The sequence below is a fragment of the Caballeronia sp. GAWG2-1 genome (assembly GCF_023631405.1).
Classification (GTDB): Bacteria; Pseudomonadota; Gammaproteobacteria; order Burkholderiales; family Burkholderiaceae; genus Caballeronia.
Genome location: NZ_JALQDD010000011.1, coordinates 115344 through 173014, shown reverse-complemented (window position 1 = coordinate 173014; position 57671 = coordinate 115344). Strand labels below are relative to the sequence as shown.

The 57671-nt window shown below is 62.9% G+C and carries 47 protein-coding genes, 1 tRNA gene and 1 pseudogene (2 of these 49 cut by a window edge); 20 read left to right on the top strand and 29 right to left on the bottom strand.

All coding sequences use genetic code 11. The features are described 5' to 3' along the window. The 4 genes from NCR98_RS08095 to NCR98_RS08080 all read right to left on the bottom strand — a co-directional run. Positions 1–84, bottom strand: partial view of a DHA2 family efflux MFS transporter permease subunit gene (locus NCR98_RS08095; protein WP_244825401.1) — the 5' portion only. The gene continues 1476 nt to the left of window position 1, outside the view; only the first 84 of its 1560 coding nucleotides appear in the window; its start codon is at positions 82–84; its stop codon lies beyond the left edge, outside the window. A 19-nt stretch (positions 85–103) separates the two neighbouring features. Beyond that, on the bottom strand, positions 104–1366 hold the full coding sequence (locus NCR98_RS08090) for an HlyD family secretion protein (RefSeq protein WP_244825400.1): 1263 nt from the start codon (positions 1364–1366) through the stop codon (positions 104–106). Positions 1367–1424: 58 nt separating this feature from the next. Beyond that, on the bottom strand, positions 1425–2960 hold the full coding sequence (locus NCR98_RS08085) for an efflux transporter outer membrane subunit (RefSeq protein WP_250525929.1): 1536 nt from the start codon (positions 2958–2960) through the stop codon (positions 1425–1427). A gap of 75 nt (positions 2961–3035) precedes the next feature. Continuing rightward, positions 3036–3551, bottom strand: coding sequence for a MarR family winged helix-turn-helix transcriptional regulator (locus tag NCR98_RS08080; protein WP_250525928.1), 516 nt, complete (start codon positions 3549–3551; stop codon positions 3036–3038). A gap of 511 nt (positions 3552–4062) precedes the next feature. On the opposite strand from NCR98_RS08080, the gene typA reads away from it, so the two are divergent. The 6 genes from typA to NCR98_RS08050 all read left to right on the top strand — a co-directional run bounded on the left by typA (position 4063) and on the right by NCR98_RS08050 (position 13804). Then, positions 4063–5889 carry a translational GTPase TypA gene (typA, locus tag NCR98_RS08075; protein ID WP_250525927.1) on the top strand — a complete coding sequence of 609 codons (1827 nt, stop codon included), beginning with the start codon at positions 4063–4065 and terminating at the stop codon, positions 5887–5889. A gap of 342 nt (positions 5890–6231) precedes the next feature. Continuing rightward, positions 6232–9093 carry a 2-oxoglutarate dehydrogenase E1 component gene (locus NCR98_RS08070; RefSeq protein WP_244825396.1) on the top strand — a complete coding sequence of 954 codons (2862 nt, stop codon included), beginning with the start codon at positions 6232–6234 and terminating at the stop codon, positions 9091–9093. A 130-nt stretch (positions 9094–9223) separates the two neighbouring features. Continuing rightward, positions 9224–10549 (top strand): 2-oxoglutarate dehydrogenase complex dihydrolipoyllysine-residue succinyltransferase, encoded by a 1326-nt coding sequence (odhB, locus tag NCR98_RS08065; protein WP_250465031.1) that lies wholly within the window; start codon positions 9224–9226, stop codon positions 10547–10549. Between the two features lie 93 nt (positions 10550–10642). Then, on the top strand, positions 10643–12073 hold the full coding sequence (lpdA, locus tag NCR98_RS08060) for a dihydrolipoyl dehydrogenase (RefSeq protein ID WP_244825394.1): 1431 nt from the start codon (positions 10643–10645) through the stop codon (positions 12071–12073). Between the two features lie 124 nt (positions 12074–12197). Then, on the top strand, positions 12198–13295 hold the full coding sequence (gene zapE / locus NCR98_RS08055; protein WP_250525926.1) for a cell division protein ZapE: 1098 nt from the start codon (positions 12198–12200) through the stop codon (positions 13293–13295). A 137-nt stretch (positions 13296–13432) separates the two neighbouring features. Further along, positions 13433–13804, top strand: a complete 372-nt coding sequence (locus NCR98_RS08050) for a transposase (protein WP_244825392.1) — start codon at positions 13433–13435, stop codon at positions 13802–13804. A gap of 90 nt (positions 13805–13894) precedes the next feature. On the opposite strand, the gene NCR98_RS08045 is transcribed toward NCR98_RS08050, so the two are convergent. The 11 genes from NCR98_RS08045 to NCR98_RS07995 form a co-directional block, all read right to left on the bottom strand. Beyond that, complete coding sequence (locus tag NCR98_RS08045; RefSeq protein ID WP_244825391.1) at positions 13895–14344, bottom strand: DUF2147 domain-containing protein; 450 nt, start codon at positions 14342–14344, stop codon at positions 13895–13897. A 110-nt stretch (positions 14345–14454) separates the two neighbouring features. Further along, positions 14455–15243 (bottom strand): 5'/3'-nucleotidase SurE, encoded by a 789-nt coding sequence (gene surE / locus NCR98_RS08040; RefSeq protein ID WP_250525925.1) that lies wholly within the window; start codon positions 15241–15243, stop codon positions 14455–14457. Between the two features lie 108 nt (positions 15244–15351). After that, on the bottom strand, positions 15352–15597 hold the full coding sequence (locus NCR98_RS08035) for a hypothetical protein (RefSeq protein WP_244825389.1): 246 nt from the start codon (positions 15595–15597) through the stop codon (positions 15352–15354). A gap of 191 nt (positions 15598–15788) precedes the next feature. Then, positions 15789–16697 (bottom strand): DUF1571 domain-containing protein, encoded by a 909-nt coding sequence (locus NCR98_RS08030; RefSeq protein ID WP_250525924.1) that lies wholly within the window; start codon positions 16695–16697, stop codon positions 15789–15791. Between the two features lie 25 nt (positions 16698–16722). Then, positions 16723–18468, bottom strand: coding sequence for an AMP-binding protein (locus NCR98_RS08025; RefSeq protein ID WP_250525923.1), 1746 nt, complete (start codon positions 18466–18468; stop codon positions 16723–16725). A 145-nt stretch (positions 18469–18613) separates the two neighbouring features. Further along, entirely contained in the window at positions 18614–19921 is a 1308-nt protein-coding gene (locus tag NCR98_RS08020) for an acetyl-CoA C-acetyltransferase (protein ID WP_250525922.1), read from the bottom strand. After that, complete coding sequence (locus NCR98_RS08015) at positions 19918–20814, bottom strand: MaoC/PaaZ C-terminal domain-containing protein (RefSeq protein ID WP_250525921.1); 897 nt, start codon at positions 20812–20814, stop codon at positions 19918–19920. The genes NCR98_RS08020 and NCR98_RS08015 overlap by 4 nt, the downstream gene beginning before the upstream one ends. Before the next feature lie 3 nt (positions 20815–20817). Continuing rightward, positions 20818–22245, bottom strand: coding sequence for a 3-oxoacyl-ACP reductase (locus NCR98_RS08010; protein ID WP_250525920.1), 1428 nt, complete (start codon positions 22243–22245; stop codon positions 20818–20820). A 41-nt stretch (positions 22246–22286) separates the two neighbouring features. Continuing rightward, complete coding sequence (locus tag NCR98_RS08005) at positions 22287–24791, bottom strand: acyl-CoA dehydrogenase (RefSeq protein ID WP_250525919.1); 2505 nt, start codon at positions 24789–24791, stop codon at positions 22287–22289. 101 nt (positions 24792–24892) lie between these two features. Then, positions 24893–26113, bottom strand: coding sequence for an MFS transporter (locus NCR98_RS08000; RefSeq protein ID WP_244825382.1), 1221 nt, complete (start codon positions 26111–26113; stop codon positions 24893–24895). A 309-nt stretch (positions 26114–26422) separates the two neighbouring features. Beyond that, positions 26423–26509: transfer RNA gene (locus NCR98_RS07995), tRNA-Leu, on the bottom strand. 255 nt (positions 26510–26764) lie between these two features. Between NCR98_RS07995 and rnr the strand changes: the two genes are divergently transcribed. From rnr to rpiA, 5 genes are all read left to right on the top strand, one after another. Further along, positions 26765–29227: a ribonuclease R gene (gene rnr, locus NCR98_RS07990; RefSeq protein ID WP_244825381.1), complete on the top strand. Its 2463-nt coding sequence runs from the start codon at positions 26765–26767 to the stop codon at positions 29225–29227. Positions 29228–29326: 99 nt separating this feature from the next. Further along, positions 29327–30070, top strand: coding sequence for a 23S rRNA (guanosine(2251)-2'-O)-methyltransferase RlmB (gene rlmB, locus NCR98_RS07985; protein ID WP_244825380.1), 744 nt, complete (start codon positions 29327–29329; stop codon positions 30068–30070). A 7-nt stretch (positions 30071–30077) separates the two neighbouring features. Further along, the gene (locus tag NCR98_RS07980; RefSeq protein ID WP_250525939.1) at positions 30078–30902 is read left to right on the top strand and encodes an N-acetylmuramoyl-L-alanine amidase; all 825 of its coding nucleotides are present in this window, start codon (positions 30078–30080) and stop codon (positions 30900–30902) included. A 1-nt stretch (position 30903) separates the two neighbouring features. Next, on the top strand, positions 30904–31299 hold the full coding sequence (locus tag NCR98_RS07975) for a SirB2 family protein (protein ID WP_250525918.1): 396 nt from the start codon (positions 30904–30906) through the stop codon (positions 31297–31299). A gap of 56 nt (positions 31300–31355) precedes the next feature. Beyond that, the gene (gene rpiA / locus NCR98_RS07970; protein WP_250525938.1) at positions 31356–32048 is read left to right on the top strand and encodes a ribose-5-phosphate isomerase RpiA; all 693 of its coding nucleotides are present in this window, start codon (positions 31356–31358) and stop codon (positions 32046–32048) included. 75 nt (positions 32049–32123) lie between these two features. On the opposite strand, the gene NCR98_RS07965 is transcribed toward rpiA, so the two are convergent. The 3 genes from NCR98_RS07965 to NCR98_RS07955 form a co-directional block, all read right to left on the bottom strand. Then, complete coding sequence (locus NCR98_RS07965) at positions 32124–33524, bottom strand: undecaprenyl-phosphate glucose phosphotransferase (protein ID WP_244828053.1); 1401 nt, start codon at positions 33522–33524, stop codon at positions 32124–32126. 29 nt (positions 33525–33553) lie between these two features. Continuing rightward, a complete protein-coding gene (locus NCR98_RS07960; RefSeq protein WP_244825377.1) occupies positions 33554–34300 on the bottom strand; it encodes a Crp/Fnr family transcriptional regulator in 747 nt (248 codons plus the stop codon). A 975-nt stretch (positions 34301–35275) separates the two neighbouring features. Further along, the gene (locus tag NCR98_RS07955) at positions 35276–36316 is read right to left on the bottom strand and encodes a DUF1839 family protein (protein WP_250525917.1); all 1041 of its coding nucleotides are present in this window, start codon (positions 36314–36316) and stop codon (positions 35276–35278) included. Positions 36317–36738: 422 nt separating this feature from the next. Here NCR98_RS07955 and NCR98_RS07950 point away from each other — a divergent pair, with 422 nt between their 5' ends. The 4 genes from NCR98_RS07950 (at position 36739) to NCR98_RS07935 (ending at position 40915) form a co-directional block, all read left to right on the top strand. After that, a complete protein-coding gene (locus NCR98_RS07950; RefSeq protein ID WP_244825375.1) occupies positions 36739–37263 on the top strand; it encodes a GNAT family N-acetyltransferase in 525 nt (174 codons plus the stop codon). 123 nt (positions 37264–37386) lie between these two features. Further along, positions 37387–38538, top strand: a complete 1152-nt coding sequence (locus NCR98_RS07945) for a glycosyltransferase family 4 protein (RefSeq protein ID WP_250465008.1) — start codon at positions 37387–37389, stop codon at positions 38536–38538. Between the two features lie 492 nt (positions 38539–39030). Next, on the top strand, positions 39031–39789 hold the full coding sequence (locus NCR98_RS07940; protein ID WP_250525916.1) for a FadR/GntR family transcriptional regulator: 759 nt from the start codon (positions 39031–39033) through the stop codon (positions 39787–39789). A gap of 112 nt (positions 39790–39901) precedes the next feature. Further along, positions 39902–40915 (top strand): Gfo/Idh/MocA family protein, encoded by a 1014-nt coding sequence (locus tag NCR98_RS07935; RefSeq protein ID WP_250525915.1) that lies wholly within the window; start codon positions 39902–39904, stop codon positions 40913–40915. Positions 40916–40934: 19 nt separating this feature from the next. Here NCR98_RS07935 and NCR98_RS07930 read toward each other — a convergent pair whose 3' ends face one another. From NCR98_RS07930 to NCR98_RS07905, 6 genes are all read right to left on the bottom strand, one after another. Beyond that, positions 40935–41594, bottom strand: coding sequence for an amino acid ABC transporter permease (locus NCR98_RS07930; RefSeq protein ID WP_244825371.1), 660 nt, complete (start codon positions 41592–41594; stop codon positions 40935–40937). A gap of 162 nt (positions 41595–41756) precedes the next feature. Then, positions 41757–42548 carry a transporter substrate-binding domain-containing protein gene (locus NCR98_RS07925; protein WP_250465002.1) on the bottom strand — a complete coding sequence of 264 codons (792 nt, stop codon included), beginning with the start codon at positions 42546–42548 and terminating at the stop codon, positions 41757–41759. Positions 42549–42659: 111 nt separating this feature from the next. Continuing rightward, positions 42660–43682, bottom strand: a complete 1023-nt coding sequence (locus NCR98_RS07920; RefSeq protein ID WP_250525914.1) for a quinone-dependent dihydroorotate dehydrogenase — start codon at positions 43680–43682, stop codon at positions 42660–42662. Between the two features lie 188 nt (positions 43683–43870). After that, positions 43871–44689, bottom strand: coding sequence for an arginyltransferase (locus NCR98_RS07915; RefSeq protein ID WP_250492468.1), 819 nt, complete (start codon positions 44687–44689; stop codon positions 43871–43873). Positions 44690–44794: 105 nt separating this feature from the next. Beyond that, positions 44795–45526, bottom strand: coding sequence for a leucyl/phenylalanyl-tRNA--protein transferase (gene aat / locus NCR98_RS07910; protein WP_244825367.1), 732 nt, complete (start codon positions 45524–45526; stop codon positions 44795–44797). Positions 45527–45553: 27 nt separating this feature from the next. Next, the gene (locus NCR98_RS07905) at positions 45554–46099 is read right to left on the bottom strand and encodes an NUDIX hydrolase (RefSeq protein ID WP_244825366.1); all 546 of its coding nucleotides are present in this window, start codon (positions 46097–46099) and stop codon (positions 45554–45556) included. Between the two features lie 427 nt (positions 46100–46526). On the opposite strand from NCR98_RS07905, the gene NCR98_RS07900 reads away from it, so the two are divergent. The 3 genes from NCR98_RS07900 to moaE are packed head-to-tail and all read left to right on the top strand — an operon-like array spanning position 46527 to position 48500. Beyond that, positions 46527–47765 carry a molybdopterin molybdotransferase MoeA gene (locus tag NCR98_RS07900; RefSeq protein WP_350029503.1) on the top strand — a complete coding sequence of 413 codons (1239 nt, stop codon included), beginning with the start codon at positions 46527–46529 and terminating at the stop codon, positions 47763–47765. A gap of 11 nt (positions 47766–47776) precedes the next feature. Further along, complete coding sequence (gene moaD, locus NCR98_RS07895) at positions 47777–48034, top strand: molybdopterin converting factor subunit 1 (RefSeq protein WP_244825364.1); 258 nt, start codon at positions 47777–47779, stop codon at positions 48032–48034. Between the two features lies 1 nt (position 48035). Then, complete coding sequence (gene moaE / locus NCR98_RS07890; protein ID WP_250525912.1) at positions 48036–48500, top strand: molybdopterin synthase catalytic subunit MoaE; 465 nt, start codon at positions 48036–48038, stop codon at positions 48498–48500. Between the two features lie 179 nt (positions 48501–48679). On the opposite strand, the gene NCR98_RS07885 is transcribed toward moaE, so the two are convergent. Then, entirely contained in the window at positions 48680–49222 is a 543-nt protein-coding gene (locus tag NCR98_RS07885) for a group III truncated hemoglobin (protein ID WP_250525911.1), read from the bottom strand. 312 nt (positions 49223–49534) lie between these two features. Here NCR98_RS07885 and NCR98_RS07880 point away from each other — a divergent pair, with 312 nt between their 5' ends. Further along, a complete protein-coding gene (locus NCR98_RS07880) occupies positions 49535–50020 on the top strand; it encodes an Rrf2 family transcriptional regulator (protein WP_250492286.1) in 486 nt (161 codons plus the stop codon). Between the two features lie 188 nt (positions 50021–50208). Further along, positions 50209–52806 carry an ATP-dependent chaperone ClpB gene (gene clpB / locus NCR98_RS07875; protein WP_250492287.1) on the top strand — a complete coding sequence of 866 codons (2598 nt, stop codon included), beginning with the start codon at positions 50209–50211 and terminating at the stop codon, positions 52804–52806. A gap of 180 nt (positions 52807–52986) precedes the next feature. On the opposite strand, the pseudogene NCR98_RS07870 reads toward clpB, so the two are convergent. From NCR98_RS07870 to NCR98_RS07855, 4 genes and pseudogenes are all read right to left on the bottom strand, one after another. Continuing rightward, positions 52987–53472 (bottom strand): annotated as a pseudogene (locus NCR98_RS07870) (YidB family protein); the annotation flags it as partial. 136 nt (positions 53473–53608) lie between these two features. Next, on the bottom strand, positions 53609–54217 hold the full coding sequence (locus NCR98_RS07865) for a ComEA family DNA-binding protein (protein ID WP_250525910.1): 609 nt from the start codon (positions 54215–54217) through the stop codon (positions 53609–53611). A 228-nt stretch (positions 54218–54445) separates the two neighbouring features. After that, complete coding sequence (gene pbpC, locus NCR98_RS07860; protein WP_250525909.1) at positions 54446–56668, bottom strand: penicillin-binding protein 1C; 2223 nt, start codon at positions 56666–56668, stop codon at positions 54446–54448. Between the two features lie 4 nt (positions 56669–56672). Then, positions 56673–57671: the end of an alpha-2-macroglobulin family protein gene (locus NCR98_RS07855; RefSeq protein ID WP_250525908.1), read on the bottom strand. The gene runs 5034 nt beyond the window's last position; only the last 999 of its 6033 coding nucleotides appear in the window; its start codon lies beyond the right edge, outside the window; the stop codon is at positions 56673–56675.

Below are 57671 nucleotides of genomic sequence, written 5' to 3'. Positions count from 1 at the left end.
GAACACGGCGAGCGACACGGCGATCGTCCCGATGACGAGCTTTCCGCCCGTCAGCGGCGGATGAACGACGTTGGCTTGAGACATCGATGAGGTCCGTGTCCGCTTACATCAGCTTGGCGGCCGAGGCGGACTTCGCCGCCGCGCCGTTGCCGCGCGAGGACGAAGCGCCCGACGAAGCCTGCGGACCATTGCCCGCGTTCTGCTGGATGATGCGCGCGATTTCCTGATCGGCCTGATCACCGTACTTGTCGAACACGTTGGTCTGATAAACCGTGTTCGGCGCCTGGCCGAGCTGGCCGCCTTGTTCATCCTTGATGGTCACGTCGACATCCATCGACAGGCCGATACGCAACGGATGCTGCTCCAGTTCCTTCGGATCGAGCGCGATACGCACCGGCAGACGTTGCACCACCTTGATCCAGTTACCGGTCGCGTTCTGGGCGGGCAAAAGCGAGAAGGCCGAACCCGTGCCGGCCGAGAATCCGACGACCTTGCCGTGATAGACCACGCTCGAACCGTACAGGTCGGCCGTCAGATCGACCGGCTGGCCAATGCGCATGTGCTTGAGCTGCACTTCCTTGAAGTTGGCATCGACCCACACGCCGTTGAGCGGCACGATGGCCATCAGCGGATTGCCCGGCGCCACGCGCTGGCCGACCTGCACCGAACGTTTCGCGACATAACCCGTCACCGGCGCGGGCAGCGTGTTGCGCGCGTAGTTGATGTACGCGTCGCGCACCTTGGCGGCGGCGGCGAGCACGTTCGGGTGATCGGCGATCGTCGTGTTCGAGGTCAGCGAACGGTTCGACGCGAGTTCCTGCTGGGCCGAGTCGAGCGCCGCCTGCGCGCCGCGCACGGCGTCGCGAGCGTGCGAGATTTCTTCCAGCGATACCGCGCCCGTTTGCGCGACCGTCATGCGGCGGCGCAAATCGTCCTGGGCACGCGAGAGGTCGGAGCGACGCAGCGCGATCTGCGCTTCGTACTGGTTGTTGTTGACGAAGAAGGTGCGTACCTGACGCACGGTCTGCGCGAGATTCGCTTCCGCCTGATCGAGCGCGACCTTCGAGTCGGCGGGATCGAGCGCGACGAGCGGGTCGCCGACCTTCACCGTCTGGGTATCGTCCGCGTTAACCGAAATGACCGTGCCAACCACTTGCGGCGTGATTTGCACGACGTTGCCGTTCACGTAGGCGTCGTCGGTGGACTCGTGAAAGCGCGCGACGAGGAAGTAGTAAAGGCCGTACGCCACGGCGGCGATGATGACGACGAGCACGATCAGCGTCATGAGCACGCGGCGTTTGCCGTTGCGCTGCTTGGGCGCGGGAGCGGCGGCGGCTGCGGCGGCGTTTTGTTGAGGGTCGCTCATTGAAGGCTCCGAATGTTTCGTATTTATCTTGATGCGTGTTCTTGTACTTGGGCGCGGCTCAGTTCGACTGCGCCGGTTGGCTTGCCGTCTGTTGCGTGCCCTTGGGCTGTCCGCTGCCGTCGATCGCGAGATTCGAATCGGTCGCGTCGAATCCGCCGCCGAGCGATTTGATCAGCGCGATCTGCAGGTCGCTGCGCCTCAAGCGCAGATTGGTCACGGTCTGCTCGTTGGCGAGGCGGTTCTGGTCGGCCGTCAGCACTTGCAGTTGCGGCGACAGCCCGGCCTTGTAGCGGATCACCGCGAGCTCGTAGGCGTTCGACGCCGCCGCGAGCGCGCGTTGGGCGTCGCCCATCTGACGGTCGAGCGAGCGGATGGCCGAGATATTGGTCGCCACGTCGTTCATCGCGTTGATGAGCGTCTGATTGTAGTTGGCGACGTCGCCTTCGAAGTCGGCGTAACGGCCCTTCAACTGGGCGCGCAGTGCGCCGGCATCGAAGATGGGCAGATGGATGGCCGGACCGGCCTGGACCTGACGGCTGCTCGAAGTGAGGAAGCGGCCCCAGCCGAACGCGTCGAAACCGAAGCCCGCGGCGAGGTTGATGTCCGGGAAGAACTCGGCCTTCGCTTCCTTGATGTTGTGCGTTGCCGACTCGACCTGCCAGCGTGCTGCGACGATGTCCGGACGGCGCGCGACGAGGTCGGCGGGCACGTTGTCGGGCAGCGCGACGGTGACGTTCGAATTGATCACCGGATTGGCGATCTGCAGGCCGCGATCCGGACCCTTGCCCAGCAGCGCCGCGAGCTGATAGCGCACCGACTCGATTTGGCCGTCGAGTTCGCTGAGGTTGGTCTGGCTCGTCGCGGTGTTGCCTTCGGCGGTGCGGCGTTCCACGTTGGTATCGAGACCGGCGGTTACGCGTCCGTTCGTGATGCGGCCGACGTTCTCGCGATTCGAAATCTCGCGCTGGGTGACATCGCGCAGTGCGTAAAGCAACGCAAGCTGGTTATATGTGCGCGCCACCGACGCCGCGAGCGTGACGCGCGCCTGCTGCATGTCGGCCTCGGCCGCCTTTTCCAGCGAGACCGCTTGATTCAGACGCGCGCGATTCTTGCCCCAGAGGTCGAGATCCCAAGACGCGCTGGCAAGCACGTTGTTCTCGCTGAACCACGTTCCACCGTAGGGCGGCGGGAACAGCGCGTTGGCGGAGTAGAGCTCGCGAGTCCACGAATACGAACCGTTGACCTTAGGCGACAGCGCCGAACGCGAGGTTTCGATATACGACGATGCCTTTGCGATTCGCGATTGCGCCTGCGCAATGCTCGGATTGTCCGCAAGCGCTTCGTCGATGAGTTGCGGCAATTGCGGGTCGCCGAACTGCTTAGCCCAGTCGAGCGACGGCCACTGGCCGCCTTGTCCCGGCACGCTTTGCGTGGCGCTGTAGTCGTCGGGCGTGGCGATTGTCTTGTCGCTCGAAATGCCCGAATAGTTCGCGCATCCGGCGATTGCCAGCGCAGCGGCGGCGGCCGCCAACGCGGTCTTCGCGCTTCCCGGCAGCCCAATGCCTCGGAGCGCCGGCAAGGATAGGTGTTTCATCGCTCGTCTCTTGAGATGAGAATTAAAGATGGACGTTGCAATCATTTTTTTGCGCCGCAGCGGCGGATTTGCTTGTCATCGCAATGACGTCGCAGGCTTGTCGTTCGCGTTCAGCGCGAGGGCCGCGGCGGAGTCGCACGAGTTTGCCAGTACGCGTCGCAGCATGTTCTTGAGAAAGCCGACTTCTTCGGGCGTGAAGCCTGCAAGAAGATTGTCCAGGACGCTTGTGAAGATGGCGGGCACTTGTTCGGCCATCACGCGGCCGTCTTCGGTGAGCGCAAGTCGAACCACGCGCCGGTCCGCCTCGCTGCGCACGCGCGACAGCAGGCCGCGCTTCTCCAGCCGGTCGATCAGACGCGTAACCGCGCTTGCGTCGATACCGTACTCACGTGCAATATCCGCCGCCGTCGCGCATTTGCCCACCGCCAGCATGAACATAATGCTCGCCTGCGTTCCGGTAATGCCGAGCTCGGAGGAAGTGTGCTGCGTCACCATGTTCCACATGGTCGAGCGCACCCGGCTAATGAGGTAGCCCACGCTTTCGCTCAGGACGTAATCGCCGATGCCAGCGGGTTTTGGAGCCTCACTCATTGTAAATTCTTGTGCGGTCGCAATAATTGACTAGGCAGTATTATAGGTAGGGCAACATGTCGCTGCAAGAATCTTTTCCAAGAACGCTTAATAATCGGCCGGGGCGGCCCGCCGCACTAAGCCAAGCGCGTTTTTCACATAGATGACGCGGCGGCGGCGCAACATCGCAATTACGGGTCGCGGCCTATTGTCAGAAAGTGACTTCCGTGCGTGCTATAATTTACGGTTCTCACCGCGCCGGGACCGTGATTCACATGCAACTGCGCCGACTGACGAGCCATCCGAGGTAACAAGCGAAGTACAAGACGAAGTACCCGCGAAGTACAAGAACTACGTCCGAAAGACATAAGCCGGACGGAATGCAGCGCACAAGCAAATCACGCGCTGCCGGACAAGCTCAGTCGGAACAGCACTGCGTCAAAGACGGCCTGCCGAGCCACGACGCCTCCTTATCCAGAATGTTCTGGATGGACTCAGGCCTGCTTCGACGGCGCATAACCAAGATACCTCTATGACTCGCGCCCTACGCAATATCGCAATCATCGCCCACGTCGACCACGGCAAGACCACGCTCGTCGACCAGTTGCTCCGTCAATCGGGCACGTTCCGGGAAAACCAACAGGTCGCCGAACGGGTCATGGACTCGAACGACATCGAAAAAGAACGTGGCATCACGATCCTGGCGAAGAATTGCGCGGTCGAATACGAAGGCACGCACATCAATATCGTCGACACGCCGGGACACGCCGACTTCGGCGGCGAGGTGGAGCGTGTGCTCTCCATGGTCGATTCCGTGCTGTTGCTCGTCGACGCCGTCGAAGGCCCGATGCCGCAAACGCGCTTCGTGACCAAGAAGGCGCTCGCGCTTGGTCTCAAGCCCATCGTTGTCATCAACAAGGTGGACCGTCCGGGCGCGCGTATCGACTGGGTGATCAACCAGACGTTCGATCTGTTCGACGAGCTGGGCGCGACCGAAGAGCAGCTCGACTTCCCGATCGTCTACGCGTCGGGCCTGAACGGCTATGCCGGTCTCGACCCCGAAGTGCGCGAAGGCACCATGCGTCCGCTCTTCGAAGCCATTCTGGAACACGTGCCGGTGCGCCCGTCGGACCCCGATGGTCCCCTGCAACTGCAGATCACTTCGCTCGACTACAACTCGTATGTCGGCCGTATCGGCGTGGGTCGCGTGGCGCGCGGCCGTATTCGCCCGGGCATGCAAGTGGCCGTGCGTTCGGGTCCGGACGGCGCGATCATCAATCGCAAGATCAATCAGGTGCTGTCGTTCCACGGCCTCGAGCGCGTGCAGGTCGAAGAAGCGCAAGCAGGCGACATCGTGCTGATCAACGGTATCGAGGAAATCGGTATTGGCGTGACCATCTGCGCGCCGGAAAATCCCGAAGCGCTGCCCATGATCACCGTCGACGAACCCACGCTCACGATGAACTTTCTCGTGAACTCGTCGCCGCTCGCGGGTAAGGAAGGCAAGTTCGTGACGAGCCGCCAGATTCGCGACCGTCTCACGAAGGAACTGAACCACAACGTGGCGTTGCGCGTGAAAGACACGGGCGACGAAACCACGTTCGAAGTGTCGGGTCGCGGCGAACTGCATCTGACCATTCTGGTCGAGAACATGCGCCGTGAAGGTTACGAACTCGCCGTGTCGCGTCCGCGCGTGGTGCTGCAGGAAATCGACGGCGTGAAGCACGAGCCGTATGAAAACCTGACGGTGGATATCGAAGACCAGCATCAGGGCGGCGTGATGGAAGAACTCGGCCGTCGCAAGGGCGAAATGCTCGACATGACGTCCGACGGCCGTGGCCGTACGCGTCTCGAATACAAGATTTCGGCGCGCGGTCTGATCGGTTTCCAGAGCGAATTCCTGACGCTTACGCGCGGCACGGGTCTGATGAGCCATACGTTCGACTCGTACTCGCCGGTGAAGGAAGGTTCGGTCGGCGAACGTCGCAACGGCGTGCTGATCTCGCAAGACGATGGCGCCGCTGTCGCCTATGCACTGTGGAAGCTGCAGGATCGCGGCCGCATGTTCGTGACGCCGGGCGACGCGCTGTACGAAGGCATGATCATCGGTATCCATAGCCGCGACAACGACCTGGTCGTGAACCCGATCAAGGGTAAGCAGCTTACCAACGTGCGCGCATCGGGTACGGACGAAGCCGTGCGTCTCGTGCCGCCGGTTCAGCTGTCGCTGGAATACGCGGTCGAGTTCATCGACGACGACGAACTCGTCGAGGTGACGCCGCAGTCTATCCGCCTGCGCAAGCGTCATCTGAAGGAACACGAGCGTCGTCGCGCGAGCCGTGAAGGTGCAACCGACTAACGCGTTCGTTCGCATGCAAGTGACAAAGCCGCCTTCGGGCGGCTTTTTTTATCTCATCGCTAAAGCTTCCGAAAGCGCTGCCGACGCGCGCGCAATAACATCGCTTGCTTATCGCGCGAATGCCCGCACATCTGCGTTGCAGAAGGGCGAAGCCGAGGCTCCAAGGTGCGACCACCTGTCATATGACGATTGGTTCTGTGCTATGCTAATCGGATTAGCTGTCGCTTTTTAGGTCCTTCCAAGCAGACTTGATTCGCGCAATCCGCTAAACGGTCAGGCCGTGGCGCGGAAGGTTTCTTAACCCGCACTTCCTCGAGAAACTCGAAGAAAGGTGAGCGTAAAATGATGAAGCAATTCCAGTCGAACTCCTATTTGTTCGGCGGTAACGCTCCGTACGTAGAAGAACTGTACGAGCAATATCTAGACAACCCGGCGTCGGTCCCCGAGACTTGGCGTACCTATTTCGACGCGCTTCAGAACGTGCCAGCATCCGACGGCACGGCTCAGAGCGACGTGGCTCACGGCCCTATCGTCGAATCCTTTGCGCAGCGCGCGAAGTCCAACGCCTTCGTTCCTCGTGAAGGCGGCGGCGAAGATCTCGCCACCGCGCGCAAGCAGGTCTACGTCCAGTCACTGATCGGCGCATATCGCTTCCTCGGCTCGCAACTGGCCGACCTCGATCCGCTCAAGCGCCGCGAGCGTCCGCATATTCCTGAACTCGAACCTGCGTTCTACGACTTCACCGAAGCCGACATGGACCAGACGTTCAGCGCCACGAACCTGTATTTCGGTTTCGAGCGCGCGAGCCTGCGCGAGATCGTCAAGGCATTGCGTGACACGTATTGCGGCAAGATCGGCGCCGAATACATGTACATCAGCGACCCCGAACAAAAGCGCTGGTGGAAAGAGAAGCTCGAGTCGACACGCTCGACGCCCAACTTCTCGAACGACAAGAAGAAGCACATCCTGAATCGCCTGACGGCCGCCGAAGGCCTCGAGCGTTTCCTGCACACCAAGTACGTCGGTCAGAAGCGCTTCTCGCTGGAAGGCGGCGAGAGCTTCATCGCATCGATGGACGAAGTCGTCCGTCACGCAGGCGCGAACGGCGTGCAGGAAATCGTCATCGGCATGGCGCACCGCGGGCGTCTGAACGTGCTGGTCAATACGCTCGGCAAGATGCCCGCCGACCTCTTCGCCGAATTCGAAGGCAAGCACGTCGATGACCTGCCGGCTGGCGACGTCAAGTATCACAAGGGTTTCTCGTCGGACGTCTCGACCGATGGCGGCCCGGTTCACCTGTCGCTCGCGTTCAACCCGTCGCATCTGGAAATCGTGAACCCGGTGGTCGAAGGGTCGGCCAAGGCGCGGATGGATCGCCGTGGCGACGAAGAAGGCCTGCAAGTGCTGCCGGTGCAGATTCACGGCGACGCCGCTTTCGCGGGCCAGGGCGTCGTGATGGAAACGCTGAACCTCGCGCAGACGCGCGGCTACGGCACGCACGGCACGCTGCATATCGTCATCAACAATCAGATCGGCTTCACGACCTCGGACCCGCGCGACTCTCGCTCGACGCTGTACTGCTCGGACGTCGTCAAGATGATCGAAGCGCCGGTGCTGCACGTGAACGGCGACGATCCCGAAGCCGTGGTGCTCGCCACGCAGCTCGCCATCGACTTCCGCACGAAGTTCCATAAGGACGTGGTCGTCGATATCGTCTGCTTCCGCAAGCTCGGCCACAACGAGCAGGACACGCCGGCTGTCACGCAGCCGCTGATGTACAAGACCATTGCCAAGCATCCGGGCACGCGCGCGCTATATGCCGAAAAGCTCGTGCAGCAAGGCGTCATCACGCCCGAAGTCGCGGACGAATACGTCAAGGCGTACCGCACGGCAATGGACGAAGGTCACCACACCATCGACCCGGTGCTCTCGAACTATAAGAGCAAGTACGCGGTCGACTGGGTGCCGTTCCTGAATCGCAAGTGGACCGACGCGGCCGACACCGCCGTGCCGCTCGCCGAACTCAAGCGGCTGGCCGAGCGCATCACGACGATCCCGGAAAACTTCAAGGTGCATCCGCTCGTCGAGCGCGTGATCAACGATCGCCGCGCCATGGGCCGTGGCGAAGCCAAGCTCGACTGGGGCATGGGCGAGCATCTCGCGTTCGCGTCGCTGGTCGCGTCGGGTTATGCGGTGCGTCTGACGGGTCAGGACTCGGGCCGCGGCACGTTCACGCACCGTCACGCGGTGTTGCACGATCAAAACCGCGAGCGCTGGAACGACGGCACGTACATTCCGCTGCAGAACATTGCCGAAGGTCAGGCCAAGTTCTCGGTGATCGACTCCGTGTTGTCCGAAGAAGCCGTGCTCGGTTTCGAATACGGTTATTCGACCGCCGAGCCGAACACGTTCGTCGCGTGGGAAGCGCAGTTCGGCGACTTCGTGAACGGCGCGCAAGTCGTGATCGACCAGTTCATCTCGTCGGGCGAAGTGAAATGGGGCCGCGTCTCGGGTCTCACCATGCTGCTGCCGCACGGCTACGAAGGCCAAGGTCCGGAGCACTCGTCGGCGCGTATCGAACGTTTCCTGCAGTTGTGCGCGGATCACAACATGCAAGTGGTGCAGCCCACCACGCCGGCGCAAATCTTCCATCTGTTGCGCCGCCAGATGATCCGCTTGTTCAGAAAGCCGCTGATCATCGCCACGCCGAAGTCGCTTCTGCGTCACAAGGAAGCCGTGTCGGACCTGTCGGAACTGGCGAAGGGTTCGTTCCAGCCGGTCATCGGCGAAGTGGACGAGGCCATCGACGCGAAGAAGGTCAAGCGCGTGGTCGTCTGCTCGGGCCGCGTGTATTACGACATCGTCGCGCATCGCCGCGAAGCGAAGAGCAACGACGTCGCCATCGTGCGTATCGAGCAGCTCTATCCGTTCGCGCACAAGCAGTTCGACGCGGAACTCAAGAAATACGAGAACGCGACCGAAGTGGTCTGGGTGCAGGACGAGCCGCAGAACCAGGGCGCCTGGTTCTACATCGAGCACCATCTGCGTGAAGGCATGAAGGACGGCATGAAGCTCGCATATAGCGGCCGTCCGGCTTCGGCTTCGCCCGCGGTCGGTTACTACGCGAAGCACTACGAGCAACAGAAGGCGCTCGTGGAAGGCGCGTTCGGCCGCCTCAAGGGCGCGCAGGTGATCGCCAAGTAACACGGCTTGACGGGACCGCGCGGGCGTGGCTCGCCGGTCCCGTACGCGAAACGCGCATCGAATGCGGCGTCAGGTCGCCGTGCATCGCGTCGCTCGCATTCATACAGACACGTATCAGGACAAAACAGAAATGGCTATCGTAGAAGTCAAGGTTCCCCAGCTTTCGGAGTCGGTTTCAGAAGCGACCATGCTGCAGTGGAAGAAGAAGCCGGGCGAGGCTGTCGCCCAGGACGAAATCCTCATCGAAATCGAGACCGACAAAGTCGTGCTCGAAGTGCCCGCACCGTCCGCCGGCGTGCTGGCGCAAGTCATCAAGCATGACGGCGATATCGTCGCCGCCGATGAAATCATCGCGAAGATCGACACCGAAGCCAAGGCCGGTGAAGCACCGGCCGCCGCCGCCGCTGGCGACGCGGAAGTGAAACCGGCGCCCGAAGCCGAGCCTGCCGCCGCATCGGCTGCTGCTCCGGCGGCCGCGCAAGGTTCGGCGCAAGCCACGGGCGGTGCAGCATCGCCTTCGGCCACGAAGATTCTGGCCGAGAAGGGCGTTTCCGCGGACCAGGTTGCAGGCTCCGGCCGCGACGGCCGCATCACGAAGGGCGATGCACTCAGCGCTTCGGCATCCTCCGCTGGCGCGCCCGCCAAGGCTGCTGCTCCGGCGCCCGCCGCCGCACCGGCTCCGGCTGCCGCACGCGCCGCGAAGCCGTCGCTGCCGGACGTGAAGGCGCCCGCATCGGCGGATCAGTGGCTCAAGGATCGCCCGGAACAACGGGTGCCCATGTCGCGTCTGCGTGCGCGTATCGCCGAGCGTCTGCTCGAATCGCAGCAGACCAACGCCATCCTGACGACGTTCAACGAAGTCAACATGGCGCCGGTCATGGATCTGCGCAACAAGTACAAGGACCGCTTCGAGAAGGAACATGGCGTGAAGCTCGGCTTCATGTCGTTCTTCGTGAAGGCCGCCGTGCACGCGCTGAAAAAGTTCCCGCTCGTGAACGCGTCGATCGACGGTAACGATATCGTCTATCACGGTTACTTCGACATCGGTATCGCGGTCGGTTCGCCGCGTGGTCTCGTCGTGCCCATTCTGCGTAATGCAGATCAGATGAGCCTCGCCGACATCGAAAAGAAGATCGCCGAATTCGGTCAGAAGGCGAAGGACGGCAAGCTGTCCATCGACGAAATGACGGGCGGCACGTTCTCCATCTCGAATGGCGGCGTGTTCGGCTCCATGCTGTCGACGCCTATCATCAACCCGCCGCAGTCCGCGATTCTCGGCGTGCACGCCACGAAGGAACGCGCCGTGGTGGAAAACGGCCAGATCGTGATCCGCCCGATGAACTATCTGGCGCTGTCTTACGATCACCGCATCATCGACGGCCGCGAGGCCGTGCTGTCGCTCGTCGCCATGAAGGACGCGCTGGAAGATCCGGCTCGTCTGCTGCTCGACCTGTAAGCGTAGAACGCATGTTGCCCTGGTGCGCGCGATAGGCTCGCGCGCACCGTGAAGGGCGTCTCCGCATGAGCGGAGTCATATCAAGGGAAAGTCATGTCCAAGGAATTTGATGTCGTCGTGATCGGCGCGGGCCCCGGTGGCTATATCGCGGCCATTCGCGCAGCGCAGCTCGGCAAGTCGGTTGCGTGTATCGAGAAGTGGAAGAATCCGGCGGGCACGCTCAAGCTCGGCGGTACGTGTCTGAACGTGGGCTGCATTCCGTCGAAGGCGCTGCTCGCGTCGTCGGAAGAATTCGAGAACACGGCGAAGCATCTGGGCGATCACGGCATCAGCGTGTCGGACGTGAAGCTCGATGTCTCGAAGATGCTCGCGCGCAAGGACGGCATCGTCGAGAAGATGACGAAGGGCATCGAGTTCCTGTTCCGCAAGAACAAGATCACGTGGCTCAAGGGTCACGGCAAGTTCGCCGGCAAGACCGAGGCCGGCGTGCAGATCGAAGTGTCGGGCGAAGGCGAAACGGAAACGGTCACGGCGAAGAACGTGATCATCGCCACGGGTTCGAAGGCGCGTCATCTGCCGAATATCCCGGTCGACAACAAGATCGTCGCCGACAACGAAGGCGCGTTGTCCTTCGACGCCGTGCCGAAGAAGCTCGCCGTGATCGGCGCGGGCGTGATCGGTCTGGAACTGGGTTCGGTGTGGCGCCGTCTCGGCGCGGACGTGACCGTGCTCGAAGCGCTGCCGCAGTTCCTCGGCGCAGCGGACGAAGCGCTCGCGCGTGAAGCCGCGAAGCAATTCAAGAAGCAGGGCCTCGACATTCACCTCGGTGTGAAGATCGGCGAAGTGAAGACCACGGAGAGCGGCGTTTCCATCGCGTACACGGACAGCACGGGTAATGCAAAGACGCTGGAAGCGGACCGCCTGATCGTGTCCATTGGCCGCGTGCCGAACACGGACAATCTCGGTCTGGAAGCAATCGGCCTGAAGGCCAACGAGCGCGGTTTCATCGACGTGGACGAACACTGCGCGACCGCCGTGCCGAACGTGTACGCAATCGGCGACGTGGTGCGCGGCCCGATGCTCGCGCACAAGGCGGAAGACGAAGGCGTGGCGGTGGCGGAGATCATCGACGGTCAGAAGCCGCATATCGACTACAACTGCATTCCGTGGGTCATCTACACGGAACCGGAAATCGCGTGGGTCGGCAAGACCGAGCAGCAGCTCAAGGCGGAAGGGCGCGAGTTCAAGTCCGGCCAGTTCCCGATGATGGCCAATGGCCGCGCATTGGGTATCGGCCGTGCGGATGGCTTCGTCAAGATGATCGCGGACGCGAAGACCGACGAGATTCTCGGCGTGCATATCATCGCGGCCGACGCGTCGGACCTGATCGCGGAAGCCGTGGTGGCGATGGAGTTCAAGGCGGCCGCCGAAGACATCGGCCGCATTTGCCATCCGCATCCGTCGCTTTCCGAAGTCATGCGCGAAGCGGCGCTCGCAGTCGATAAACGCGCGCTGAACATGTAAGTTCGCCGGGTCTGGAAGGACCCGGTCGGACTCGGCCCGGCTCGGCCGGCATCGCAACGAAGGCGAGCGGATCAAACCGTTCGCCTTCGTCACATTCAACGGCATCAGCGCTACAAGCCGCATCATGAACGTCACCGAATACTACGAAAACGAGCTGCGCACGCGGGGCTATCGATCGGACGAGGCGCAGCTCGCGGCGGTCGCGCGGCTGCAGTGCTGTTACGACGAATGGATCTCTTATAAGTCGCGCCGCTCGAACGCGATCATGAAGTTTCTCGTGCATCCGGAGCTGCCGCGCGGCGTGTATCTGTGGGGCGGCGTCGGGCGCGGCAAGAGCTTTCTGATGGACAGCTTCTATGCGGTCGTGCCGGTGCAGCGCAAGACGCGTTTGCATTTTCACGAGTTCATGCGCGAGGTGCATCGCGAACTGGAAGACCTCAAGGGCCAGGCCGATCCGCTCGACGAACTCGCGCGGCGCATCGCGAAGCGTTACCGGCTGATCTGCTTCGACGAATTCCACGTCTCCGATATCGCCGACGCGATGATTCTTTATCGCCTGCTCGATCGCCTCTTCACCAACGGCGTGCAGTTCGTGATGACGTCCAATTACGAGCCGGACACGTTGTACCCGGAAGGCCTGCATCGCGACAGGCTGCTGCCGGCTATCGAGCTCATCAAGAAGCATCTCGACGTCCTGAATGTCGATGCCGGCACCGACTATCGCAGACTGACGCTTTCGGCCGTGCAGGCGTATCACACGCCGCTCGGCGCGGCCGCGGATAAAGCCTTGCGCGACGACTTCGCAAAGCTCGCCGCCGTGCCGGACGAAAGCCCGCTGCTGCATATCGAGAAGCGCGAGCTCAAGGCACTGCGTCGCGCGGACGGCGTCGTCTGGTTCGATTTCGCGACCTTGTGCGGCGGACCGCGTTCGCAGAACGATTACCTCGAACTCGCGAGCCGCTTTCACGCCGTGATTCTGTCGGATGTGCCGCAGATGTCGCCGCGCATGGCATCGGAAGCGCGTCGCTTTACGTGGCTCATCGACGTGTTCTACGACCACAAGGTCAAGCTGCTGATGTCGGCGGCGGTGCCCGCCGAAGACTTGTACGTGGAAGGACCGATGGCCAATGAATTCGCGCGCACGGTATCGCGCATCGTGGAAATGCAGTCGAAGGAATATCTGGAGTCGCCGCGCCGTCTATCGGATATCTCACTGACCTAATACCGAGAAACCAAAAATAGCCGTTCAGCCAATTGGCGTAAGGCTTGTCGGGCTTTTTCAAGATTAGGAGGACTCTTATTTCCCCGCTTTGGTGCGCTCGGTATCGTTGCCGGGTACAGTAAATTGGAGAAATTAACGTGAAGCCCTACCGCGACATGTCCGACGAAGAATGGCAAATGGTGGCGCCATTGCTCCCCGAGCTGAGGCCGCGTTCCGAACTGCGCGGTCGGCCGCTCGCCAACACTCGCGCCGTGCTAAATGGCGTGCTCTGGGTCATGTATAGCGGCGCGTCGTGGTCCACCATGCCGCGCAAATACCCGTCGTATCAGACGTGTCACCGGCGCTTCAAGGCGTGGCACGAATCGGGCGTGCTGCTGCGCGTGATGACGCAGTTGTTCGGCCCGGCAGGCGAGTCCCTTTACGCGTTGATGACTTCTCGCATGCGCGTTCCGGCGGAGCTTCCATCGCTCATGGAAGAAAGCGTCGAAGCGGAACGCCGCGCTGCGTGACATCGGCCACGTGCGAAGCGTCTGCAAAGCGTCTGCAAAGAGGATGCAAAACGAAAACCGGCCTTGGCCGGATTTTTCATTTGAGCGAGATCACTGACGCAACCATGTCTGCGAGCGCCCCAGGAGCGACACGCCGATATACCCGCGCACCACGAGTTTCTGTCCGCCGTCCTCGAGCTTCATCTTGCACTTGTAGAGCTTGCCGTTTTCAGGGTCGAGAATCTGCCCGTCTTCCCAGGTGTCGCCGTTCTGCCTGAGACCGGTGATGATGGTCATGCCTTTCACCAGTTGATCGCGCCGCTCGTCGGTGCAGGCCGTGCAGCGCCGCTCCGGATGATCGAATTCGCCGATGCCGCGCACCACGCGTCCCGACAACTGGCCGCTGCCGTCGTCGACGATCTGAATGATCGCCTTCGGCTTGCCCGTGGCATCGTCGATAGTCTGCCATGTGCCAACGGGCGTAGGCGCTTGCGCAAACGCGCTTGCCGCCGACAACGCGAAGAGCGCAGCGGCGCATGCGCGGCTGATCGCACGCTTCATAGGGTGTCTCCTTTCTTAATCGTCATCCCGCGCGCTGGTACGGCGGGTCGCGTCAGCATACGAGAAAGCCGTATCTGCGTCTGAGAGGAAACGTTCTAGCCAACAACGCGCTACCGTGCGCCGCGCAAGCCGGCTTCGAGCGTGGCGAAGGTGCGGGCGTCGGTGCGATCGAAATTGAGCGGCGTCACCGCAATGCGTCGGGCCGCCACGTTCGCCGTCTCGCTGTCGGGCGCATTCTCACGTGCGCCGCGTTGAAAGCGTAGCCAGTAGTAATCGAGACCGCGCGGGTCGACTTCCGCGATGACGTCGATACCTTCCACGAGCCCGACGCCTTGCCGCGTCACGGTAAGCGGACCGGCGGCTTCTGCATCGCAATCGGGGAAATTGACGTTGAGACACGTCGGCGCGTCGTGCGAGATGGCGAGCAACTGACGGATCACGCCGGGCGCGAGCGCGCTCGCCGTGTCCCAGCGCACGTTGTCGCGATCCGAAAATGTCTGGCTCAACGCGATGGACGGCAAGCCGAGCAGCAAGCCTGTCATGGCTGCGCCGACCGTGCCGGAAAACATGGTCTCGACGCCAAGATTCGCACCGCGATTGATGCCAGAAAGCACGAGATCGGGCGGCGCATCTTTCATGAGATGGCGCGCGGCCATCACGACGCAGTCGCCGGGTGTGCCTTGCACGCCGAAGCGCCGTTCGCCCTGACGCGACACGCGCAACGGCGAATGAAGACTGATGGAGTGCGACGTGCCGCTCTGATCGTGCTCGGGTGCGATCACCCAGACTTCGTGCGCGATTTCGCGGGCGACGGCTTCGAGCACGGCAAGGCCGGGGGCGTCGATGCCGTCGTCGTTGGTGAGCAACACACGTTGAACGATGGGTTCAGTAGCGGACATCGCGAATCACTCCTTGGTCGGTTGTGAATGGGATCAACCGATTATTACAGAGATCGCGACGCCGAATGAGTGTCGAGCACGTGCCAAGCACGTGCCAAGCGCGCGTCTTTAGCGAACGCCCAACCCGCGCAATACGGCATTGCCGTCTTCGGTCAGCCGGACTTTCGGTGCGCCCGCTTCGGGAGACACGATTTCGACGTAGCCATATTCCTGCAACGAAGCGACATCCGGCGTCGCGGCCATGGCGTCGATCGGCGCGTGCAAAAGCAAAAGCAGCGTGGCGATTTCGTGATGGCTGAGCAGCCGTTTGATGGCCCGCACGGGCGCCGAAGCGGAAGCTAAACGGAGGTTCATGGACCGAACTCCTTGGTTGTTACATGACGATTCTGGGCGCCGGTGACATCCGGCAGCCGACGTTGATGTCGATGAAGTCCGGCAAGGTTAGAAGCCGATTCTTAGGCGAAACTTAAAATTAACCGATGCCGGGAAATCGCGCTTGTTACAGCGTGTGTCGTCAAGTCAGCGAGCACTTCAGAGCGCCGCCATCAGAAGCGATAGTCGGGATTTTTCGGGTCGAACGTCAGGTCGTCGAAGGGCTTGGGATCGATGCGTTCGAGCACGATGCTTTCGAACTGCTCGCCGTCGTTGTCGAACGATTCGATGCTGCGCAAAAGCGGACGCGTCAGATCGAGACCGAGCACTTCGCGCTTGGCGTAGAAGTCGGGCTGGCCGCTCGGCGTATCGTAGGTGAGGGCGACGACGCGCACACCGTCGATAGTCCGCACATCGACGCTGGCCGGCCGCGTGATGCCCGCTTCGATGAAGCGGCGGCCTTCGTCGATGAAACGCTGCGTAATGGCGTCGATGCTGAGTTCGCGGATCGAATGATTCGACTGCGCGCGCGCAAAGGCGCCGTCGATCTTCGTCCACATGGGCACCACGCCGAACAGCCCGCCCAGATGCCCGTATAGCTCACGGGGACGCGTCGAATCGTCGTAGATGATCTCCTGGCCCGCATGCGCGCCGTCGGGCAACCATTTGGCGTAGATGCGCAGCGGTTCGCGCGTCACGCGCACGAGCATGTGGTCGGCGCGCTTCGGCCATTTTCCCTGCACGCGTTCGCGCCGCCACATGGTGAATTCGCACGATGCAAAGCGGTGCGTGCCCGCGCTCAAGTAACGCGGCAGCGTGTGAGGATCGAGCGACTGGAAGAGTGCGACGAGTTGCTCGTCGTCGAGCGCCGCAAGCTCGCCGCTCGCCGCCGCGCCGGTCAGCCACGCAACCTGCTGATCGGCATCGAGCGTGGCGACGCGGTCCGCGCCAACCTGTGCGTACGCGTGCGATTCGAACAGCGCGAACATCGCGAGCAGCAGAAAACACAGGCTCGCATAGGCGAGCCGCCAGTTCGTGATGCGGCGCAATTGCACTGACGGCACTGGCGGCACTGGCGGCATGAGTTCTCCGATTGGACCAGTGATGCTACTCCTTAAGCTTCGCGCGTTCAGCATCGCGTAATTCGCGTCGCAAAACCTTGCCGATGGTCGAAAGCGGCAGCGAATCCCGAAACTCCACGAACGCCGGCATCTTGTAGCCCGTCAGATGTAAACGGGCGAAGGCGAGGACTTCTTCCACGGTGAGCGTGGCGTCGCGCCGCACGACGAACACCTTCACGCGTTCGCCCGTCACCGCGTCGGGCACGCCGATAGCCGCCGCCGAATGTACTTTCGGATGCGCCGCGAGCACGTCCTCGATCTCGTTCGGATACACGTTGAACCCGGACACGATCATCATGTCCTTCTTGCGATCGACGATACGAACGAACCCGCGCGCGTCCATTACGCCGATGTCGCCGGTGGCGAGCCAGCCGTCCGCGCCGATGATCCGCGCGGTCTCGATAGGCCGATTCCAGTAGCCTTTCATCACTTGCGGGCCCCACACGCAAAGCTCGCCGCGTTCGCCGATGTCGGCCCATACGCCGTCTTCGCGGCGCATGCGCACGAGCGTGGAAGGCACGGGCAGGCCGATGCTGCCATCGAAAGCCATGTTGTCTTCGACACCGATGGGACTCGCGCACACGAGCGGCGAGCATTCGGTGAGCCCGTAACCCTCGGTGATCGACAAGCCCGTGAGCTTCGCGAAGCGTTCGGCGACGCCGCGTTGCGTGGCCATGCCGCCCGACATCGCAAGCTTGAGCGCGGAGAAGTCGCGCGCGCGGAATTCGTCGTTGTCGAGCAGCGCGTTGTAGAGCGTGTTGAGCGCGCTGATCGCGGTGAAGTTCTCACGGCGCAGCGCGCGCATGAACGTGCTGAGATCGCGTGGATTGGCGATCAGCACATTGCGCGCGCCGATGCCGAGGAACACGAGCGCATTCATCGTCAGCGAATAGATGTGATAGAGCGGCAGCGGCGTGACCACCGTTTCGGCGCCATCGACGAGCCTCGCGCGCGCCCACGCAAGCGCCTGCATCACGTTGGCGATGACATTGCGGTGCGTGAGCATCGCGCCCTTCGCCACGCCCGTGGTCCCGCCGGTATATTGGATGAAGGCGATATCGCCGTGCCCGATGCGCACCGGTTCGAACTTGCGCTTGGCGCCGCGCGCGAGTGCCTGCCGCAAGCCGACCGCCTCGGGCAGCGAGTACGCGGGCACGCTCTTCTTGACGTGACGCAGAAAGAAATCGATTGCCTGACCCTTGAGGTTGAGGCCGTCGCCGAGCAAGTCGCCGAGCGTGCTCACGATCACATGGCGGATGCGCGTGCCGCGCTGCGCGTCCTGCAATGTTTTCGCGAAAGGCTCCGCGACGACGATGGTCTGCGCGCCGCAATCCTTCAACTGATACGCGAGTTCGCGCGCCGTATAGAGCGGATTCACATTGACGACGATCGCGCCCGCCGCAAGCGCGCCGAAGAGCGTCACGGGATAGGGCAGCGAGTTGGGCATCATGAGCGCGACGCGATCGCCGGGTTTGACGCCGAGTTCTTGCAAATACGAAGCGAACGCCAGCGCCTTATCGCGCAGCGCGCCGAACGTGAGTTCGGAGCCGAGGCTCACATAAGCGACGCGATCGCGAAAGCGCTCGACGGCTTGATCGAAGAAATGCGTGAGCGAACGGTAACGCGACGGATCGATATCGCGCGGCACGCCCGCCGGATACGAGGCATGCCAAATGCCATCCGTGCAATGCGGCTCGACAGCCCCGCGCGGCGATGCCGGTGCCGGACTCATGGTTTGTCTCCGTTGGCGCGGGTTGTATGCGCCTTATGTTTGTCATGCTGCTTTGTGTTCTGCTGTGCTTCGTGCTTCGTGCTTCGTGCTTCGTGCTCGCGTTGCGTCGGCTACGTGCGTTGAGGGCCGCGAGCGTCTCGCGGCTTCAGCGTTCCAGTATCGCGACGATGCCTTGTCCGCCCGCCGCGCAAATCGAGATCAGCCCGCGCGTGGGACGGCCATCGCCGCGAGCGGGCGCATGGCTCAACATCTTCGCGAGCGTGCCGACGATGCGCCCGCCTGTCGCCGCGAACGGATGCCCGGTCGCAAGCGAACTGCCGTTCACGTTCAGGCGCGCGCGGTCGATGCCGCCTGGCGCCTGCTCGAGTCCGAGCACGGTTTCGCAATACTCTTGGTCTTCCCATGCGGCGAGCGTGCATAGCACCTGTGCGGCGAAGGCTTCGTGAATCTCGTAAAAGTCGAAGTCCTGCAAGGCGAGGCCGGCGCGCGAAAGCAGCGGCGGGACGGCGTGGACGGGCGCCATCAAGAGACCTTCGCGCTTGTCGAAGAAATCGACTGCCGCCGATGCCGACAAACTCAAGTACGCCTGCACCGGCAAGCCGCGTTCGGCGGCCCATTGTTCCGATGCGAGCAGCACGGCCGACGCGCCATCGGTGAGCGGCGTCGAGTTGCCGGCGGTGAGCGTGCCCGCATCGCGATCGAAGACAGGCTTCAGTTGCGCGAGCTGATCGAGCGAAACCTCGGGCCGCAGCGTGTTGTCGCGCGTCTGGCCTTTGTACGGCGTCATCAGGTCGTTGAAGAAGCCGCGTTCATACGCCGCCGCGAGCTTGAGATGACTTTCCCGCGCGAGCGCATCCTGCGCTTCGCGCGAAATCTTCCAGCGCTTGGCCATCAGTTCGCAATGCTCGCCCATCGAAAGACCGGTGCGCGGCTCGGCGTTACGCGGCAGCGTCGGCCTGAAGAACATGCCGGGCCGCAGTTTCGCGAGCGCGCCCACGCGCTGGCCCGCCGTCCGGCTGCGATTGGCTTCGAGCAGAATCTTGCGCATGCGCTCGTTCACGCCGATGGGCGCGTCCGACGCCGTATCCACGCCCCCTGCGATACCCACGTCAATCTGTCCGAGCGCAATCTTGTTGGCGACCAGAATCACCGTTTCGAGGCCGGTGGCGCAGGCCTGCTGAACATCGTAGGCGGGCGTTTCCTTCGCCAGCGTGGTCGAGAGCGCGGCTTCGCGCGTGAGATTGAAATCGCGCGAATGCTTGACGACCGCGCCCGCCGCGATCTCGCCGAGACGCAGGCCGTGCAGATCGTAGCGATCGACGAGACCTTGCAGTGCGAAGGCCAGCATGTCCTGATTCGATGCCGTCGCGTAAGCCGTATTCGAACGCGCGAACGGAATCCGGTTGCTGCCAATGATCGCGACTCTGCGCCCGAGGTTCGAAGACGTGCTCATGGCAGCTCCCATTCGAACTCGCCGCGCAAATGCGGCCGGTCGCCGGCGAGATCGCGCACTTCGAAGGCGCGCGCGGTGGACGAGGGCGCCGCGCTCCACAGCGTCGCGTCGCCCGGAAGAAAGAGCGGCAGCTTGAAGTCGCTGTGCGCGTGACCGGATGCGAGCGTCTTCACCGGATGCAGCGCCGCGAGCGTGCGCGCAAGCGTCCACATGCCGTGCGCGATGGCGCGCTGGAAGCCGAACGCCTTCGCGCTCAACGCATGCAGGTGAATGGGATTGAAGTCGCCGGAAGCCTTCGCGTAGTCGCGGCCCAGTTGCGCGGGAAGCTGCCAGCGCGCTTCGCGTACGAGGAGCGGCGTACTGGTCTCGATGGCATCGGCGACGGGCGCGGTGGCTTCGGTCTTCACGCCGCGTTTCAGATAGACGCTGTCGCCATCCCACACGGCCTCGCCGCGCCGGTAGATGCGCGTATGCAGCGTGAACGCCTGGCCTTTCGGATGCGGCACGAGCGGTCCGCATTCCACTTCGATCCGCAAGCCCTGACCCGCGAGCAGCGGCCGGCGCAGATGCACGCTGTTCGACAGATGCACGACGCCGAGCGCCGACCAGGGAAACGACGGATCGGTAAGCATCATCAGATGCAGCGGAAACGCGAGCACATGCGGGAACGTGAGCGGCACGCCGTGCTCGGGGATGAAGCCGCATACGCGCGCATACCGGCCGATATGTTCGGGGTCGAGCCGCACGTCGGGGCGAATCAGGCGTAGCGCGGGCAGATCGGTTGCGTGGCCGCGCCGGAACAGGCCCGGCAGCAAGCGGCCATAGAGCTTTGCGGGCGACGGCAGCGTATCGACGACGACGGTGCGCGGGCGGGGCATCGTGGAGACGTGCATCCGTCAGGCTCCGACGAGGCTCTGGCCGCAGACGCGCACCACCTGGCCGGTCACGCCCGCGCTGCCGGGACTCGCGAGCCATGCCACGGTTTCGGCGACATCGACCGGCAAGCCGCCCTGGCCCATCGAGTTGAGCCTTCGTCCGGCCTCGCGCACGCCGAATGGCATGCGCGCGGTCATTTGCGTTTCGATGAAGCCCGGCGCCACCGCGTTGATGGTAATGCCGCGTGCCCGCAGTATCGGCGCCATGCTCTGCACGCGCCCGATCACGCCGGCTTTCGAGGTGGCGTAATTGGTCTGGCCGCGATTGCCCGCAATGCCGCTGATCGACGACACCGCGACGATGCGCCCGCCCGCGCCGATCACGTTCTGCGCGAGCAGGGCTTCGTCCATGCGTTCCTGCGCGAGCAGATTGATGTCGATCACGCTGTCCCACATCTCTGCGCTCATGCGCGCGATGGTCTTGTCGCGCGTGATGCCCGCGTTATGCACGACGATATCGATGCCGCCCGACGCCGCAAGCGCGGCCGCGAGTTCGGCGGGCGCTTCGGGCGATGCGATATCGGCATAGAGCGCGGTATGCGCGCCGTTAGAAGGCGACGCGTCTTCTATGCCGAGCATGGTCTGATCGAGCGCGTCGCGCGCGGCGGCCACGTCGAGCCCGGTGACGATGGCGCCGTGCGCCGCGAGCACCGCCGCAATCGATGCGCCGATGCCGCGCGCCGCGCCCGTCACGAGCGCGCGCTTTCCGGCGAGCGGCGCGGCCCAGTTCGCGGGCGAGGGCGCCGCGCCTTCGAGATGCACGGCTTGCCCCGACACATACGCCGAACGCGGCGACAAAAAGAAGCGCAGCGTGCCTTCGATGGAAGCCTGCGGACTCACGCGCAGCAGATTCGCCGTGCTGCCGTTGCGCGCTTCCTTGCCGAGCGAGCGCGTGAGACCTTCGAGCGCGCGCTGCGCGGTCGCCGCACGCGGATCGCTCAAAGCGCCGGGCGGGCGGCCGAGCACGACGATTCGGCCGCTTCTGGCAAGCGAGCGCAGCGCGTCGTGGAAGAAGGCGTAGAGCGCATGCAGTTCGCTGCTTTCGACAATGCCGGTGGCATCGAAGATCAGCGCCTGGACACGGTTGGCAGGGCTGGAATCGGTGGCGCGCGCCTCGAAACGACCGCTCATCGCGCCTTGACGGCTTGCCACGGCGAGCCATCCGGACGCGCTGTCATGCGCGATGCCCGTCATGCCGATGCCGGACAACACCGCGAGGAGGTCGTCGAACAGTGCCGGGGACGGTCCCGCGCCGATGGCCGCCATACCGCCGAACTCGGCTTCGCCTGCGCGCAGGCGGCGCCACACTTCGGGGCGCGGCAGCCCGAGCGAGCGGGCGATGCTCGTGCCGAAGGGCGAATTGACGAAGTCGAGGTAGCGGTCTTTCATCGATTGGCAAGCGGTCGTCGGCAGCGTGGTGTGCTTCGAAATCAGGCGACCGTTTCGGGCATTTGTTGCTCGATCTCGGCGCTGCGCTTTTGCAATGCTTCGAGGATACCGAAGTCTGCGGAAAAATCATCGACTTTCACGGCTTCGCGCGCGAGCGATGCCCATTCTTCGAGCAGAGCCGCCTCGCTCGTATCGATCAATCCGAGCGCGGTCGCTTGCCGCGCCCAGGCTTCGATCTCGTCCGGGCTTTGCGGCAGAGGAGCGGTCTTGCCGGATTTCACGGCGTCGCGCAGGCGCGCTTCGAGTGCGACGACGGCGGGCGTGAGCGCGAGCAATTTCTCGCCGACCGCGATCGGATCGTCCTCGAGCGCGGACACGTGCGAGCCTTCGACGAGGCGGCTGCGCGCATCGCCGGGCGTCTGCATCAGGAGCGCGACGTCGTTGCCGAGCGCGTCCGTGCTGGGTGTGTGCGGCAGGCCGAACGGGAACGCGAAGACGCGCAAGAAGGCCGCGGCGGCACGGTTCGGATAGTTGGCGAGCAAGCCGTCGAAGGCGAGCCGCGCCTGATACAGCGCGTCTTCCACGCCCCAGCGCACGAGCGGCAAGTCGCTTTCCGGGCGGCCGTCGTCCTCGAAGCGCTTGAGCGTCGCGGAGATCAGATAAAGCTGCGCGAGGATGTCGCCCAGGCGCGCGGACAGGCGCTCGCGACGCTTGAGCTCGCCGCCGAGCGCGAGCATCGAGATATCGGCGAAGAGGGCGAACGCGCTCGACAGTCGTGTCGCGGCGCGATAGTACGGGACGAGGCGCGCGTCGGCCTGTGCGGGTTTGCGGATCGACACGCCGCCGCCGAGCGCGTAGACGAGGCTGCGGATCGCGTTGGACGCGAGAAAGCTCGCATGACCGAAGAAGGCCGCGTCGAAGTCGGTGAGTGCGCGTTTTGCGTCGGGCTCGCGCGTGGCCGCCATCTCCTTGAGCACATACGGATGACAGCGAATCGCGCCCTGTCCGAAGATGATCAGGCAGCGCGTCAAAATGTTCGCGCCTTCGACGGTGATCGAGATCGGCATCTGCTGATACGCGCGCGCGAGAAAATTCGACGGCCCCATGCAGATGCCCTTGCCCGCGACCACGTCCATGCCGTCGTTGATCACTTTGCGCGCGCGCTCGGTGATGTGATATTTCGCGATCGCCGAAATCACCGAGGGCTTTTCGCCGAGATCGACGGCCTGTGCCGACAGGCGGCGCGCCGCATCCATCACGTACAGATTGCCGCCCATGCGGCCGAGCGCTTCCTGAATGCCCTCGAAGCGTCCGATCGACGTCCGGAACTGGCGGCGCGCGGCGGCATAGGCGCCGGTGCCGCGCACGGCGAGTTTGGCCATGCCGACATTCGACGACGGCAGCGAGATCGCGCGGCCCGCCGCGAGACATTCCATCAGCATGCGCCAGCCGCGTCCGACCTGTTCGCGTCCGCCGATAACCCATTCCATCGGGATGAAAACGTCTGTTCCCCAGTTCGGGCCGTTCTGGAACACGGCGTTGAGCGGCCAGTGACGTCTGCCGATATGCACGCCGGGATGCGTCGTCGGAATGAGCGCGCAGGTGATGCCGGGCGCTTCGTTGCCGCCGAGCAGACGTTCAGGATCGAGCGCGCGAAAGGCAAGTCCGAGCACGGTGGCGATCGGTCCGAGCGTGATGTAGCGCTTGTTCCAGGTGACGCGAAAGCCGAGCGTCTCGCGGCCTTCGTGCATCGCGCGGCAGACGACGCCGACATCGGGAATCGCAGCGGCGTCGGAGCCGGCATACGGACTCGTCAGCGCGAAGCAGGGGATTTCATCGCCGCGCGCGAGGCGTGGCAAGTAGTAGTTCTTCTGTTCTTCGGTGCCGTAATGCAGCAGCAATTCGGCGGGTCCGAGCGAGTTGGGCACCATCACCGAGACCGCCGCCGCCGACGAATGCGTCGACATCTTCATGATGACTTGCGAGTGCGCGTAAGCGGAGAACGCCTTTCCGCCGTACTGCTTCGGAATGATCATGCCGAGAAAGCCCTTCTCCTTGATAAAAGCCCAGGCTTGCGGCGACAGATCCTGCCAGATCGTCGTGGTGTCCCAGTCGTTGGCGATGTCACAGAGATGGGCGCATTCGTTGTCAACGAAGCTTTGTTCTTCCGGCGTGAGTCTTGGCGCGCCGTGAGCGAGGAGCGAGTCCCAGTGCGGGCGGCCGGAAAAGAGTTCGGCGTCCCACCAGACCGTGCCCGCTTCGATGGCGTCGCGTTCGGTGGCCGACATCTGCGGCAGGATTTTTTGAAATACGCCCAGCACCCGCCGGCTGATGAGCACGCGGCGCAACGGCTTGATGGAGAGGAGAAGCGCGGGAAGCACGAAGACGATGGCCAGCAGCGCGGTGACTATCGGCCCGACGATGCCGGTGAACGCGCCCGCCGCAACCCAGATCGCGAGCGCCGCGAGCCAGGCGACGGCAGGCGCTTGCACGAAGGTCAACGCGCCAGCGACAAGGAGGAAAGCGATGACGAAGAGGGCGAGCATCACGGGTCTCCGAAGCGGCGGTGGTTCGGAGGAGCAGCACGGGGCGTGCCGAATGCGTCGGCATCGCCCTCTAATATAGCTTGTGGCGCCCGATGGTTCGCTTAAGTTTGCGCCGCCACTTCCTCCGCCGAGCGCGTCATATCGATACCCCTTCGCTCGCGGCTGAAGAAGATCAACGCGGCGATCACGACAGCGACGGTTCCCGCAACGATCGCCATTGCCGTGCCGTAGTCCTTGCCGTGGGCCTCGGCGATCGATGCCTGCATCGTCGCATTGACGGCCGCCAGCAGATTGCCGAGTTGATAAACGAGCCCCGGAAACGTCGCGCGAATCTCATCCGGCGAAATCTCGTTCAGATGCACTGGAATCACGCCCCACGCGCCCTGCACGGAAATCTGCATGAGGAACGCGCCGATGGCGAGCATCACCGGGCCTGTCGAGAACGCCCATAAATACAGAACCGGCAACGCGATCAGCGCGGCGATGAAAATCGCCACGCGCCGTCCGATCTTCTCGGAAAGCGACCCGAAAAAGAGACCGCCGACAATCGCGCCGATATTGAGCACGATGGTAATCAGCGAAACCGTGTGCGGGTCGAAATGATGCTGTTCGCGCAGGAAGGTCGGATACAGATCCTGCGTGCCATGCGAGAAAAAGTTGAACGCGGTCATCAGGACGATCGCGTAAAGCGAGAGCTTCCAGTTCTGCTTGAGCGTGGCGAGCAGACCCGGCCGCTTGCGCTTTTCGAGCGCGCGCCACGCGGGCGATTCCGGCACGTGCGCGCGCACATATAGCACGAGCAGCGCGGGCGCGACGCCGACAAAGAACATCCCGCGCCAGCCGACGAACTGATAAAGCACGCCGAATACGATCGACGCGAGCAAGTAGCCGCTCGGATATCCCGCCTGCAGCAAGCCCGAGACGAAGCCGCGCGAGGAAGGCGGCACGGTTTCCATCGTCAGCGCGGAGCCGACGCCCCATTCGCCACCCATCGCGACGCCGAAGAGAAAGCGCAAGATCAGCAAAGTCGTGAGATTCGGCGATAAACCCGAGAGCAATTCGAGCAGCGAATAAATCGCGATGTTGATCATCAATGTCGGACGGCGGCCGAATTTATCCGCGAGTCGCCCGAAGATCAACGCGCCAAGCGGACGCGCCGCCAGCGTAAGCGTAATGGCGAAGGCCACCTTGGGAATGCCAGTATTAAATTCGGCGGCGATGTCCTTCAATATGAAGACCATCAGAAAGAAGTCGAATGCGTCGAGTGTCCAGCCCAGGTAAGCCGCAATCGTTACGTTTCGTTGTTCGCGCGTCCAACTCATTGCCGTTGTCTCCGTTCGATTAATTGATTGGCTTGCCTGGCGAGCGGCGAGGCCGGACAGGCAGGGCCGCAGGCACGCTGAGTGTACGCCCGTGTTTAATTAGCTGCAGGAGGTCAAGAAAGCGCGTGGCACGAATAAGCGCGATTAAATCGTGATCGTAAGCGCGAATGATTCGAATCGATTCGATTCAACAGAAGATCGAATAGACGACGTAAGAAAATTGAATAGGATTTGAAAAGAAAAGGCGCGGAAACAAAAAACCCCACGCGTTGATTCGTGGGGTTGTTTGCAAAACGCTGAAAGAGACCTTGGTGCCCAAGAGAGGACTCGAACCTCCACGGTGTTGCCACCGCTAGGACCTGAACCTAGTGCGTCTACCAATTCCGCCACCTGGGCAAGGGTGCGTGTACTGCGTTTTGTGCTTCGTGAGCAGCAAAGAACGCCATTATATCGACCGGATTGCGTCTGTCAAGCATTTCCATTCGACGATTCGCAGCGCGAGCGTGATCCTCGCTGCGGCATGCTCAAGCGCCTGCGCGCCTCATGAGGGCCCGAATACGGGTGTTAGAATGACTTGCAACGATGCCCGCCATTGAAGGCTGCAAAGTTCCGCGAAAGTCCATCTAAACGAGAAGAAAGACGATCAAGCCCTTGAGCAAATATCCGTATCCGATTCCCAGCCGCGAAGAGATTCTCGGCGTGCTGCGCACGAGCGAGACTCCGCATGCCGCGAACGACATCGCCGAGGCATTGTCGATCAAGCGCCAGGAGCGCGAAGGATTTTTCAAGCGACTGGCGGCCATGGAACGCGACGGGCAAATCCGCCTCGACAAGCGCGGTCACTACCAGCTCACGCATCCTTCGAACTTCGTTGCAGGCCGCGTGCAAGGTCATCGCGATGGCTTCGGCTTCCTGATCCGCGACGACGGCCAGGACGATCTCTTCCTTCCCAATGGCGAAATGCAGAAGGTCATGCACAACGACCGCGTGCTTGCGCGCATCGTCGGCTTCGACCGGCGCGGCCGGCCGGAAGGGCATATCGTCGAGGTCACGGACCGCGCGAACAAGCGCATCATCGGTAGGCTCATCAACGAGAATGGCGCGTTGATTCTCGTGCCGGAAGACAAGCGCATCGGTCACGACATTCTCATCACGCAGAACCCAAAGAAGGCGAAGGTCGGGCAAGTGGTTTCCGTCGATCTCACCGATTTCCCGAGCCGTCATTCGCAGCCGCTCGGCCGCGTGGCCGAGGTGATCGGCGATATCGACGATCCCGGCATGGAGATCGAGATCGCCGTGCGCAAGTACGGTGTGCCGCACGAATTCAGCGACGCCGCGCTTGCCGCCGCCGCGAAGCTGCCCGACGAAGTGCGTCCGGTGGACATTCGCCATCGCGTGGACTTGCGCGATGTGCCGCTCGTCACGATCGACGGCGAAGACGCCCGCGACTTCGACGATGCCGTGTATTGCGAGCCCATCTCCGTGGGCCGCGGTTCGGGCTTCCGGCTGCTCGTGGCGATTGCGGACGTGTCGCATTACGTGCGCCCGAACGAAGCACTCGATGTCGACGCGCTCGACCGCAGCACGTCGGTGTACTTTCCGCGTCGCGTGATCCCGATGCTGCCGGAAAAGCTCTCGAACGGCTTGTGTTCGCTGAACCCGGACGTCGATCGTTGCGTGCTCGTGTGCGACATGGTCATCACCGCGCGCGGCGAAATCAAGGCATATCAGTTTTATCCTGGCGTGATGCATTCGGCCGCGCGTCTTACCTACACCGAAGTCGCCGCGGTGCTCACGAACACCAAGGGACCGGAAGCCGCGCGCCGCGCCGAGATCCTGCCGCAATTGCAGGATCTCTACGGCGTCTACAAGGCGCTGCACGCCGCGCGTCAGAAGCGCGGCGCAATTGATTTCGACACCACCGAGACGTATATCGTCGTCAACTCGCAGGGCAAGATCGAGCAGATCGTGCCGCGTCATCGTAACGACGCGCATCGGCTGATCGAGGAATGCATGCTGGCGGCCAACGTCTGCGCGGCGGACTTTTTGAAGCGCAACAAGCATCCGGGCCTCTACCGCGTGCATGCGGGACCGACCGAGGAGAAGCTCGAAAACCTGCGCACGTTCCTGCGTGGCGTCGGTCTCACGCTGACGGGCGGCGCGAAGCCTCACGCGAGCGATTACGCCGCGCTGATCGCGCAGATTCGCGACCGGCCCGACGCGCAGATGCTCCAGTCGATGGTGCTGCGCTCCATGCAGCAAGCGGTGTATAGCCCGGACAACATCGGTCACTTCGGGTTGGCTTACGAGGCGTACGCGCACTTCACGAGCCCGATTCGCCGCTATCCCGACTTGCTCACGCATCGCGCCATTTACGCCATTTTGCAGGGCAAGAAGTATCTGCCCGAAGTGGGTCACGACACATCGCTTAGCACCGGCCTCACGAAAGCCGCGCGCGAGATGCAGAAGAACGACGATCAGTCGCGCGGCCGTTCGCGCAACAACGTCGCGATTTGGGAAGAACTCGGGCTGCATTGTTCGTCGAACGAACGTCGCGCCGATGAAGCCTCTCGCGATGTCGAAGCCTGGCTCAAGTGCTATTTCATGCGCGACAAGCTCGGCGAGGAATACGGCGGCATGGTGAACGGCGTGACGTCGTTCGGCATCTTCGTGCAACTCGATTCCCTGTTCATCGAAGGGCTCGTGCATATCACCGAACTGGGCTCGGATTACTTCCAGTACGACGAGATCAAGAACGAACTGCGCGGCGAACGCACGGGTATCCGGTATCGCATGTCGGATCGTGTGCGTGTGCAGGTGGGCCGCGTCGATCTCGATGCGCGCAAGATCGACTTCCGTCTCGTGCGCGACACGCCGGTGAAGCCGCCGGCGCCGCGTCCGTCCGCGAATGCGGGCGCCGAGCATGCATCGGGCGGCGATGCGGGTGGTCCGCGCATCCGCGCTTTCGACGACGACGTCACCGGCACGCGTACGCGTGGCGGCACGAAGAAGGGCGCGGCGGTGGCGTCGGCCACGCGCGGTGGCGCGGCCAGAAAGCGTGGCGTGGCGTCGAAGTCATCGGCGCAGGGCAGGCCGGCGCGCAAGAAACGATAAGACGCGCTTCAGGGCGCTAGCTGGCAATCGCGCGGTCCGACGCCACGAGCTTCGGACCGCGTCATGCTTTTATGGATTTCACGAAGGTTTGGATCAGTCATGTCACGTCTCAAGGTTCTATACGGTTTTCACGCAGTGACCGCGCGTTTGCGTGCGGATGCATCGTCGATCGAAGAGGTCTTGTACGACCCTTCGCGCAAGGACCGGCGCATGCAGGATTTTCTGCGGACCGCGAAGGAAGCGGGCGTTCGCCTGATCGCAGCCGAGGAATCGCGCTTGTTCGGGCTCGCGGGCACCATTCAGCATCAGGGCGTGGTGGCGCGCGGGCAAGACTTGCCGCTCGCGCAGAATCTGGCCGAATTGCTCGATGGCGTGACCGGCACGCCGCTTCTGCTGGTGCTCGATGGCGTCACCGATCCGCATAATCTCGGCGCGTGTCTGCGTGTCGCCGATGCGGCGGGCGCGCATGCCGTGATCGCGCCGCGCGACCGTTCCGCCGGGCTGAACGCAACGGCGGCGAAGGTGGCGAGCGGCGCGGCGGACAGCGTGCCCTACATCACCGTGACGAATCTGGCGCGCGCGCTGCGCGAATTGAAGGATGCGGGCGTGTGGGTGATCGGCACGGCGGGCGAAGCGTCAGCGAGTCTCTTTGAAACGAAGCTGGACGGCCCGGTGGCTATTGTGGTGGGCGCGGAAGGCGAAGGCATGCGCCGTCTCACGCGCGAGACGTGCGACGAGATCATGAATATCCCGATGGCCGGCGCGGTGGAAAGTCTCAATGTGTCCGTGGCGAGCGGGGTTTGTTTATTCGAGGCCGTGCGGCAGAGAAGTGTGAAGAAGTAGCGTGCCAATGTTGTCCCGCCTGACCGCCCTGATCTGCGCCTGTGCGCTCACCGCCTGCACCACCACCATGATCGACCGCGGCACCTACCTCGCCGACACTCAGTACCACGCAAAAGGCGCCGACTCCCGCGTGCGCTTTCTCGTCATGCACTACACCGAGATCGACGAAGCGAAGTCTCTCTCGGTCCTGACCGGCGATCAGGTGAGCGTGCACTACGTCGTCCCCGATGCCCCGCGTATCGAACGAGGCGAGCCGGTCGTCTATCAACTCGTGCCGGAAGACCAGCGCGCGTGGCACGCCGGGCTGAGTTACTGGCAAGGCGCGACGGAACTCAACGCTTCGTCCATCGGGATCGAGAACGTGAATCTCGGGCCCATTGACACGCCGTCCGGCCGCGGGTGGCAACCTTATCCGCCCGCGCAGATCGACGCGCTCATCGAACTGTCGCGCGATATCGTCACGCGCTATCGCATTCCGCCGACGCGCGTCGTCGGCCATAGCGATATCGCACCGCAACGCAAGATCGATCCCGGTCCGCTTTTTCCGTGGCACACGCTTTACCAGGCGGGCATCGGCGCATGGCCCGACGATGCCACGGTCGCCGCGCATCTCGCCGGCCGTGCGCCGAAGGCGCCCACGGATGTCCGCGCGCTTCAGGAAAAGCTCAAACGTTACGGTTACGATGTCGCCACCGACGGTGTCCTCGATGAGAAAACGCGCCGCGTCTTCGGCGCGTTCCAGATGCACTTCCGCCCGTCGGACTACGCGGGTGACGCGGATGCCGAAAGCGACGCCATCGCGTCCGCGCTCATCGACAAATATCTGCCCTGACATGAGCGACTACTTTCTGCCGCTTCGCGCGCTCCATATGACCTGCGCGGGACTGAGCATCGCCGGTTTCTTGCTGCGCTGGATCTGGATGCTCGCGGATCCGCGTCTCTTGCAAAAGCGTGCGGTAAAAATCGTCCCGCATATCGTCGATACCGTGCTGCTCGTCTCGGCCATCGCGCTCGTCGTCATCATCGGCTTCGACGCGAATGCCGCGTGGCTCGCAGCGAAGATCGCGGGCCTCGTCGTCTATATTGTGCTCGGGACGTTTGCGCTCAAACGCGGCCGCACCAAAACCTCGCGGGCAATCTTCGGCGTGCTCGCCATCGTCGTCTTCGCGTTCATCGCTTCGGTGGCGCGCACGCACGATCCGCTCGGTTTCCTGCACGCGTTCGCTTAGCGGAGCAAGATGCTCCCTTGGACTCGAATTCTCACCTCGAAAGCAGCAACACCATCATGACTCAGGACGAACTCAAGCAACTGGTCGGCCAGGCCGCCGCCGATTATGTCGACGCGCAGACGCCCGAAGGCTGCATCATCGGCGTTGGCACGGGGTCCACCGCCAATTGCTTCATCGATGCGCTCGCAAAGTCGAAAGCGCGTTATCGCGGCGCGGTATCGAGTTCGCTCGCGACCACGGCGCGCCTCGAAGCGCATGGCTTCAAGGTCTTCGATCTCAACGAAATCGAAAGCTTGCCCGTGTACGTGGACGGCGCCGATGAAATCGACGGCAGCGGCGCGATGATCAAGGGCGGCGGTGGCGCGCTCACGCGCGAGAAAATCGTCGCGTCGGTGTCGGACGTGTTCGTGTGCATCGCCGATGCAAGCAAGCGCGTCGACGTAATGGGCAAGTTCGCGCTGCCCGTCGAAGTCGTGCCGATGGCGCGCACGGCTATCGGCCGCAAGCTCGTGACGCTCGGGGGCGTGCCGATCGTGCGCGTGACGCTGGACGGTTCACCCTTCATCACGGACAACGGCAACGAGATCATCGACGTGAAAGGGCTTTCCATCACCGACCCGCGCGCGCTCGAAGCGCGGATCAACGCGTGGCCGGGCGTCGTGACCGTCGGACTGTTCGCGGCGCGCGGCGCGAATGTGTGTTTGCTGGGCACGGAGAAGGGCGTCGAACGTATCGACTACGCGGCATAAAAAACCGCTCGAGGGCAGCACGCTCAAACAAAAATGGCCCGGAATGTCCGGGCCATTTTCTATCCAAAGGCAAAATCAGAACGCGTTACGTCCGATAAAGCCCTTGAACATGGTCATCGCGACGATCTTGATGTCGAACCAGAACGACCAGTTGTGGATATAGAACAGGTCGAACTTCACGCGGCTCTGCATCTTCTCGACTTTTTCGGTCGCGCCACGATAACCGTTCACCTGCGCCCAACCCGTAATGCCCGGTTTGATGCGGTAACGGAACATATAACCGTAGACGAGATCCTTGTACAAGTCGTCGTGTTCGAGCGCGTGCGGGCGCGGGCCCACCACCGACATATGTCCGAACAGTACGTTCAGGAACTGCGGCAGCTCGTCCAGACTCGTGCGGCGCAGGAATGCACCGATCTTCGTCACACGCGGGTCGTTGCGCGTTGCCTGGGTCACGTGGCCGCTCGTTTCCTTGTGCACGGCCATCGAACGGAACTTGTAGATGCGGAACGGCCGTCCGTCAGCGCCCTTGCGGTTCTGCGTGAAGAAGACCGGTCCCTTCGAGGTAGCCTTCACCGCGATCGAAATGCCGATCATGAGCGGCGACAGCGCCAAGAGTGCGGCGGCCGCGAACAGGCGGTCGAACAGCATCTTCGGCCACATTTGCAGCGTGCTGACCGGCGAGGTCGTCAGGTTGATGGTGGCGAGCCCGGCGACATCCGTCATCGAATGATTGAAGAGCGAGATGCTGCGGGTGTCTGGAATCAAACGCAGATTCACGAAGTCATGGCGCAGCGCGTGCACGAAGCGGTAGATGGTGTGCTCTTGCGAAAGCGGCAGCGCGAGCCACACTTCGTTGATCTCTTCGCGGCGCACTTTCTCGACGAGTTCGTCGAAGTCGTTGAGCACCGGCATGCGCATGGAAGCGCCCAGCGTGCTGCCTACGCCGCTCGCGTGCAATTCCTCGTCGCCGGTCGTATCGAGCAGGCAAACCGGCGTAAAACCCTGTTCGGGCGTGCTGCTGAGGTGCGCGAGCAAGGTGCGCGCGAAACCCTGCGCGCCGACGATAGCCACGGTGCGCTGGTTGAAGCCGCGGCCACGCATGGCTCTAAGGCTCAGATAGACCGCGCACTTCGCGACGACGATCAACGCGCCGGAAATCAGCGTGGAATAAGCGAACCACAGACGCGAGACCAGATCCATCCGATGCAGCGTGAACGCCAGCAAAAGCGCCGCCGCCGCCACCGCGACCCAGGCGAGCGTCACGCGTGCGAGCATCACCGGCAACGGCTTGCCGCGCCAGGCTTCGTACACGCCGAACGCCGGAAACAGCAAGAGGGCGAGCACGCAATTGAACGCGATCAGCAACTTTTCGACATCGCTGAAATCGAGCGAGGAGAAGCGCATGAAGTGCGCAATCACCCCGCCTGCGATGATTAGGAACACGTCGAGACAACGTGCCGAGCGGGCGAACATATCGCGATTTTTAGTTTGCATCTGCATTATCAGGCGCTGGGAACGGAGACGTTTTCCTGCACGCGCATGCGCGGCAGCAGGCGGTCGAATTCACGCTTCACGAGGCCGTAGCACTCGCAGGCGCGGGCTTCGAGCCCTTCGCGGTCCACCACCTTGATACAGCCGCGGCTGTGATGGATGAGGCCCGCATCGTGCAGCTTGCCGGCTGCTTCGGTCACGCCTTCACGGCGCACGCCCAGCATATCGGCAATTAATTGTTGCGTCACTTGTAGTTCGTTGGACGCCGTACGATCAATTTCGATCAGAAGCCAGCGGCAAAGTTGCTTATTGAGCGAATGATGGCGGTTGCATGCGGCCGTCTGCGCGACTTGCGTGAGCAGCGCTTGCATATAAAGAAGCATCAGGCGGCGCAGGAAGTCGGAACGCGCGAATTGGTCGCGCAGGGCTTGCGCGCTCATGCGATACGCGAAGCCGGGGCACTGCACTTGCACGCGCGTCGGCATGGTTTCGCCGCCCGTGAGCACCGGCACGCCCGTCATGCCTTCGCGGCCGACCGCCGCGATTTCGACGGAACCGCCATCTTCCATGGTATGCAGCAACGAGATGATGGCCGTCGTCGGGAAATAGACGTGATGAATGCGCTGGCCGGAATCGCACAGCAGTTGTTCGGTGCGCAGTTGAACGAGCTCGAGATGCGGAGTCAGTGCTTGCCATTCGTGCGCCGGAAGCGCGCCAAGCAAATGGTTGCCGTGCAGGTCGGACTGGAGGGTCAGCATGGTTGTTCTCTCGTAGCTCGCGCAGTGCGCTTCACTCTTTTATTTACTGATGTGAACGTTATCCAACACATTCCGTCCTTCACATCAGCCCCGTAGCTCCTGTGTCGCGCATGAGTTGATTTGGTTGATTGCGTCGATCGGGTGGCGACACTCTTTTAGCGAGGACTGTGCCAATGCGGCGAGCGTCAATGTGGGCGGGGCCTCAGTGCAAATCCGCCGTTTGTGATGCAGTGCAGCGAAGCATTTTTGTTTCAGTTTTGAACATTGCTGGTCTTAGGAATACGTATGCGACCCAATACGTAGCATTGTTGCGATCCCCACGAATGAAGGATTGGTCATATCGCATTACCGCGCGACAGGGCTCTTGGGGAGACATCAGGTTGCAAACCTTCCTTCTTTCGTAGGGAGTTTGAAAATTGATTCATCCGTGTTCCATCGGCTTCGTGGGCAAGCGAACGTGCATTCGTGGATGATTCGCTTGCTTATCCGCAAAGCCTTGCTGCGTATGTCTTTGCGACATGCAAGCCGTGCATGGTCGTGATTCGCGTTCAAGGGCAAAACGTTGCGGCTCTTGCGCGATGTGGAATCCTCACGCGATAAGCATCACGGTGAACGATCTTCATGTCGGCCGTGATGGCTTACATCGGCCCATACGAGGCTTGCACAGCATGCTTCAACGAACATCATCACGATGATTCAGCGTAAAACGTTTGCGTGACATTTGATGGTTTGGTGCTTTGCGACAACGCCGAATTACGCGGAGGGAAGAATTCAGAAATGTTTCATCGAGGACAACTTCGAGCGCTTGTGTGTCGCGTGAAGCGTTGAACACAGCGCAAAGCAGCGTGAGATTTGACTAACACACTTGGCGTGCCATGTCGCCGAGAGATTGGAGCAAGCAAAAAACCCCTTGAAATAAGGCTCGAAATGAGGGCGCCGCAAAGGGCGCATCTCATGAATCATGCTATGAAATGTTCAACAGACTATAGCGGCGAGAGGCGGCACTACGCGCGAATACGCATCTTCGAGAACATCGAAAGAGGCTTCGCAAAGCTCGCAATGTTGTCGTGAAAGCGAGCGAGCGAGACGGCATTGCATGACCATGGTCTCGCTTGCGATCTTGCGGGCGCTGGTATGCGTTTGCACGGGTATGTCGAAGCCTTGCTCGCGCATCCATTGCAGGTAGTGCGCAAGCAGTTCGAAGTTCGCGCCGAGCTGCCGCATTACGTTTGCGAAGTAGAGCTGCGTGTAAGCGTCACCGCGCGCGAGCATGGCATCGACATGTTTGGGAAAGGCAGCACGCCAGCGCGTGATCGGATTGTGCAAAGGACGTCGCAGCAAATGCGCGCACAACAGATCGGCCGATGCTTCCGCCAAGGCCGTTCCGGTAAGCGGTTCACGTACACGCTTGACGAACTCGACATGCGGGAAAAGTGTCGCGGCCAAGGTGCTTGCGTCGCTGGCGGGCAAGCCCAGCACGCCGTTGTAGTCATCGCCATCGAGCAGATGGTAGCCCGTGTGATGAAAGTAGCCGAGACGCCGCGCATTGGGATCGATCACATCGATGCCGATAGTCGTCTTCGCATGCTCGCGATGGTAGGAAGCCGACCGCGTGTCGGGCAAGAAGAACGCATCCGTTTCGATCAGCACGGTGTTTGCGCGGCGCGTCTGCACGAGCGCGCGTTCTTCGAGCGAATGGAAGATCGAAAGCTCCTGTACTTGCAGGCCGTAAAGCTTTTCGATGTCTTCCGGTGTAATGCGGCCGAGCGTGAACTGGTCGTCCTCGAAGTCTTGCGCGACGCTATACGCGAGTGCCGCGCGCGGTTCGAGACCATTGCCATGCAGAAGCTCGATCCAGAGATCGACGGGTCCCGCGCCGTCGCGCCAGATGCGCTCGCCACGATGCAACGCATGCGCGTGATGCCGCCGCGCGCGCAGGCGCAAGGGGTCGAGTTGCACGACGCGCGAACGGCCTGCGTCGGAACCCGTCACACCGCCGGTGTGGAACGCGCTCATGCGTTGACCTCTGAGCAGTAAGGACGGCGTCCGATACCGCCCGTGCGGCCGGGCATGCAGTCATTTTTGCTTTCGTTTTTTTGCGCGCCCGAGTCGCGGTCGACGGCGGTAAGCATCTCGATTTTCCCATGAAGGTGCCGCATGAAGCGAGCGCTATCGGTGCATGCGAATGCACGAAATCGCGCCGGGTGCACGGTTGCATGCACTTATGGGCGGCGAACGGTGCATCGCGGCCCGTGTATGCGGTTTTAGGTTCGAAGGCGTCTTTTTCCCCGAGACGCCTTGCGTGCGGTTGGCCTTATTTGACGGGGCTGCAAGGGCTATCGTCGGTGCGCCGCCGCACGGAATGTTGGCTCACCGGGACGTAACGTGTGATGGTCGCCACGCCGGTTTTATCCGGCCCGAGCATGGAGAATAAAACGATGAACTGGAAAGCCCTTGATTTCGAACAGCTCACTGCGCGAGAGCTTTATCTGATTCTGCGCGCACGCAGTGCGGTGTTCGTCGTCGAACAGTCGCATGTGCACCTCGATCCCGATGGCCGCGATGAAAGCGGCGTGCATGTCTTCGCAGCCGAAGACATGACTCGTTCGATGCCCGTGCTCGCCTATGCGCGCATTCACGAAGGCGATGCCGAAGACCCGGAAGTCGTCGTCGACAAGATCTTGACGAGCCCGCTGCGTCGCGGCGATGGCACCGCGCATGCGCTCATCGAACGCGTGCTCGAAGTGACCGCGGAACGTTGGCCCGGACGCGGCGTGCGCCTCACGGCGCCTGTGAGTCTGCGCGGCTTTTACGAAGCGTTCGGCTTTCGCAAGACCGAAGGTCCGTTCCTCGAACACGGCATGCCGTACATCGGCCTGACGCGAAAGAGCCGTCAGACGGCGCGCGAAACGGCGAGCGCCAGCAAGGCGCAACTGCACGCCAACACCTACGAGTTGCTGTAAGCAGCTTTGCGCGCGCTGCTTGGCCCTTAAGGCGGCGCGCGCGATCCAACGAATTCCACGCTGTAAAAACGAAAGGCAATCCAGGACACGCGGACCGACCAAGGTCGCGCGTGCCGAACCCACATGCGAATAGTCCATCTAGCCAACCACGCACAGACGATTGGCAACGGCACCGTCAACATGATGGTGGATCTCGCCTGCATGCAGGCGCGCATGGGGCAGGAGGTAATCGTGGCGTCATCCGGCGGCGGATTCGAGCCGCTCTTGCGACGTCACGGCATCACGCATATTCCGTTGCAACAGTCGCGCCAGCCTTGGCGCGTCCCTTCGATGATCGCGGGCTTCAATCGCCTTATCGACCGATTCGATCCCGATATCGTGCACGCGCACATGATGACGGGCGCATTGATCTCGCGGTTTGGCAGCATGCGCCGCCGCTTCGCGCTCGTCACGACCGTGCACCATGAATTGCAGAAGAGCGCGTCGCTGGTGCGCTCGGGCGATCGCATGGTCGCCGTGAGCGATGCGGTCGCGAAGGATCTCGTCGCCCGCGGTATCGGGGCCGAGCGGCTTTCGGTCGTGCGCAATGGTGCGATAGGCGCGCCGCGGCTCGTGTGCCGTCCCGCGCCGAAACCCCTGCGTTTGAAGCATCCGAACGTGGTTTGCGTGGCGGGGATGTATCGAAGAAAGGGTATTACCGATTTGCTGCATGCATTCGCGCTGTTGCGCGAGCAATCGATGCACGACCGGGAATTCATACCGGAGCCGCATCTGTACCTGGTAGGCGACGGGCCCGATCGCAGCGCGATGGAAACGCTCGCCGCCGAGCTGGATCTGGGCGCGACGGTGCATTTCACCGGCTTCGTCGCGGACCCGCGTCCGTATCTCGCCGAAGCCGATGTCTTCGCGTTGCTGTCGCTTCAGGACCCGAGTCCGCTCGTGATCGCCGAGGCGCGCGAGGCAGGGTGCGCGATCGTTGCCACGCGTATCGGCGGCATCCCCGAATTACTCGATGGCGGCGCGGCGGGCGTGCTCGTGCCCGATGGCAATCCGGCCGAGGCGGCGGCGAAACTGCGCTGGCTGCTGCTCGACTCGCAGGCGCGCGGCCAACTGTCGGCGCGCGCGCGACAGAATCTGCATCAGCTTTCAGTCGAGCGCGTAAGCAACGAATACCTGACGATCTATCAGGAAACGCTCGCGGAACGCGCTTCGCAACGGCCACGTGCGATGCCGGTCGGCCCGCGTCGCACGCGCGCGCCCGATGGCGCCGTCTGAGCGAATAGACCGACGAATGAACTAAGTGGTGCACGACGAAAACGCGCATACGTACCGCATAAAGCGCGCGAGTGTCATACAAAAGGGGTATCGAATCGGGCGAGCGTTCGCGGTCGCACAGAACGCATACGAGATGCTTGCTCAAATGCTTGCATGACCGGTTCGCATTTCGGACGGACCGCAAAAAAACGCTCGCGCCGCGCTGCGACGTCGCCATTCTTCAGTTTCCCTGACGAATGCCGGCGCGCGCGCGGCGCGAGTGCAGCACTCAGGGCATGCAGCAAGAAGGGCGGCGACGTGGCGATTGCACCCCGTCAGAGGGAATACCCTGTCAGGAAATTCCCAACTGGTTCTCGGTGCAACGAAGACGCAACGTATCAGGCACGACGACCGGACCAGTCGGTTGTCGCCGTGCCTCGGCGCCTCTGAGCAAACAGCGTGTTCACGACGAACACACATGGCTACGGACAGGCGACAAAGGGGAGAAGCGAGATGGATGAAAACAAAGAGCGATCGCTGGTGGCGAAGGTCATGGACGGACTCGTCTCAGGGATCGTCGAGCAGAAATATGGGGCGATATTGCCGCCGCAGGACATCCTCTCGAAGGAGTTCGACGTAAGTCGGACCGTCATGCGTGAAGCGCTCTCCATGCTGCTCGCGCGGCATATGCTGGACGTGCGGCCGAAAACCGGCACGCGCATCCGGCCGATGAGCGACTGGCGCCTGATCGACGAAGATGTCGTGAGCTGGCGTTTTCGCGCGAAGCCCGATCAGACGTTTCTGCGCGATGTAATCGAATTCCGCATGCTGATCGAACCCCGTGCCGCCGCGCTGGCAGCAGCCCGCGCGACGCCCGACGAGATCGCCGGCATTCGCGATGCCTTCGACGCGCTTTCGCAATTGCAGGTTGGCGAGCCGGAATATCAGGCCGCCGACGAAGTGCTGCATACGCGTATCGTGGCGGCGAGCGGCAATCAGTTCTTTCGCCAGATGACGGCGATCGTGCGCGGTGCGCTCGTCACGGTGAATCCGATCGTCGACGGCATCGAGTCGGTGCGTGAAGCGACGCTTGCGGCGCAGCGGCTCGTGGTCGAAGCCATCGAATCGAAAGATACCGATGCAGCCGAGCGCGCGACGCGCGCACTCGTCGACCTCGCGGCGGAAGATGTGGGCCGCGGGTTCTCGCTCGAGCGCTCGAGCCCGCAGTATCCGGCGCAGCCGCCGAGCGTGAATGCTCCGGCAGGCGCGTAACGGCGTCCGTATCGCGTGAAAAGCCGGGACCTGTCCCGGCTTTTTGCATTTGGCCGCGCGGTTCCTTGAGGCACAATGCCTCCCACGATGAACATCTCGCGGGAGACCGGCTTTGAGCAATACCGAAACGAACACGACGACGAACACGGGAAAGACGAACGCGATCCGCTGGGGCATCGTGGGTGCGGGACGCATTGCACGGCGCTTTGCCGAAAGCCTGGGGCATGTCGATGGCGCGGCACTCGCGGGCGTCTGGTCACGACGCGCCGAACCCGCTCGCGCGCTGGCGGCACCGCATGGCGCGCGCGCCTTCGACGACCTCGACGCCATGTTCGGCGAGATCGACGCGGTCTATGTCGCAACCATGCAGGACAGTCATCCCGAATACGCGCTGCGTGCCTTGGCGGCGGGCAAGCCCGTGCTCTGCGAGAAACCGGCCGCCGTGAACGCGCGCACCTTGCAGACCATGATCGACGCCGCGCGCGCGTCCAAGCTGCTTTTCATGGAAGCGATGAAGCCGCCGTTCTATCCGCTTTATCGCCGTTTGCGCGAGCATCTTGCGCGCGATCCCATCGGCGAGATCGGACTCGTGCGCGCGGGCTGTTCGATAGCCGGCGTGCCGCTCGATCATCCGTCGTTCTCACTCGAAGCGGGCGGCGGCGCGTTGCTCGATATCGGCGTCTACGAAGCGTTTCTGGCGGTCGACTGGCTCGGCGAGGCGCTCGACGTGCAGACGATCGGCCGCGTGGGCGAAACGGGCGTGGATGTCTTCGCGAGCCTCAACGTGCGCCACGAGCGCGGCATCGCGCAGATATTCTGCGGGCTCGATCTGCAAGGTCGTGGCGATGCGCTCATCGGCGGCACTCAAGGCACGGTGACGATCCACGAGAACTGGTGGAACCCGGCGCGCGCAAGCATCGTTTATACGGACGGACGCCGCGTCGAACTCGACGAGCCTTTCAGCGGCGGCGGCCTGAACTACGAGACCGCGCACTTCTGCGAGCTGCTGCGCGCGGGCGCCATCGAAAGCCCGATCATGCCGCACGCCATGTCGATGCGCATGATCGCCATCATCGATGCCGCCCGGCGCGATCTGAACGTGCGCTTCCCGTTCGAGGCAGATTAGCGTTCGCCGCCCATGCAGCTCAATGCCGGCCCGGCAGCGCGAGGCGTCTTTCGAACCTGCGCTGCACGAATTCCAGCACGCTGCAGAGCACCCAATAGACGAACGCCGCCGCGAGATAAAGCGGCAACGGCTGATACGTCGCCGCGATCACTTCCTGCGCGCTGCGCAGCAACTCCGTCACGGTGATGACCGAGACGAGCGACGTATCCTTGATCAGGCTGATGAGACTGTTCGACAGACTCGGCACCGCAATGCGCAAGGCTTGCGGCCCGACCACGTAACGCAGCGTCTGGGCGCGCGACAAACCGAGACTGTAGGCCGCGAGCCATTGCCCGTTGGGGATGCCGAGAATCGCGCCGCGCATGCTTTCCGAAAGATACGCCGCCACGTTCGCCGACAGCGCGATCACGCCCGCGGGCGTCGGGTCGAGCGAGATGCCGAGGCTCGGCAGGCCGTAGTAAATCACGAAGATCTGCACGAGCAGCGGCGTGCCGCGCATCACGCTCACATAGCAGCGGCCGATGGCGACGAGCGCGCGGCTGCGGCTGATGCCCATCAACGCCAGGACGACGCCCGCGATGAGTCCGAAGAACATCGAATAAAGCGCGAACTTGATCGTCAGTAGCGCGCCTTGCGCCAGCACCGGGGCCGATTGAACGAGCAGGGAGGTCGTGGACATGAACGGGGAAGCAGGAAGGAGAGCGGGCACGTTGCCGCGCAAAGCGCACATCATAAACCGCGCGCGAAAAAGACAAGGGCGACACCGTCAGACGATGCCGCCCTCGAGCCGCGCGTTACGCTCTAAACGTCCGCAACGCCTTTCGGCGCGCGGGAACAAGGCTTACTTCGCGGGCTTGGTCACGTCGATACCGAACCACTTCTGCGAGATCTTCGTGAACGTGCCGTCCTGTTCAAGCTGGGTCATGGCGTCGTCGATCGCCTTGGCGAACTTCGGGTTGCCCTTCTTGAACGGGATGCCGGACGGGCTGCCCTTGTCGAGATTCGCGCCCGTGCGCAGCGGTAGTTGCGAGTTCTTCAGCAGATAGGCGAGCATCAGACGGTCGTTGAGCGCGGCGTCCAGACGGCCGGCTGCCAGATCGCGCAAATATTCGGGCGCGCCCGGATACGTCTTCACATCGATACCCGGCACCGACTTCGCCATGTCCATGTAGTTCGTGCCGAGACCGACGCCGAGCTTCTTGCCCTTCAGTTCGTCGAGCGACTTGAATTCGCGCTTGTCATCCGCGCGCTGGATCAGCTGCGCGTTCGAGTACGTGTAGGCGGGCGAGAAGTCGAGCGTGGCCTTGCGCGCATCGGTGATACCGACTTGATTCACGATCACGTCGAACTTGCCAGCCTGCAGGCCCGCGATGATGCCGCTCCACTCCGTCGTCACGAACTCGGGCTTCACGCCGAGCTTGGCGGCAACCGCCTTGGCGATATCCACGTCGTAACCGACCAGCTCGCCTTGCGGCGACTTCGAGTTGAACGGGGGGAAGGTGCCTTCCAGACCGACGCGCAGCGTGCCGCGTTGCTTGACGGAATCGAGCAGGTCTTCGGCATGCGCCGCAGCCGACAGGGACGCGCCGATCAGACCGGCGACGAGCACTTTCTTGAGCGTGGACAGTTTCATCGTGTTTTATTCCTCTTGAATGGCATCGCGACGGCGAGCCGTGCTTTGCAGGTGCGGCATCATAGATAAAAGGCAAGCGATGCGTAAGATCGTTTGCTTATTTCCATATTCCTACGCAAGGGCTTCGACGCACTCGCGCACGAGCGCCGGTCCCTTGTAGATCAGCCCCGTATAAATCTGCACGAGCGATGCTCCCGCCGCGAGCTTCGCGCGCGCGTCCTCGCCCGAGAAAATTCCGCCCACGCCGATGATCGGCACATCCGCGCCCAGTTCGGCGCGCAGCTTGCGGATCACCTCGTTGGACGCATCGAAGACGGGGCGGCCCGACAGGCCTCCGGTTTCCTCGCCGTGCCGCATGCCGCTGACGGCGGTGCGCGAGAGCGTGGTGTTGGTGGCGATCACGCCGTCGATACCGTGCGTGAGGACGGTTCCGGCGATCGACTTGATCTGCTCGTCGTCGAGATCGGGCGCGATCTTGAGCGCGAGCGGCACGAGCTTGCCGTGAAGATCGGACAGACGCTGCTGCTTGTCCTTGAGTGCGCCGAGCAGAGAATCCAGTTCGCCCGCGCCCTGTAGCTGCCGCAGATTCTTCGTGTTCGGCGACGAGATATTGATCGTCACGTAGCTCGCGAACGGATAGACGCGTTCGAGGCAGTACAGATAGTCATCGGCGGCGCGTTCGATCGGGGTATCGGCGTTCTTGCCGATATTGAGCCCCAGGACGCCGCGATAGCGCGCCGCCTGCACGTTGGCGACGAACTGTTCGACGCCGCCGTTGTTGAAGCCCATGCGGTTGATCAGCGCGCCCGCTTCCGGCAGCCGGAAAATGCGCGGCCGCGGGTTGCCCGGCTGCGCGCGCGGCGTGACCGTGCCCACTTCGATGAAGCCGAAGCCGAGCGCCGCCAGTCCGTCGATGCACGCGCCGTCCTTGTCCAGTCCCGCCGCGAGACCGACGGGATTGCGGAACGCGAGGCCCATCACGTTGCGCGGCGAGTCGGGGCCGCGTTTGGCAAGCATGCCGGCGAGTCCGGTGCGGCCGGCCGCGCCCAGCATGCGCAGGGTGAGGTGATGAGCGTCTTCCGCGTCCATCTTGAACAGATGCGAGCGCGCGAGCGGGTAAAGGGAGCTGAACACGAAGTGAACGCCTGCGACGGCGAGTTTTTTGAGACCCGCTATTTTAGCGGCTTTGCAGAGGGCGCCGGAGTGGATGGTTGCGGCGCGAGTTTTTGTCGGCGAGGTGCGGCGATTCGGGGAAGCGGTTGTTTCCTGCCGATGGGGCTTTCCGAGCGTCAAGCGCAAGGTTGCCGCGCGCGAGGCGCTTGCTACTTCGGCTGACTCACGTTGTGGATGCGGCCCGGCATCGGCAAGGTCCCGGCGGAAAGCGTCGTTGCGGGATCGAGCGGTGACCAGCGGCCATCGATCAGCCCTTCCAGCGGCCGGAAGTTGGCCTTGTACGCCATCTTTTCGCTTTCGCGAATCCAGTAGCCGAGATACACGTGCGGCAAGTCGAGGCTCTTCGCCTGCTCGATCTGCCAGAGGATGTTGAACGTGCCGAAGCTCGTGTGCGGCAGGCCCGGCTCGAAGAACGTGTACACGGACGAAAGCCCGTCGCCGAGAATGTCGATCATGCTGATCATGCGCAATGCGCCGGGCGTGTCCGCGTGGCCCGGCTCGCGGAATTCGACGAGCCTCGAGTTGATCCTGCTTTGCAGCAAAAACTGTTCGTACTGGTCGCGGCTGTCGCGATCCATGCCGCCACCCGCGTGCCGCGCCGATTGATAGCGCATATAAAGCGCGTAGTGCTCTTCGTCGTAATGCAGCGGCGCGACGCTCGCGACGAGATTGCCGTGCTGCTTCCAGACGCGCCGTTGCGTGCGGTTCGGGGCGAAGCGCGCCACCGGCACGCGCACCGGCACGCAGGCACGGCAACCGTCGCAATACGGGCGATACGTGAACACGCCGGAACGCCGGAAGCCGGCTTTGACGAGTTCGGTGTAGACGTCGGAATTGATGAGATGGCTGGGCGTCGCGACTTGCGAGCGTGCCACGCGTCCTTCCAGATAACTGCAAGGATAGGGCGCTGTTGCATAGAATTGCAGCGCGGAAAGCGGTGACAGCGGCAGCTCGTTCGGATGTGTCACGTTGGCGGCTCTCGTCTCGCGGGCGTCTCGTCGTTGCTGGTTTCTGGTTGCCTGGTTGATGCCTGTCCGGTGCCTGGTTCCGTTCCGGTGTCCTTGCGTCGTCGTCTAGCGCTCGATCAGTTCCGCGAGAACCGATTTATCGAAACGCCAGGGAATCGGCGCATCTTCGACCGCGTGACGCAGATGCGTGACAAACGCGCGGCGGCCGATCTCGCGGCCGCCCAGCGACGCCAGATGCGCCGTATTCTGCTGACAGTCTATCATCCCAATTTTATGGCGGCGCAAGTGCGCGACGAGCGCGGCGAGGGCGATTTTCGAGGCATCGGTCTTGTGCGCGAACATCGATTCGCCGAAGAACATCTTGCCGAACGACACGCCATAAAGCCCGCCCACGCGCCGCCCGTCGAACCACGTTTCGACGCTGTGCGCCTTGCCCGCGCGATGCAGCGTCGAGTACGCCTCAACGATTTCGGAAGTGATCCACGTGCCGCGCTGACCGTCGCGCGGCGTGTCGGCGCACGCGTGCATCACGGCGGCGAAGTCGTCGTCCACGCGCACTTCCCAGAGCGGCTCGCGCGACACGCGTTTGAGCGTCTTGCGCAGCGAATCGGAGACTTTGAACTCGTCCGGAATCAGCACCATGCGCGGATCGGGACTCCACCACAGCACGGGCTGACCGTCCGAATACCACGGAAAGATGCCGCGCCGGTAGGCATCGACGAGACGCGCGGGCAAGAGCTCCGCGCTCGCGGCGAGCAAACCCGGCGCGCCGCTCGATGCGCCGAGCGCGCGCTCGACGGGCGGGAACGGATCGTCGTCGGCGAGCCAGGGAACCATGGTCGAAGCAGTCGATGCGCGAGGCGCTCAGCCTTCGCGCAGCGTGCGGAAGATGTCGCCCGTGTGCAGCGTGAAGTTGCCCGCGGCGCGGTCGGCGAAGAAGAAACGCAGCGTCTGGCCGACGGTCGGAAAGGCGATTTCGTCCCACGGAATCTCGCTTTCCTCGAAAAGACGCACTTCGAGACTTTCCTCGCCGGCGTCGATTTCGATATCGAGCAGACGCGCGAGATAGAACAGATGCACCTGATGCACGTGCGGCACGTTGAGCAGCGTGAAAAGACTTTGAATCTCGACGCGCGCGCCTGCTTCCTCGAGCGTTTCGCGCGATGCGCCTTCGCTCGTGGTCTCGTCCATTTCCATGAAGCCTGCCGGCAAGGTCCAGTAGCCGTAGCGCGGCTCGATTGCTCGGCGGCACAAGAGCACCTTGTCGTCCCACACCGGCACCGTGCCGACGACGTTGCGCGGATTCTGGTAGTGAACGGTGCCGCAACTGCCGCAAACGAAGCGCTCGCGGTTGTCGCCAGGCGGGACCGAAAGGGCGACCTCGTGGCCGCAGACGGAACAGAATTTCATGGAAATGGACGTGGGAAGTGTGGTGCGAGTGTATCACCGGCTTGGGGGTCGTCATGAAGGGCGGGTGAGGCGGAAAGCGGGGGCGCGATCGGTTGGTCGGGCGGAGCGCGCGCAGGCGACGCGAACGAAGCGAACGAAGCGAACGAAGCGAACGAAGCGAACGAAGCGAACGAAGCGAACGAAGCGAACGAAGCGAACGACGCGAACGACGCGAACGACACGAACGACACGAACGACACGAACGACACGAACGACACGAACGACGCGAACGACCGCGAACGACGCGAACGACCGCAAACGCCAGAGCGCTTCGCCTCACCGCCCATCTCGCTACAATGGTTGACTGACGTTGCCAGCTACTCCCCATTCACGATTGACGGGCGCATCGCTCCGTACGAACTCCATGTCCACTTCTCCTCGTCCCCCGATGCTCGCGACCGCGCAAGCGCTCGGCCTTCTCCTCGACGCCGCGCATCGGGTCGATGGCACCGAGCGCATCGATACGCTCGATGCCGCGGCGTCGCTCGGCCGCGTTCTCGCCGCCGATGTCACGTCGCCGCTAGACGTTCCGCCAATGCACACCAGCTCGATGGACGGATACGCCGTCCGCGCCGCCGATCTCGCCGGCGCGAGCGAGGCCGCGCCGCGCGCGCTGCCGGTGTCGCAACGCATTCCGGCTGGCCACGCCGCCACGCCGCTCACGGCAGGCACGGCCGCGCGCATCTTCACCGGCGCGACGGTGCCTCCGGGCGCCGATACCGTCGTCATGCAGGAAATGGCGCGTGCGGCGGACGACGGCAGCGTCGCGTTCGCGCACGCGCCCGCAGCCGGCGAATGGATCACCCAACAAGGCGCGGACATCCGCGGCGGTTCGGTGATCCTGCCTGCGGGCACGCGCCTCACGCCGCAAGCTTTGGGTCTCGCGGCATCGGTCGGTTGCGGCGCGCTCGATGTCGTGCGGCGCGTGCGCGTCGCCATCTTCTTCACCGGTGACGAACTGCGCATGCCCGGCGAGCCGCTCGCGCCCGGCGCCATCTACAACTCGAATCGCTTCGTGCTGCGCTCGCTGCTTGCGAAACTCGGTTGCGACGTGACCGACCTCGGGATCGTGCCGGATCGTCTCGACGCAACGCGCGAAACCCTGCGCCACGCGGCCGGGGAACACGATCTGATTCTGACGTGCGGCGGGGTATCGGTCGGCGAGGAAGATCACGTGAAACCGGCGGTGGAAGCCGAAGGACGCATCGCCATGTGGCAGATCGCGATGAAGCCCGGCAAGCCGCTCGCGTTCGGCAACGTGCGACGTTCAGATGCCGCACTCGGCGAAGCATATTTCATCGGCCTGCCGGGAAATCCGGTGTCGAGCTTTTGCACCTTCTTGCTGTTCGTGCGGCCGTTCCTGCTGCGGCTGGCAGGCGCGAGCGACGTCGCGCCGCGCGTCTACTCGATGCGTGCCGACTTCAGCCAGAAGAAGGGCGACCGCCGCAACGAGTTCCTGCGCGCGCGCGTGAACGACGCGGGCGGCCTCGATCTCTTTCCCAATCAAAGCAGCGCCGTGCTGACTTCGACCGTGTGGGGCGACGGGCTTATCGACAATCCGCCGGATCACGCCATCCGCGCGGGGGAGACGGTGCGCTTCATTCCCTTTTCAGAGTTGATGCGGTAGAAGGCCATCAAATGCATATCGAACTGAGATTTTTTGCCAGCGTGCGCGAAGCGCTGGGTGTCGCGAACGAGACGGTCAGCGTGCCGGACACCGTCGTGAATGTCGGCGATGTACGCGCCTGGCTGCGCATGCGCGGCGGCGCGTGGGCCGAAACGCTCGCCGAAGGCCGTGCGTTGCGCATGGCCTGCAATCACGTCATGACGGACCCGTCGCAGCGCATCACGGATGGCTGCGAAGTGGCGTTTTTCCCGCCGGTCACGGGCGGTTGACATGACGATCGTGCGCGTACAGGAGGCGGATTTCGATCTCGGCGCGGAAGTCGCCGCGCTGCGAGCGGGCAATCCGAAAGTGGGCGCGGTGGCGTGCTTCGTCGGCACGGTGCGCGACTTGAACGAAGGCAGCGCGGTCGAGACGATGGAGCTCGAGCACTATCCCGGCATGACGGAGAAATCGCTGCACGAGATTGCCGAGTCGGCGCGTGCGCGCTGGCCTGGGTCGGACGTGCTGATCGTGCATCGCGTGGGAAAACTGAAGCCGCTCGATCAGATCGTGCTGGTCGCAACCACGGCGATGCATCGCGGCGAGGCGTTCGAGTCGTGCGGCTTCGTCATGGACTACTTGAAAACGCAGGCGCCGTTCTGGAAGAAGGAAAAAACCGACGCGGGCGAGCGCTGGGTCGATGCGCGCGAATCGGATGATACGGCGCTGGCTCGCTGGCAAAAGCCGAAAAGCTAAAGCGCGGCGATGGTCATAGGAAAAGGCGACGATCCGCGGATAAGTCAAACCGCTTACCGCGTGACTGGCGAGACAAAAGCGGCACGCGAAATCGCGCTAAGAGCGCTCGCAAACGGGTAAAAGCCAAAAACCTTGGGCGGCAAGACAAGCGTGATCGGCGAGGAAGAACGCCGCGAGCGTCACTTCGTATCCGCCGAACGTCCCACGAATCTCGCTGGAAACGCTTCCGCCGATGGCCGCTTTGCGAAACGCGGCTCTTCCCGGCCGCCGGTGCGCTGCCGTTTGAGCGCCGCGAGAAGTTCCTGCTGCGCGTCGGGAATCTTGTAATCCCAGCCGAACTTGCTCAATTGCAAACTGTGCGCGATCCGCAGTGCTGGTTCCATGAACTGCACGGCGGCGGCCGGCTCGTAACGCGCGTCCACGGTGTCGAGAAAGAGCGTAAGCCAGCGTGCGAAATGCTCGGGCGCGATACCTTCGAGCGGCCGATGCGCCTCTTGCACATTCCCGCGATACTGCTTCGTTCCCAACACGAGGCTCGACCAGAAGGTCGTCATTTTGGCGAGATGCTCGTCCCAGCGGCCCGTCAGTTCGCGCGAAAAGATCGGGCCGAGCAGGGGATCGTCATCGACACGGCGATAAAACGTCTCCACGAGCGTGCGGATGTTGGCTTCGTCCGGTTCCGCAAAGCGAGCCGGGCGGGCAGATGATTCGTGAAGGGTCATGGCAAATAAATGTTATGCGGATGCTTACACGCAAGCGTCAGCACATTATGCTGACGATAGGCGCTGTTTTGTCGCAAAATGTCGCGTCTTGAACAGCGATAATCCGACCGGTCGTTCAATTTTTCGTGGCGGGCCGCATCAGGATGTTAGACCTTATGTGCGCGTTGAGGTCATTGTCGCTGGCGCACGCGCGGTGTTTTTCCGCGCATCCCGCGTCGCGCCGCTTTCGCCGTCTGCTCTTCGTTTGCCCGCGTGCCTCTGGCTCCGTTGTTCTCGATGCGCGTGTTCCGCGCACAAAATCATCGTGACATCATGCGACTGACCGACTACACCGACTACACCCTGCGCGTCCTGCTTTACCTTGCCGTGCGCCCGTCCCGCCTTTCGACCATCGGCGAGATATCCGAGGCGTATGGCATCTCGCGAAATCATCTGATGAAAATAGTCCAGCAATTGGGCGAACTCGGCTGGGTGGAAACGGTGCGAGGGCGTCATGGCGGACTGCGGCTTGGCGAGCGCACGCCTTATCTGACGATCGGCGAGATCGTGCGAACAATGGAAAGCGACTTCGACATCGTCGGTTGTTTTTCGCGCGACAAGGCACACCGGCAATGCGTGATTCAGTCGGCCTGCTTGTTGCGCGGCGTCTTCGCGACGGCGCGCGATGCCTTCCTTGCGGAACTCGACAAGCATACGGTCGGCGAACTCGCGCGTCCGGCGGATGAGCTCTCGCAATTGCTCGGCATCGTGAGCGTGATTCCGGTATCGGTCGAGCGCATGCAAAGCTCGTCTGCCTGACGCGCGGTTAAGTCCTGCACGCGGCCGGACGGTGAACGAAAACCGGACGGACAGGTCATTCTCATGCGCCGACGCTCGCGCGGGCTTTCTCGAAATCAAGCGAAAAAGTGCGCGCAAACGGCTAAACAAGGCTTGAAACCGACCAAAAGCGCCTCATTTTGGTCGTATTCGAATTGGAGCTTTCAATAATGAGAATCGACAAACTCACCACCAAATTTCAGGAAGCGCTGTCAGACGCGCAAAGTCTGGCGGTCGGTCACGACAACCAGTACATCGAGCCGGTTCACTTGCTTGCCGCGCTGATCGCGCAGCAGGACGGTTCCGCGCGCTCGCTCATGTCGCACGCGGGCGTGCAGGTCCAGGCACTGCAAAACGCGCTCAACGACGCGATGAATCGTTTGCCGCAAGTGCAGGGCACGGACGGCAACGTGCAGGTCAGCCGCGATCTCGCGGGCCTGCTCAACAACGCCGATAAAGAAGCACAGAAACTCAACGACACCTACATCGCGAGCGAAATGTATCTGCTCGCGGTCGCGGACGACAAAGGCGAAGTGGGCCGCGTAGCCCGCCAGCATGGTCTTACGCGCAAGGCGCTCGAAGCCGCGATCAACGCGGTTCGCGGCGGCGCGCAGGTCGATAGCCAGGACGCCGAAAGTCAGCGCGAGGCGCTCAAGAAGTACACCGTCGACCTGACCGAGCGCGCCCGCGCAGGCAAGCTCGATCCGGTGATCGGCCGCGATGACGAAATTCGCCGCTCGATCCAGATTCTGCAACGCCGCACCAAGAATAATCCGGTGCTGATCGGCGAACCGGGCGTCGGCAAGACGGCTATCGTCGAAGGACTGGCGCAGCGTATCGTCAACGGCGAGGTGCCCGAAACGCTCAAGGGCAAGCGCGTGCTGTCGCTCGACATGGCGGCGCTGCTCGCGGGCGCGAAGTACCGCGGCGAGTTCGAGGAGCGCCTGAAGGCCGTGCTGAGCGATATCGCCAAGGACGAAGGCATGACCATCGTCTTCATCGACGAAATTCATACGATGGTCGGCGCGGGCAAGGCCGAAGGCGCAATGGACGCGGGCAACATGCTGAAGCCGGCGCTTTCGCGCGGCGAATTGCATTGCATCGGCGCGACCACGCTCGACGAATATCGCAAATACATCGAGAAGGACGCGGCGCTCGAGCGGCGTTTCCAGAAAGTGCTGGTCGACGAACCTTCGGTGGAAGCGACCATCGCGATCCTGCGCGGCTTGCAGGAAAAGTACGAGTTGCATCACGGCGTGGAGATCACGGACCCGGCTATCGTCGCGGCGGCGGAGTTGTCGCATCGCTATATCACGGACCGCTTTCTGCCGGACAAGGCGATCGATCTGATCGACGAAGCGGCGTCGCGCATCAAGATGGAAATCGATTCGAAGCCCGAAGAGATGGACAAGCTCGACCGCCGTCTCATCCAGTTGAAGATCGAACGCGAGGCCGTGAAGAAGGAGAAGGACGAGGCATCGCAGAAGCGTCTGCAACTCATCGAGGAAGAAATCGACCGGCTCAATCGCGAATATTCGGATCTCGAAGAAATCTGGACCGCCGAAAAGGCCGCCGTGCAGGGCAGCGCGCAGCTCAAGGAAGAGATCGAAAAGGCGCGTGCGGACATCGCGCGTTTGCAGCGCGAAGGCAAGCTCGAGAAAGTGGCCGAACTGCAATACGGCAAGCTGCCCGAACTCGAAGCGCGTCTCAAGCAAGTGACGCAGGCCGAGTCGCAGGAGCAGAACAATCCGACGCGGCCGCGTCTTTTGCGCACGCAAGTGGGCGCCGAGGAAATCGCGGAAGTGGTGTCGCGTTCCACGGGCATTCCGGTGTCGCGCATGATGCAGGGCGAGCGCGAGAAGCTGTTGCAGATCGAGGGCAAGCTGCACGAGCGTGTGGTCGGTCAGGACGAAGCCATCGGCGCGGTGGCCGACGCGATCCGCCGTTCGCGCGCGGGTCTGTCCGATCCGAACCGTCCGTACGGCTCTTTCTTGTTCCTGGGGCCGACGGGCGTCGGCAAGACGGAACTGTGCAAGGCGCTGGCCGCGTTCCTGTTCGATTCGGAGGATCATCTCATTCGTATCGACATGAGCGAGTTCATGGAGAAGCACAGCGTCGCGCGTCTGATCGGTGCGCCGCCGGGATACGTCGGCTATGAAGAAGGCGGTTATCTCACCGAAGCCGTGCGTAGAAAGCCGTACAGCGTGATCCTGCTCGATGAAATCGAGAAGGCGCATCCGGACGTCTTCAACGTGCTCCTGCAAGTGCTCGACGATGGCCGCATGACCGATGGACAAGGCCGCACCGTCGACTTCAAGAACACGGTGATCGTGATGACGTCGAACCTCGGTTCGCATGTCATCCAGAGCATGGTCGGCGAACCGCACGAAGCGGTGAAGGACGCCGTCTGGGAAGAGGTGAAGCTGCATTTCCGGCCGGAATTCCTGAACCGGATCGACGACGTGGTGGTGTTCCACTCGCTGGATCGCGCGAATATCGAATCGATCGCGAAGATTCAGTTGCAGCGTCTGCACGACCGCCTGGCCAAGCTCGACATGCAGTTCGACGTGTCGGATGCGGCGCTCGAACAGATCGGCAAGGTCGGCTATGACCCAGTGTTCGGCGCGCGGCCGTTGAAGCGCGCGATTCAGCAGGAGATCGAGAATCCGGTCGCCAAGCTGATTCTGGCTGGCAGGTTCGGACCCAAGGACGTCATTCCGGTCGATATCAAGGACGGGAAGTTCGTGTTCGACCGCGTAGTGCACTAAAGGCGGTTGATCGCTGCTTGTTCTTCGGCGGCGATTTCTAAAGGGCGATGGGTGATCCATCGCCCTTTTTGTTTGGCGGCAGCGGAAACGATCGATGACGCCAACGCCGCGGCCCGCAAAACAAAAAACCCCGCAGGGCGAACCGCCCGCGGGGTCCAAAACAAACGCGATGAATCAGACTCAGCCTTGTTTCGGCGCTTCGTTCTTGCCGAAGAGACCCGCCAGGCCGCCTAGCGATCCGAGCACACTCGACAGATCCATCTGGCCATTGGCGGGCACTTCGCCGTTCGGCGTCGCGCGGTCGACGATATGCGGAAGCACCGCCGCGAGCATGCCCGACAACTGATCGCTCGACACGCCGGCTTTCTGCGCGAGCGCACCGACGTTGTCCGAGCCGAGCGCGTTGTTCAGCGTGTCCGGGCTGATGGGCTTGTTTTCGCCCGTGCCGATCCATGACGACACGATGTCGCCCGCGCCCGCCTGATGAAAGCGCTGGATCAGCCCCGCGATACCGCCCGGCTGGTTGTTGACGAATTCGAGCGCCGCCGTGATCAGCGCAGCCTGGCCGGATTGACCGGGTTGGCCGCCTTGTTGCGACGAGTTGCCGAGGGTGGAGGCGAGGATATCGATTAGGCTCATGGCAGTCTCACTACGAGAAGTTGCGGGGTGGGGTGGCTCGCGTGACGCGCTTGCATCGTGCGAAAAGAGCGAAACGCGAGCTTTGAGACGAAGTACTTGAGGTTGAAGGGCGACGGCATGATGCGGTTGGCCGTCGCCTGCTCGCCTCGATCTTTTCTAACTTTTATTGACTGGCAGCCGCGGCGCTCGCGGCCTTGTCTTTCTTGCTCTTGCGCTTCGAAGGCTTCGCATCGCTTGCCGCGGCGGGTGCCGTCGTCGCTGCCGGCGCCGCGCTTGCAGCCGCCGCCGCGCTTGCGGCCTTGGACTTGCGCGAACTCTTTTTCGTAGCCGAAGCAGGTGCGGCGGTAGCCGGCGCTTGCGGCGTGGCGGCCGGCGTTTGCGCGGTGGTGGCCGCGGGCGAGGTCGCCGCCGTGGCCGCTGTCGACGATTTGACCGTCGAGTTGGACGGCGCGGCGCCTTGCGTGCTGCTCACGGCGGGCTTCGTGGTCTTGCCCGTGGGCGGCTGCGACGATCCGCCGATGGTCAGGCCGTTCTCCTCGAGCTTGGCCACGGACTTCGTTCCAAGACCCTTCACGCGCGTCGCGAGATCGTCGGCGTCCTTGAACGGGCCGTTCTTCGCGCGCTCGTCGACGATCGCTTTCGACTTCACCGGACCCAAGCCCTTCACGGAATCGAGCGCGGCTTGATCGGCCGTATTGACATCGACCGCGGCAAACGCGGTTCCGACGGACAGCATCAACGCAAAGCACAGCATCAGCAGCTTTTTCAGCATGACGGCACTCCAGGCAATGGAAAAGAATGATGAATCGATGCGTCCGGGCTTACGACAGAATAACGACTTTGCCGTTAAGCATAGGGCAAAAACAAGTCCCGAACGATGACGGCTCGCATTGTGCACGACCCCGCCGCACGCACCACACGAGCGCACAATCTTTAACGTCGCGCAATGCAGATTGGATGACGCATCAATATTTTGCATGCTGCAAGGCATGCTTCGGCCTCACCGCGACGGCCTTTGAGCAGTCTTGAGAAACGCGCCGCGCACTTCGAAGGCGATTGAATCGACCGCGTTGCCGCGCGCATCGACGAGTTCGAGGACGTGATGTCCCGGCCATGGCAGCCAGGCGACGCGCGCATCGCGGCCGAACGGCTTGCCGTCGAGGCGCCACGCGAGCGCGCCATTGCCCGAGCGTTCGAACCACACGCGCTGGCGCGCGGGCGGAATGTCGGGATCGAGCGCGAAGATGGTGCCATTGGTCGGCGCTCCGATGCGCGCCGCCTGGCTGTCCCCTTTGCCGCTCGCTCCGCTTGAGCCCGCCGCGTTCGCCGTGATGCCGATAGCGCTCATCTGCGTGCCGCGCACGAACCATTCCCCGCGCTTCGGTTCGATATCGTTCTGATACGCGATCTGCGTTTCGATCACGCCCGACGGCGCAGTCGGCGCGTGGCTGGCGGCTCGCCGATGCAGATAGCCGACGAGCGCATTCCACGCGGGCGCCGCGCCGGTGACGCCGGAGACGTCCCACATAGGCGCGCCATCGGCATTGCCGACCCACACGCCGACGGTGTATCGCGAAGTGAAACCGACGGCCCAGTTATCGCGCATGTCCTTGCTGGTGCCGGTCTTGACCGCGCTGAAAGTGCGCGTGGCGAGCACGCTGTCGAAACCGAAGGTGCGCGTGCGCGCGTTGTTGTCGGCGAGCATGTCCGTGACGATGAAACTCGCCTCCGGGCTGAACACGCGCTTTCCCGCAGGCGCGGCAGCGTGGCCCGCGAGATCGAACGACGGCCGCGCGACACCGCCGTTGGCCAGCGCGCGATATGCATTGGTAAGCGTGGCCAGCGTGACGTCCGCGCTGCCGAGCGCGAGGCTGAAGCCGTAATAATCGCCCGCTTGCGTAAGCGGCAGACCGAGCGCGACCAGCGTCTTTGCAAAGCGATGCGGCGTGACGAGCACGAGCGCGCGCACTGCCGGTACGTTGAGCGACGACCCGAGCGCCGTACGCACGCTCACCCAGCCCTTGAAGTCGTGATCGTAGTTTTGTGGAATATAGAGGCCGCCGCCGGTGGCAAGATCGAGCGGCGCGTCGTCGAGCAGCGTGGCCGCGGTCAGGCGTTTTTCGTCGATGGCCTGCGCATACAGAAACGGCTTGAGCGTCGAGCCGGCCTGCCGCGCGGCGAGCACCGCATCGACTTCGGGCGCGTTCGACAAGCCGCCCGCCGAACCGACCCACGCGAGCACATCGCCGGATGCGTTGTCGATCACCACCGCCGCCGCGTCGTGCACATTGCGCGGATGAGCCCGCGCGTTGAGTTCGGCAAGCGTGCGCGCGAGCGTGTCGCGCGCGAAGCGCTGCACATGCGCATCGAGCGTCGAGCGCACGCGATCGCCCGCCTTGGGGTGCGTTTCGCTTGCAACGCGCCGCGCGAAATGCGGCGCGAGCGCGTCGTCGCCTTGTGCGAAGCCCGGCGCCGACGCGGTGCGTGTGAGCGTCAGTTGCACATAGCTGTCCAGGTTGACGCACGGGTCGTTCGCGTGCGTCTTGTCGCTCGTATGCAAAGCCTGCATGTCGCGCAAGATGACGCAGGCGCGCGACGCGACCTTGTCATAACGCGCATTCGGCGCGCGCACGAGCGCGGCGGCGAGCGCGGCCTCGCGTTCATCGAGCCCGGACGGCGCCTTGTTGAAAAGCGTCTGCGACAACGCCGATAAACCCACGATCTCACCGCGAAACGGCACGAGATTCAGATACGCCTCGAGAATCTGGTCCTTGCGCCAGCTCCGTTCGAGCCATAGCGCGCCTACTGTCTGCTGCGCCTTTTCGCCGATATTGCGGCGGCCGTTCGGCTTGCCGTTATCGTCGTCGATGAGTCCGGTGAGCTGCATCGTCACCGTCGATGCGCCACGCGTGCGGGTGTTCCAAAGATTCGCCCATGCCGCCGCCGCCGCGCCGCGCCAGTCGACGCCCGCGTGGTCGTAGAAGCGCTTGTCTTCCGAAACCACGATGGCCTCACGCAACGCGGGCGAGACATCCGCAAGCGCAACCCAGTCGCCGCGCCGCGCGTGCGTATCGACACGCGTGCGTTGCAGCGGTTCGCCATCGCGCGACAACAGCACCCAGTCGGAACTGCGCCAGTTCGCGCGCACCTCGTCGAAGCTCGGCGCCGCGCACGCCGCCGTTGCCACGACGCAGCCGATCAGAAAGCACAGGGCGCGCTTCACGGCGTCACTTCGCGCTGGCGGCGAGCGGCTTCACGACGACCGTCGCGTTTGGCAATGCGCCGAACGATGACGGCGCGTAGAGCGCTTCTACACGCGTCGGCGGCAGGCCGAACGAACCGGCGTTATTCAGCCGCATCGTGTATTCGACTTGCAGCTTGCCCTTCGGCAGATAGTCGTAATACGCGCGATACCCTTCGAAACCGCGTTCCACGAAGGCCGGCCACGAACCGCGATCCGGCTGCTCGCCGGAAGTCGCCGCTTCCGAGTCGCGTCCGAGACCGGAGCCGAGAATGGTCGCGCCAGCGGGAATCGGATCGTTGACGACGACCCAGGTCATGTCGCTTTGCGCGTCGATGTCGAGATGCACGCGCACGATGTCGCCGCGCGAGAGCACGCCCTTCACGGCGGGATCGACCGGCGTCACCGTCTTCACGATGCGATAGCCCGCCGCGAACGGCGCCTTCAACGCGACGGCCGCAAGGCTTTCGATGGTCGCCCAAGGTTTGCCCGTGCCGTCTTGCGTCAACGTGAGCGAGCCGGTTGACCACGGCAGCAAGCTGCTGCGCGTGTTGACACTCTTAGTGATCGGGGTCGCCGACGACAACGCCGCCGATGCAGGCGCGGCAGCGCTCCAGTCCACGCTCTGCGTCGCCGCGCCCAGCGCAATGTTCGTGCGTCCCGTGACCGGCGTGCTTTCGAAAATTTGCGAGAAGCGTCCCACCGCGAGCGAGCCCCAAAGATTGGCGGTCGTAGTCTGCCATGCGCCGTTTTTCTGCAGCGCGAGGAGGCCGGCCACGAGGCGCGGCATCTCGTCCTTCCACGCGGGCGCGTTTGCGAAGATGAGTGCGGTGCGCGCGGCGTTGGTTTCGCTGCCAGTCATGAGCCACCAGAGATCGTCGTCGCGTTCGGTCGAGAACGTGAGACGCGTGCCCTGATACGTGAGCCGCGCACGGATGATCTGCTCGGCCTGCGCGCGCTTCGCTTCACGATCGGCTATACCGTC

What these genes read in the sequence shown, in the direction of transcription:
- NCR98_RS08090 (WP_244825400.1), bottom strand. Translation starts at nt 1,366, where the DNA reads ATGAGCGACCCTCAACAAAACGCCGCCGCAGCCGCCGCCGCTCCCGCG.
- NCR98_RS08085 (WP_250525929.1), bottom strand. Translation starts at nt 2,960, where the DNA reads ATGAAACACCTATCCTTGCCGGCGCTCCGAGGCATTGGGCTGCCGGGA.
- NCR98_RS08080 (WP_250525928.1), bottom strand. Translation starts at nt 3,551, where the DNA reads ATGAGTGAGGCTCCAAAACCCGCTGGCATCGGCGATTACGTCCTGAGC.
- typA (WP_250525927.1), top strand. Translation starts at nt 4,063, where the DNA reads ATGACTCGCGCCCTACGCAATATCGCAATCATCGCCCACGTCGACCAC.
- NCR98_RS08070 (WP_244825396.1), top strand. Translation starts at nt 6,232, where the DNA reads ATGATGAAGCAATTCCAGTCGAACTCCTATTTGTTCGGCGGTAACGCT.
- odhB (WP_250465031.1), top strand. Translation starts at nt 9,224, where the DNA reads ATGGCTATCGTAGAAGTCAAGGTTCCCCAGCTTTCGGAGTCGGTTTCA.
- lpdA (WP_244825394.1), top strand. Translation starts at nt 10,643, where the DNA reads ATGTCCAAGGAATTTGATGTCGTCGTGATCGGCGCGGGCCCCGGTGGC.
- zapE (WP_250525926.1), top strand. Translation starts at nt 12,198, where the DNA reads ATGAACGTCACCGAATACTACGAAAACGAGCTGCGCACGCGGGGCTAT.
- NCR98_RS08045 (WP_244825391.1), bottom strand. Translation starts at nt 14,344, where the DNA reads ATGAAGCGTGCGATCAGCCGCGCATGCGCCGCTGCGCTCTTCGCGTTG.
- surE (WP_250525925.1), bottom strand. Translation starts at nt 15,243, where the DNA reads ATGTCCGCTACTGAACCCATCGTTCAACGTGTGTTGCTCACCAACGAC.
- NCR98_RS08035 (WP_244825389.1), bottom strand. Translation starts at nt 15,597, where the DNA reads ATGAACCTCCGTTTAGCTTCCGCTTCGGCGCCCGTGCGGGCCATCAAA.
- NCR98_RS08030 (WP_250525924.1), bottom strand. Translation starts at nt 16,697, where the DNA reads ATGCCGCCAGTGCCGCCAGTGCCGTCAGTGCAATTGCGCCGCATCACG.
- NCR98_RS08025 (WP_250525923.1), bottom strand. Translation starts at nt 18,468, where the DNA reads ATGAGTCCGGCACCGGCATCGCCGCGCGGGGCTGTCGAGCCGCATTGC.
- NCR98_RS08020 (WP_250525922.1), bottom strand. Translation starts at nt 19,921, where the DNA reads ATGAGCACGTCTTCGAACCTCGGGCGCAGAGTCGCGATCATTGGCAGC.
- NCR98_RS08015 (WP_250525921.1), bottom strand. Translation starts at nt 20,814, where the DNA reads ATGCACGTCTCCACGATGCCCCGCCCGCGCACCGTCGTCGTCGATACG.
- NCR98_RS08010 (WP_250525920.1), bottom strand. Translation starts at nt 22,245, where the DNA reads ATGAAAGACCGCTACCTCGACTTCGTCAATTCGCCCTTCGGCACGAGC.
- NCR98_RS08005 (WP_250525919.1), bottom strand. Translation starts at nt 24,791, where the DNA reads ATGCTCGCCCTCTTCGTCATCGCTTTCCTCCTTGTCGCTGGCGCGTTG.
- NCR98_RS08000 (WP_244825382.1), bottom strand. Translation starts at nt 26,113, where the DNA reads ATGAGTTGGACGCGCGAACAACGAAACGTAACGATTGCGGCTTACCTG.
- rlmB (WP_244825380.1), top strand. Translation starts at nt 29,327, where the DNA reads ATGTCACGTCTCAAGGTTCTATACGGTTTTCACGCAGTGACCGCGCGT.
- NCR98_RS07980 (WP_250525939.1), top strand. Translation starts at nt 30,078, where the DNA reads ATGTTGTCCCGCCTGACCGCCCTGATCTGCGCCTGTGCGCTCACCGCC.
- NCR98_RS07975 (WP_250525918.1), top strand. Translation starts at nt 30,904, where the DNA reads ATGAGCGACTACTTTCTGCCGCTTCGCGCGCTCCATATGACCTGCGCG.
- rpiA (WP_250525938.1), top strand. Translation starts at nt 31,356, where the DNA reads ATGACTCAGGACGAACTCAAGCAACTGGTCGGCCAGGCCGCCGCCGAT.
- NCR98_RS07965 (WP_244828053.1), bottom strand. Translation starts at nt 33,524, where the DNA reads ATGTTCGCCCGCTCGGCACGTTGTCTCGACGTGTTCCTAATCATCGCA.
- NCR98_RS07960 (WP_244825377.1), bottom strand. Translation starts at nt 34,300, where the DNA reads ATGCTGACCCTCCAGTCCGACCTGCACGGCAACCATTTGCTTGGCGCG.
- NCR98_RS07955 (WP_250525917.1), bottom strand. Translation starts at nt 36,316, where the DNA reads ATGAGCGCGTTCCACACCGGCGGTGTGACGGGTTCCGACGCAGGCCGT.
- NCR98_RS07950 (WP_244825375.1), top strand. Translation starts at nt 36,739, where the DNA reads ATGAACTGGAAAGCCCTTGATTTCGAACAGCTCACTGCGCGAGAGCTT.
- NCR98_RS07945 (WP_250465008.1), top strand. Translation starts at nt 37,387, where the DNA reads ATGCGAATAGTCCATCTAGCCAACCACGCACAGACGATTGGCAACGGC.
- NCR98_RS07940 (WP_250525916.1), top strand. Translation starts at nt 39,031, where the DNA reads ATGGATGAAAACAAAGAGCGATCGCTGGTGGCGAAGGTCATGGACGGA.
- NCR98_RS07930 (WP_244825371.1), bottom strand. Translation starts at nt 41,594, where the DNA reads ATGTCCACGACCTCCCTGCTCGTTCAATCGGCCCCGGTGCTGGCGCAA.
- NCR98_RS07925 (WP_250465002.1), bottom strand. Translation starts at nt 42,548, where the DNA reads ATGAAACTGTCCACGCTCAAGAAAGTGCTCGTCGCCGGTCTGATCGGC.
- aat (WP_244825367.1), bottom strand. Translation starts at nt 45,526, where the DNA reads ATGGTTCCCTGGCTCGCCGACGACGATCCGTTCCCGCCCGTCGAGCGC.
- NCR98_RS07905 (WP_244825366.1), bottom strand. Translation starts at nt 46,099, where the DNA reads ATGAAATTCTGTTCCGTCTGCGGCCACGAGGTCGCCCTTTCGGTCCCG.
- NCR98_RS07900 (WP_350029503.1), top strand. Translation starts at nt 46,527, where the DNA reads ATGCTCGCGACCGCGCAAGCGCTCGGCCTTCTCCTCGACGCCGCGCAT.
- moaD (WP_244825364.1), top strand. Translation starts at nt 47,777, where the DNA reads ATGCATATCGAACTGAGATTTTTTGCCAGCGTGCGCGAAGCGCTGGGT.
- moaE (WP_250525912.1), top strand. Translation starts at nt 48,036, where the DNA reads ATGACGATCGTGCGCGTACAGGAGGCGGATTTCGATCTCGGCGCGGAA.
- NCR98_RS07885 (WP_250525911.1), bottom strand. Translation starts at nt 49,222, where the DNA reads ATGACCCTTCACGAATCATCTGCCCGCCCGGCTCGCTTTGCGGAACCG.
- NCR98_RS07880 (WP_250492286.1), top strand. Translation starts at nt 49,535, where the DNA reads ATGCGACTGACCGACTACACCGACTACACCCTGCGCGTCCTGCTTTAC.
- clpB (WP_250492287.1), top strand. Translation starts at nt 50,209, where the DNA reads ATGAGAATCGACAAACTCACCACCAAATTTCAGGAAGCGCTGTCAGAC.
- NCR98_RS07865 (WP_250525910.1), bottom strand. Translation starts at nt 54,217, where the DNA reads ATGCTGAAAAAGCTGCTGATGCTGTGCTTTGCGTTGATGCTGTCCGTC.